The sequence below is a fragment of the Maribacter sp. 4G9 genome (genome assembly GCF_002742265.1).
Classification (GTDB): domain Bacteria; phylum Bacteroidota; class Bacteroidia; order Flavobacteriales; family Flavobacteriaceae; genus Maribacter.
Window position 1 is genome coordinate 1 of the sequence record NZ_MDGL01000042.1, and the last position, 54040, is coordinate 54040.

General features: G+C 40.1%; 45 protein-coding genes. 29 read left to right on the plus strand and 16 right to left on the minus strand.

The genetic code is table 11. The features are described 5' to 3' along the window. Positions 1 to 192 precede the first annotated feature (192 nt). Positions 193 to 831, minus strand: coding sequence for a hypothetical protein (locus BFP75_RS05960; protein WP_099544258.1), 639 nt, complete (start codon positions 829 to 831; stop codon positions 193 to 195). A 123-nt stretch (positions 832 to 954) separates the two neighbouring features. On the opposite strand from BFP75_RS05960, the gene BFP75_RS21755 reads away from it, so the two are divergent. Then, on the plus strand, positions 955 to 1113 hold the full coding sequence (locus BFP75_RS21755; RefSeq protein WP_165776518.1) for a hypothetical protein: 159 nt from the start codon (positions 955 to 957) through the stop codon (positions 1111 to 1113). A gap of 244 nt (positions 1114 to 1357) precedes the next feature. On the opposite strand, the gene BFP75_RS05970 is transcribed toward BFP75_RS21755, so the two are convergent. Next, positions 1358 to 4411, minus strand: coding sequence for an Eco57I restriction-modification methylase domain-containing protein (locus tag BFP75_RS05970; protein ID WP_099544260.1), 3054 nt, complete (start codon positions 4409 to 4411; stop codon positions 1358 to 1360). A 227-nt stretch (positions 4412 to 4638) separates the two neighbouring features. Beyond that, entirely contained in the window at positions 4639 to 5208 is a 570-nt protein-coding gene (locus BFP75_RS05975; RefSeq protein ID WP_099544262.1) for a polysulfide reductase NrfD, read from the minus strand. A 190-nt stretch (positions 5209 to 5398) separates the two neighbouring features. On the opposite strand from BFP75_RS05975, the gene BFP75_RS05980 reads away from it, so the two are divergent. Beyond that, a complete protein-coding gene (locus BFP75_RS05980; protein WP_099544264.1) occupies positions 5399 to 6466 on the plus strand; it encodes a tyrosine-type recombinase/integrase in 1068 nt (355 codons plus the stop codon). A gap of 28 nt (positions 6467 to 6494) precedes the next feature. Here the strand turns inward: BFP75_RS05980 and BFP75_RS05985 are convergent, their stop codons facing one another. Continuing rightward, positions 6495 to 7343 carry a helix-turn-helix transcriptional regulator gene (locus BFP75_RS05985; RefSeq protein ID WP_099544266.1) on the minus strand — a complete coding sequence of 283 codons (849 nt, stop codon included), beginning with the start codon at positions 7341 to 7343 and terminating at the stop codon, positions 6495 to 6497. A 165-nt stretch (positions 7344 to 7508) separates the two neighbouring features. Here BFP75_RS05985 and BFP75_RS05990 point away from each other — a divergent pair, with 165 nt between their 5' ends. Together BFP75_RS05990 and BFP75_RS05995 are read left to right on the plus strand one after the other, a co-directional pair. After that, positions 7509 to 8483 carry a phytanoyl-CoA dioxygenase family protein gene (locus BFP75_RS05990; RefSeq protein WP_099544268.1) on the plus strand — a complete coding sequence of 325 codons (975 nt, stop codon included), beginning with the start codon at positions 7509 to 7511 and terminating at the stop codon, positions 8481 to 8483. A gap of 82 nt (positions 8484 to 8565) precedes the next feature. Beyond that, complete coding sequence (locus BFP75_RS05995; protein ID WP_099544269.1) at positions 8566 to 10143, plus strand: SulP family inorganic anion transporter; 1578 nt, start codon at positions 8566 to 8568, stop codon at positions 10141 to 10143. A gap of 5 nt (positions 10144 to 10148) precedes the next feature. Here BFP75_RS05995 and BFP75_RS06000 read toward each other — a convergent pair whose 3' ends face one another. Further along, a complete protein-coding gene (locus BFP75_RS06000) occupies positions 10149 to 10436 on the minus strand; it encodes a hypothetical protein (protein ID WP_099544271.1) in 288 nt (95 codons plus the stop codon). 103 nt (positions 10437 to 10539) lie between these two features. Between BFP75_RS06000 and BFP75_RS06005 the strand changes: the two genes are divergently transcribed. Beyond that, entirely contained in the window at positions 10540 to 11142 is a 603-nt protein-coding gene (locus BFP75_RS06005; protein ID WP_099544273.1) for a TlpA family protein disulfide reductase, read from the plus strand. Between the two features lie 36 nt (positions 11143 to 11178). Here BFP75_RS06005 and BFP75_RS06010 read toward each other — a convergent pair whose 3' ends face one another. The 3 genes from BFP75_RS06010 to BFP75_RS06020 form a co-directional block, all read right to left on the minus strand. Next, entirely contained in the window at positions 11179 to 11661 is a 483-nt protein-coding gene (locus tag BFP75_RS06010) for a c-type cytochrome (protein WP_099544326.1), read from the minus strand. An 85-nt stretch (positions 11662 to 11746) separates the two neighbouring features. Further along, a complete protein-coding gene (locus BFP75_RS06015; RefSeq protein WP_099544275.1) occupies positions 11747 to 12712 on the minus strand; it encodes a YheT family hydrolase in 966 nt (321 codons plus the stop codon). Between the two features lie 5 nt (positions 12713 to 12717). After that, positions 12718 to 13692, minus strand: coding sequence for an NAD(P)H-dependent flavin oxidoreductase (locus BFP75_RS06020; protein WP_099544277.1), 975 nt, complete (start codon positions 13690 to 13692; stop codon positions 12718 to 12720). Positions 13693 to 13809: 117 nt separating this feature from the next. On the opposite strand from BFP75_RS06020, the gene BFP75_RS06025 reads away from it, so the two are divergent. Both BFP75_RS06025 and BFP75_RS06030 read left to right on the plus strand, forming a co-directional pair. Continuing rightward, positions 13810 to 14283, plus strand: a complete 474-nt coding sequence (locus BFP75_RS06025; protein WP_099544328.1) for an acyl-CoA thioesterase — start codon at positions 13810 to 13812, stop codon at positions 14281 to 14283. A gap of 82 nt (positions 14284 to 14365) precedes the next feature. Next, complete coding sequence (locus BFP75_RS06030; RefSeq protein ID WP_099544279.1) at positions 14366 to 14983, plus strand: GntR family transcriptional regulator; 618 nt, start codon at positions 14366 to 14368, stop codon at positions 14981 to 14983. Positions 14984 to 14992: 9 nt separating this feature from the next. Here the strand turns inward: BFP75_RS06030 and BFP75_RS06035 are convergent, their stop codons facing one another. Together BFP75_RS06035 and BFP75_RS06040 are read right to left on the minus strand one after the other, a co-directional pair. After that, positions 14993 to 15895: a DMT family transporter gene (locus BFP75_RS06035; protein WP_099544281.1), complete on the minus strand. Its 903-nt coding sequence runs from the start codon at positions 15893 to 15895 to the stop codon at positions 14993 to 14995. Next, positions 15892 to 16248, minus strand: coding sequence for an arsenate reductase family protein (locus tag BFP75_RS06040; RefSeq protein ID WP_099544283.1), 357 nt, complete (start codon positions 16246 to 16248; stop codon positions 15892 to 15894). The genes BFP75_RS06035 and BFP75_RS06040 overlap by 4 nt, the downstream gene beginning before the upstream one ends. A 79-nt stretch (positions 16249 to 16327) precedes the next feature. On the opposite strand from BFP75_RS06040, the gene BFP75_RS06045 reads away from it, so the two are divergent. Further along, positions 16328 to 16786, plus strand: a complete 459-nt coding sequence (locus BFP75_RS06045; protein WP_099544285.1) for a DinB family protein — start codon at positions 16328 to 16330, stop codon at positions 16784 to 16786. A 5-nt stretch (positions 16787 to 16791) separates the two neighbouring features. Here BFP75_RS06045 and BFP75_RS06050 read toward each other — a convergent pair whose 3' ends face one another. Then, complete coding sequence (locus BFP75_RS06050) at positions 16792 to 17532, minus strand: DUF3298 and DUF4163 domain-containing protein (RefSeq protein ID WP_099544286.1); 741 nt, start codon at positions 17530 to 17532, stop codon at positions 16792 to 16794. Positions 17533 to 17631: 99 nt separating this feature from the next. Between BFP75_RS06050 and BFP75_RS06055 the strand changes: the two genes are divergently transcribed. From BFP75_RS06055 to BFP75_RS06080, 6 genes are all read left to right on the plus strand, one after another. Beyond that, entirely contained in the window at positions 17632 to 18771 is a 1140-nt protein-coding gene (locus BFP75_RS06055) for a cystathionine gamma-synthase (RefSeq protein WP_099544330.1), read from the plus strand. A gap of 182 nt (positions 18772 to 18953) precedes the next feature. Next, entirely contained in the window at positions 18954 to 20297 is a 1344-nt protein-coding gene (gene gdhA, locus BFP75_RS06060; RefSeq protein ID WP_099544288.1) for an NADP-specific glutamate dehydrogenase, read from the plus strand. 119 nt (positions 20298 to 20416) lie between these two features. Next, entirely contained in the window at positions 20417 to 21859 is a 1443-nt protein-coding gene (locus BFP75_RS06065; protein WP_099544290.1) for an MBOAT family O-acyltransferase, read from the plus strand. Then, on the plus strand, positions 21860 to 22816 hold the full coding sequence (locus BFP75_RS06070; RefSeq protein ID WP_099544292.1) for a hypothetical protein: 957 nt from the start codon (positions 21860 to 21862) through the stop codon (positions 22814 to 22816). A gap of 27 nt (positions 22817 to 22843) precedes the next feature. Beyond that, positions 22844 to 23563 carry a DNA repair protein RecO gene (gene recO, locus BFP75_RS06075; RefSeq protein WP_099544294.1) on the plus strand — a complete coding sequence of 240 codons (720 nt, stop codon included), beginning with the start codon at positions 22844 to 22846 and terminating at the stop codon, positions 23561 to 23563. A 1-nt stretch (position 23564) separates the two neighbouring features. After that, a complete protein-coding gene (locus tag BFP75_RS06080) occupies positions 23565 to 25976 on the plus strand; it encodes a TonB-dependent receptor (protein WP_099544296.1) in 2412 nt (803 codons plus the stop codon). A gap of 76 nt (positions 25977 to 26052) precedes the next feature. On the opposite strand, the gene BFP75_RS06085 is transcribed toward BFP75_RS06080, so the two are convergent. Further along, complete coding sequence (locus BFP75_RS06085; RefSeq protein ID WP_099544298.1) at positions 26053 to 26406, minus strand: hypothetical protein; 354 nt, start codon at positions 26404 to 26406, stop codon at positions 26053 to 26055. Between the two features lie 181 nt (positions 26407 to 26587). Here BFP75_RS06085 and ileS point away from each other — a divergent pair, with 181 nt between their 5' ends. From ileS to BFP75_RS06110, 4 genes are read left to right on the plus strand one after another with little or no spacing between them, the layout of a single operon-like run. Then, positions 26588 to 29986: an isoleucine--tRNA ligase gene (gene ileS, locus BFP75_RS06095; RefSeq protein WP_099544301.1), complete on the plus strand. Its 3399-nt coding sequence runs from the start codon at positions 26588 to 26590 to the stop codon at positions 29984 to 29986. Between the two features lie 4 nt (positions 29987 to 29990). Then, positions 29991 to 30374 carry a TraR/DksA family transcriptional regulator gene (locus BFP75_RS06100; RefSeq protein ID WP_099544332.1) on the plus strand — a complete coding sequence of 128 codons (384 nt, stop codon included), beginning with the start codon at positions 29991 to 29993 and terminating at the stop codon, positions 30372 to 30374. A gap of 37 nt (positions 30375 to 30411) precedes the next feature. Beyond that, positions 30412 to 31029: a hypothetical protein gene (locus BFP75_RS06105; RefSeq protein ID WP_099544303.1), complete on the plus strand. Its 618-nt coding sequence runs from the start codon at positions 30412 to 30414 to the stop codon at positions 31027 to 31029. A gap of 30 nt (positions 31030 to 31059) precedes the next feature. Further along, positions 31060 to 31740 (plus strand): lipoprotein signal peptidase, encoded by a 681-nt coding sequence (locus tag BFP75_RS06110; protein ID WP_099544305.1) that lies wholly within the window; start codon positions 31060 to 31062, stop codon positions 31738 to 31740. On the opposite strand, the gene BFP75_RS06115 is transcribed toward BFP75_RS06110, so the two are convergent. After that, positions 31719 to 32285 (minus strand): 5-formyltetrahydrofolate cyclo-ligase, encoded by a 567-nt coding sequence (locus tag BFP75_RS06115; protein WP_099544306.1) that lies wholly within the window; start codon positions 32283 to 32285, stop codon positions 31719 to 31721. The two genes, BFP75_RS06110 and BFP75_RS06115, sit on opposite strands and share 22 nt — an antisense overlap. A gap of 507 nt (positions 32286 to 32792) precedes the next feature. Here BFP75_RS06115 and uvrC point away from each other — a divergent pair. From uvrC to BFP75_RS06160, 9 genes are all read left to right on the plus strand, one after another. After that, positions 32793 to 34580, plus strand: coding sequence for an excinuclease ABC subunit UvrC (gene uvrC / locus BFP75_RS06120; protein ID WP_099544307.1), 1788 nt, complete (start codon positions 32793 to 32795; stop codon positions 34578 to 34580). Further along, positions 34564 to 36864 carry a patatin-like phospholipase family protein gene (locus BFP75_RS06125; RefSeq protein ID WP_410504073.1) on the plus strand — a complete coding sequence of 767 codons (2301 nt, stop codon included), beginning with the start codon at positions 34564 to 34566 and terminating at the stop codon, positions 36862 to 36864. The genes uvrC and BFP75_RS06125 overlap by 17 nt, the downstream gene beginning before the upstream one ends. Positions 36865 to 37193: 329 nt before the next feature. Beyond that, on the plus strand, positions 37194 to 37973 hold the full coding sequence (locus tag BFP75_RS06130; RefSeq protein WP_099544335.1) for a DUF3108 domain-containing protein: 780 nt from the start codon (positions 37194 to 37196) through the stop codon (positions 37971 to 37973). A 6-nt stretch (positions 37974 to 37979) separates the two neighbouring features. Continuing rightward, on the plus strand, positions 37980 to 38948 hold the full coding sequence (locus BFP75_RS06135) for a tryptophan 2,3-dioxygenase family protein (RefSeq protein ID WP_099544309.1): 969 nt from the start codon (positions 37980 to 37982) through the stop codon (positions 38946 to 38948). Positions 38949 to 38952: 4 nt separating this feature from the next. After that, positions 38953 to 40239, plus strand: coding sequence for a M23 family metallopeptidase (locus tag BFP75_RS06140; RefSeq protein WP_099544311.1), 1287 nt, complete (start codon positions 38953 to 38955; stop codon positions 40237 to 40239). Further along, positions 40226 to 41863: a glucose-6-phosphate isomerase gene (gene pgi, locus BFP75_RS06145; protein WP_099544313.1), complete on the plus strand. Its 1638-nt coding sequence runs from the start codon at positions 40226 to 40228 to the stop codon at positions 41861 to 41863. Before BFP75_RS06140 ends, pgi begins: the two co-directional genes overlap by 14 nt. A gap of 170 nt (positions 41864 to 42033) precedes the next feature. Continuing rightward, positions 42034 to 45288 (plus strand): carboxypeptidase regulatory-like domain-containing protein, encoded by a 3255-nt coding sequence (locus tag BFP75_RS06150; RefSeq protein WP_099544315.1) that lies wholly within the window; start codon positions 42034 to 42036, stop codon positions 45286 to 45288. Positions 45289 to 45376: 88 nt separating this feature from the next. Further along, positions 45377 to 45814, plus strand: a complete 438-nt coding sequence (locus tag BFP75_RS06155; protein WP_099544317.1) for a hypothetical protein — start codon at positions 45377 to 45379, stop codon at positions 45812 to 45814. Positions 45815 to 45825: 11 nt separating this feature from the next. Next, a complete protein-coding gene (locus BFP75_RS06160; protein WP_099544337.1) occupies positions 45826 to 46422 on the plus strand; it encodes a DUF1080 domain-containing protein in 597 nt (198 codons plus the stop codon). Between the two features lie 242 nt (positions 46423 to 46664). Here the strand turns inward: BFP75_RS06160 and BFP75_RS06165 are convergent, their stop codons facing one another. Continuing rightward, complete coding sequence (locus BFP75_RS06165; protein ID WP_099544318.1) at positions 46665 to 47705, minus strand: endonuclease; 1041 nt, start codon at positions 47703 to 47705, stop codon at positions 46665 to 46667. Positions 47706 to 47897: 192 nt separating this feature from the next. Between BFP75_RS06165 and BFP75_RS06170 the strand changes: the two genes are divergently transcribed. Both BFP75_RS06170 and BFP75_RS06175 read left to right on the plus strand, forming a co-directional pair. Beyond that, positions 47898 to 50639 (plus strand): carboxypeptidase-like regulatory domain-containing protein, encoded by a 2742-nt coding sequence (locus BFP75_RS06170; protein WP_099544320.1) that lies wholly within the window; start codon positions 47898 to 47900, stop codon positions 50637 to 50639. Further along, entirely contained in the window at positions 50639 to 52024 is a 1386-nt protein-coding gene (locus BFP75_RS06175) for a DUF5689 domain-containing protein (RefSeq protein ID WP_240531711.1), read from the plus strand. Before BFP75_RS06170 ends, BFP75_RS06175 begins: the two co-directional genes overlap by 1 nt. A gap of 5 nt (positions 52025 to 52029) precedes the next feature. Here BFP75_RS06175 and BFP75_RS06180 read toward each other — a convergent pair whose 3' ends face one another. After that, a complete protein-coding gene (locus tag BFP75_RS06180; protein ID WP_099544322.1) occupies positions 52030 to 52419 on the minus strand; it encodes a response regulator in 390 nt (129 codons plus the stop codon). Between the two features lie 191 nt (positions 52420 to 52610). Further along, positions 52611 to 53021, minus strand: a complete 411-nt coding sequence (locus tag BFP75_RS06185; protein WP_099544324.1) for a response regulator — start codon at positions 53019 to 53021, stop codon at positions 52611 to 52613. Positions 53022 to 54040 lie beyond the last annotated feature (1019 nt).

The window sequence follows — 54040 nt, forward strand, 5'->3', positions numbered from 1 at the left end:
CCTATACTGAGGACTACTATTACTGAAAAACGTCTAAGAAAAAGAGGTTACGAAAGTATGCTAGCGTACTACCTTAGTGTAAAGTTCTGATATAACGAACCGCCGTGTACGAGACCCGTACGCACGGTGGTGTGAGAGGCGCAGTCCGTTCCTAACTAGGGGCGGACCCGTCTACTCGATTGTAGCCAGTTTTTATTCTTCTTTGTTTTTTAAAATTTCTTCAACTTCTCGTTCAACTTTTTCCTGTTCCAATATTTTGAATTGCTTTTCTTTTAATTTCAAATTCTTTTCAGTTTCTCTGAATTTCCGCAATTCATAACTACTCATTCCTTTGGTTTTTCTATTGGAAGGAAAATCCGCAATTCTGACTAATTCATTTGAGTCAGGGTCAACATAAAACTCTTTAGAGATATGGATATTCCAATCATATGGTTCATTGGGATTAAGTAGTAAATATTTCTGTTCTCTTTTATCCCAAAGTCCGTCTTCCCGTTTTTCGATTAAATCGGCAACAAACCATTTCAAACAATCCTTATACTCGCTTAAGTTACTTGGTATTCTTTCCGAAACTTCTTTTTGTACATCATTCCAATTGGAACCATTTTTACCTCTCAAGAATCGAATGAGTAGTCCATAATTTATTTTACTATTAAAGAATTTAAAACTTTGTCCCATTCCCTCAAAAGTTGGCAATTCGTCCCAGTTCTTATTCTTTTTCGAGTTTCGGGTATCTGAGTAGTCACCATCATTCACATATCGTCTTTTACTTCCCGAAGTTTTAAGTCGTGAAATCAGCCACCTTTTGTTATGTCTTTTTCCTTTATTGCTCATTTCTCAAATTGGCTACAACGCAGGGCTATGTGAAGCCACGTTACGGGTTTTAAATTTACGCAACTTGTTGGGATAAATTTAAAATACGTGTTGAACGTGGCCAGGTTGCATATAGCCGTTGATATGTACAGTTTTCCTCGATGGCGCCTAAAGGTGATAGGTTTGATGGCCCCTCATCCTACGGATTATGCAAACTGGCATGGCCCTGCGATGATGTACAATTCCCAAGGGGCGGGAATTGGAGCCTTTGGCGACAATGTAGCGACTTGGGTTCACCTTTAGGTGAATTGTACATCATCGGTCTTGTATATGAAAAGTAGCGGATTTTACGCACTAACTTTTCGGATTATAACTGACTGTTAATTTATTCATTTTCTATTGATTAAGCGACTAAACCGCTATTTTTTATATACGTTGTTGTAAGCTGGCTTTTTTCAGTTCAGCTTGGTTTTCAGCGTTTGCGAGACATACTCTTTTGCAATTTTTGGTGTAGCGTTGGCTTGAGCTAATTGCAAATGTGTATGGCTTATGTGGTGGCTTCTTCCACAATGTTTATTTCTTCTTCTGTCAATCCGTACAATTCATAAACCATTTGGTCTATTTCTCTGTCCGTTTTATCTATTTCTGTTTTCAACTCCTCTGCTTTTTGTTTCTGCTCATTAAAATATTGCATCCATTCTGCTTCTTCGCTAATTGTAAGAGAAACTGAATTTTTATTTAATTCAGATATGAATTCTTTAAAGTCTAATTTATACCAAGCATTTATTTTTCTGTTATTTTCAATATTGTCAAATTTGGACTCTATTAAGTAAATTGAACCGCTTAATATTTTTTGAAAGTTCTGATTAAGTTCCAATAGGTTATCAACCATTGTATTAAATTTTTTCAATATCAATTCCTCTGAACTTAATTTAATAGGAAGTATTTCAAGAAATGTTTTTGAGATATTAACAGTTAAGTTCGAACGATTTGAGAATTTAATAGCGTAGTACCAATTAATTAATTTCGAGTTTATTAAGGCAAGAAAAAAGCTTAAATATTGTTCATATTCTTTTTTTGGGACTAAATTGTTTACTGAATTAAAAGTGTAATATTGATTTCTGTCAATAGTTCCTGTTAGTGGCATTAAACCACCACTAATTCTTTGTATTATTATTTTATTACTTAAATAGATTTCTTCTTTTCGTGCTCGATTTAAAAGTTCTCTATCGTATAATATATAATCATTGGTTTCTCGAATTCTATATCTGGTAAAAGATTTACCGTATAGTAAAGGTTTGTATTTATCGTTAAGTTTAGAGTTTGTTACATATTTGTTTTTATCGCCATCAATGCCTGGTGAAATGAATTTGAAAAAGTCACCAAGTTTACTTTCTACTTTTTCTATCTTTTCAATTATTTCAATATCCTCTTCATTTACAAGAACATTTAATACATATTGTTCGTTTTTTAAGAAAAATGATTGAGGAACTTGCGAGTATTCACAATTTTTTGAGAATAAATCAATCACGCTCTTGGTAATATTGATTTTACTATTTTTAGTAAAATGAGAGTGTGACATTATAACTGTAGAAACAGTTGCGTCTGAAAAAACTCCCTTGCCCAAATCTACTATTTCGTTAATAGTGGATTTTTCAAGAAGGTATTTTCTTATGGCTTCATAAGGCGTAGCTCGTAAAATATTGTTAGGAATGATAAAACTCTGATAACCGTTTTTATTGAGTATTTCTATTGACTTTATAATAAAGATGGCAAACAGATTTATTTTACCTTTTTGAATATTTAAACCTTTAGATGTTGTTGATATTGAGTTTTCAAGAACATAATCTAAAATATAATTTTTAGATTCTTCCATAAACTCTCCTGTTCTTGTGAAAACATATGGCGGATTTCCGATTACCACATCAAATCCACCTTTTGAGAATACTTCTGGAAACTCATTTTGCCAATTAAAAGCTTTGTCTCCTGCAACAGTTGGGTCGTCTATTAAACTGTTACCACACTTAATATTGTTGTTTAAAGACGTTAGTTTTCTACCTTTTTGTGCAGTTCTCAACCAAAGCGAAAGTTTAGCTATTTCAACGCTTTCTTCGTTGATGTCAACTCCATAAATGTTGTTCTCTAAAATGGCGTTTTCCACTTCGCTCAATACCATTGCATCTCCAAATAGTTTGGCTTGTAATTCATCAATATATTGGTGTTCCGCTATTAGAAATTCTAATGCTTGATTTAAAAAAGCACCACTTCCACAAGCTGGGTCACAAATCGTAATTTGCAATAACCATTTTCTGTAATCGTCTAACTTTTGAGATAGCTTTTTTAAGGTTGTTTTTTGACGTCCTTTACGTTCTTTTTCGTATTCGGCTTCTTGTATGTCAAGTTCGGTTTTCTTTTCCTCACAAAGTTTACCAACTGTGTTATCTACAATGTATTTGGTAATGTATTTTGGCGTATAAAAAACTCCGTCTTTTTTACGTTTGGTCTTGCTTTGTTCAGATGCAACGCCTTGAATTTCTGCTTGGATTTCGTCAATGTCGTTTAACGAATGTTCAAAGATGTGTCCGAGAATATTTACGCTTACTTCACTTTCAAAATCATAGTTACTTAAATTAAGCGTGTGTTTGTAAAGTAAGTCGTCATTGATTTTGATATTGTCTAAAATTTCGTCTGGTGCAAAAAGTCCACCATTATAGGCGAAAATATCGTGTTGCTGTCCTTTGTGTCCTGTGTTCATATAACCGAAATACTTTTTAAATCGGTCGTATAAAGGAAAATACTCGTCATATTTATCTCGCAAATCAGTCCATTGATTTACGATGGAACGAATTGAGTTTGGTGGCAATAACAATCTATCTTCCGCAAAAAAGATAAATAGAAAACGGTCGAGAAGTTTTTGTGTTTTCTTGAATAGCGTTAGTTTGTCGTATTCGGGATTTTCTTTTTGGATAGCATCAAAAATCTCGTTTCTAAAAGAAGCGTAATCTTTGTAAAGTTTTTTAGTGACATTCTCTTCTTGCGTTAAGGATTCATCCTTAATCTTTTTTGGAATGTCTTTTAAAAGATATTCTGATGAAAGACAAAGCCACAGAATGTCAAAACGTTCTTTTGTAAGTTGAAATAAATTAAATTCCTCAAAGTCAACTGCATTGTCAATGTAAAAACGCAACTTTTCAAAGTTGGAAGTAATAACATAATTACAACCTGGTTGGTTGTTTTTATATCCAAATGCTTGGGTTTCTACTTTGCTTAAATCGGTTGTGTTTGTTCCTTTCAGTTCAATTACTGCAAGTGCTTTTTCTCCTTTTAGAATTGCTCCATCTGTCTTTTTTGAGCCTTTTATATTTTTTAATTCCGTTGTCAGATTAAATTCAGGCGTTGGGTTTTTGACGTAGCCCAAAACATTTACGAAAAGGTCAATCAAGAATTCGCCTTGATATTGTTCCTCTTTGGAATTTCGTATGTTTTCTTGGATGGTTGGATTATGGAAATGGCTTGTAAATCGCTCGTAGGCTTCATTAACTTTTTCGGACTCCAATCCTTTTAAATATTTGTTTAGAACAGAGTTCTGAAATAAGCTCATATATATTTTATGTTTTTTCTCAAATTTAATGTTATTCCGAGCGTTGGCAAAAAAACAATGTGTGCGTTAGCACTCTTTGTTTTGTGCGGTTGGCTCTTTTTTCAGCTTGCTTACAACGGTCTCGTATAACCGTCAGTTACGGGTTAATATGCGTTAATTTTCGGTTTAGCACAGACTTTAGCAATTCCGAGTGGATTCGGACGTAGTCGAATCCGCCGTAATTGCGGTTATACTTTGTTGTACCCAGTTTTTTTTCTTTTCATAATTTCAAATATTCCCAATGTCAGCATCACAATTACTAAACCTTGTAAAAAGAATATTCCAATTCCATAAGACGCTGATTCCATTAGTCCTGTGTTCCAACTTTCAGTTCCGTAGTCTCGATGAAAACTTGTTATAATTATTACAAATCGTTCAAGATACATTCCGCTTTTCATTCCAAACGCTACTAAAAGAACGTACCAAAATTTCGATGCTAATTTTTCAATAAATAGAGTCAAGGGTAAAATTAAAGCACCTAAAAACATTAGCCAATATGCCCAAGCATAAGGTCCAGTTGCTCGATTAATAAAAGCGTATTCATTTGGGTTTTCCGCTGTTACCATTCCAATCAGATAAACAATGAATGTAATTAAAGTATATGCAATTATTGTCCAACGAATTAAATTCAGAGCTTTTTTCGTTTCAAATCGGTTTTTAAAAATCAGATTGACAAGCATTAATATCAGAATTATTGGAATCAGACAATAAATCAGATTCGCATCAACAATTTCAATAATCCTTTCGTATAATTCCATTTTTGTTTTCGTACGTAGCTCGTCAAATTGGGTACAACACATAAATATCTCTGTATTTATGCTATTTTTTTACAAGATACCATTTATTGCCAATCCACTATATACAAAGGGATAAATAATTTTTAGGGGTCAGGCATTTTATATATCAATTGCGTACTTTTGAAAGTGTTGATATATAAAATGCACGTATATGGAATGGTCTGAATATAAGTGGGAACCTACGGAACATAGGAACAAAAACGTCATCCTGATAAAATTCAAGTATGACGCAAAGCTCATTGAGGGGTTAAGGCAAAGGTTCCCCTCCGCCAAGTGGAGTGCCACAAAACGATCGTGGTACCTCCCAGACCTGCCATCCGTAAGGCGGGAAATTGGCATAAAGGAAAAAAATACTGTCAATCTCAAGGTACCATCGATCCACGTCGTAAACCAAAAGGCCTATGTGAACATGCACCGGCAATTAAAATTAAAGGCCTACAGCCCTAACACCATACGGGTGTACCTTGCTGAGTTTGCGCACTTACTCCATCTATTGGATGATTATCCCGTACAGGACCTATCGCCCAAAAGGCTCAAGGATTACTTTCTGTACTGCGTAAACGTGGAGAAAATGGCAGAGCGTAAGATGAACGGTAAAATCAATGCCATTAAGTTTTTCTTTGAGCAGGTACTCCACAGGCCAAAAATGTTCTTTGATATTCCTAGGCCAAAAAAACCAACTACCCTGCCAAAGCTCCTAAGTAGAACAGAGGTGAAAAAAATATTGCGCGTTACCATCAACTTAAAGCACAATATAGCACTACAACTTTGCTACGGTATGGGGTTACGGGTCTCAGAGGTGGTCAACCTCAAACTGGAGGATGTGGACAGTAAACGTATGATGGTGCGCGTTTCCGTCGCAAAGGGCAAAAAGGACCGCTATGTGCCCTTACCGGAATCTATCCTGCCAAAACTTAGGGAGTATTATATCACCTACAAGCCCAAATTATTTCTTTTTGAAGGACAGTACGGCGGCCCCTATGCAAAAAGTAGCCTGCAACAGGTATTTAAAAATGCGCTAAGGAAAGCGGGCATAAAAAAGACCATTGGCATACACGGCCTTAGGCATAGCTATGCCACACATCTATTGGAAAGTGGGGCGGACATGCGGTTTATCCAAGAATTGTTAGGTCACAATTCCATAAAGACCACCCAACTGTACACCAAAGTGACCCCAAGAAGTATCTCCAAGATAAAAAGTCCGTTGGATAGTCTATAGGTAATATATGCCAACTTAAACAATGTAGTTATTCGGTCACATATCCCTTTTTAAAGACCGATGGATTCTCGCCCGTTATCTTTTTAAAACTTCGGTTAAAATAGGAAAGACTTTCAAATCCGCACTCAAAACACGCTTCGCCCACATTCTTTCCCATGAGCAATAGGCGTTTGGCCTGACTGATACGGTACTGGTTTAAAAAGGAAACAAAGGTGCTGCCCGTGGTCTTTTTAAAATAACGACAAAAGGCTGGTTTGGTCAGCCCGCAGAGGTCGGCCATTTCATCCAAGGTTATTTTTTCCTGATAGCGCTCGTCAATATGTGCATATATCTTTCGCATACGCTTTTGTTCCTTGTTTTTTAGCTTGTTAACATAAGGTGTTTTATGTAACAGTTGAAACTCCTTGCTTTGGGAGAGGCGTTTTAGAATGTTCAATACGGATATAAAGAACTCAAAAGGTTCCAATTGATACAATTGCTTCAATAGCGCACCCACTTCTTCCTTGGTCTTACCATAAAAGGCAACCCCATATTTGGATAGATCCAAAAGGCGGTCCAATTGCTTCAGTTCCGGATAATCCCGTAATACATGATCCTTAAAACCGGGTTTTATATGCAGCACCTCCTTGCGGTACGATGTTGTGACACCATGGTCAAAATTCAAATGGGGAATGTTGGAGCCTATGAGCACAAGGTCGCTGCCCTCAAAATTGGATATATGATCGCCCACATGCCGTTTGGCATCGGCACCTTCTATATAGACCAGTTCCAGTTCCGGATGAAAATGCCAATAAAATAGGTGGCTCAGTTTAGGGTCGTGCAATAACCTGAACGGACTTTTAGAATCGGGCGAAATGGTTTCCAGTTGTACTTTCATCAAAATGAATTTCTATTCCGAATATAACTAAATTGACACTTAAATAGATGTGAACATATAAAAATGGTAATATAGTTCAAATATAGATTAATATTACGGTAGCCGTGAGCATTCTTTCATACTAGTTTTACCTAAAGATTCAGACAAACATAAATACGATACAACATGCAAGAATCCAAAGAAAAAGTAGCAATGGGGAATATGGCCCATCAGGATATTCCCGGCAATCCGTCCACCGCCACGAGCAGTAAGCAAAAGCTTAACGACCGGTCTAATGGAGAACCGCTTCGAGTGCTTTCCGAGTCCGATTGGGAGTTTTGGAAGCATAACGGATACATCGTCATCAAGAATGCCATAACAAAAGAACAGGCCAAAAAGACCGCCGGATTCCTTTGGGAATTTGATGAAAAGGATCCCAATGACAAAAGTACCTGGTATGCCCCGCCACGGGCCGAGATGAAAATGAAGGAACTTACCGGTACCGGTATGGTAGAAGTCTATAACCACCAATACCTTTGGGACAATCGTCAGACCCAAAGGGTCTACGATGCCTTTGTGGATGTTTGGGGAACGGAAAGACTATGGGTGACCATTGATCGTGCCAACCTAAATTTTCCGCAGCGCGAGGGCGAAAACAAAAAAGGGTTCATCCATTGGGATTACGACCCGGAAACCAAACCGCAAAATGTACAGGGTGTTTTGGCACTTGCCGATCAAACCGATGAAAATATGGGTGGCTTTCAGTGTATTCCTTGGTTGTACCGAAATTATGATACTTGGAAACTGACCCAACCCGAAGACCGAGATCGTTTTCAACCCGATATTTCCCATTTGGAGGATAAAATTGTGAAGGTGAAAATGGAAGCAGGTGACTTGCTGATTTTTAATAGTACCGAGCCGCACGGGATTCGGCCCAATAAATCAGGGGATAAAGTACGTATAGCCCAATATATTTCCATGATGCCTGCCGAAGAGGATAACGAAGCCTTGAAAAATTGGAGGATAAACTCTTGGAAAAACAGGGTGGCACCAGAGGGTTATGCATTTCCCGGGGATCCTAGAAACTGGGAACAAACGAGATACCAAACCGCCAAATTATCGCCGCTGGGAGAGAGATTATTGGGCCTAAAGCCTTGGTAAGTTGCTAAATCGTTAATAATCATGCGGTTTCTGGTCGCTTCGTGGAATTAATACTATTTTTGCGCCCTTAAATTAATGAGGCGTGCGCAAGTATTTGAATTTATTTGATTTTAAGCAAAAGGTAGATTATAAAACCGAAATCCTATCCGGGTTAACCGTGGCCTTGGCCTTGGTTCCAGAGGCTATTGCCTTTGCCTTGATTCCTGGATTTTCTCCCTTAACCGGTTTGTATGCCGCTTTTGTCCTGGCCTTGGTGACTTCAATTTTTGGAGGACGACCGGGAATGATTTCCGGGGCAACAGGGGCCGTTGCGGTAATTTTTGTAGGGTTGATCTTGGAGTTGAAACGGAACTTTCCTGGGATTGAACCTGAAACTATTTTGAATTATGTCTTTGCTACGGTTATCCTGGCCGGGGTGTTGCAGATAGGTGCCGGACTTTTAAGATTGGGAAAATTTATCCGATTGGTACCGCACCCGGTAATGTTCGGATTTGTCAATGGCTTGGCCATCATCATATTCATGGCCCAGTTCCCAAATTTTTATAATAAAGCTACAGGCAATTTACTGAGCGGAACTCCTATGTACATTATGTTGGGATTGACGCTTTTGACTATGCTGATAATTTGGGGCCTTCCCAAATTGACCAAGGCCGTTCCATCTTCCTTGGTTGCCATATTGGTAGTTTCAGCTATCGTATTAGGTTTTGGTATCGATACCATGCAAGTGGCCGATATCATGGCAGAAGGAGAGAGTATCAAAGGAGGATTTCCACCGCTTTCCATTCCCCAGTTGCCCTTTACGTTAGAGACATTCAAGATCATTATTCCCTATGCGGCCATCGTTGCGGGAGTCGGACTTATAGAAAGTTTGTTGACGTTGAATATTATTGATGAGATTACTGAGACCCGCGGTAGCGGAAATAAGGAATGTGTCGCCCAGGGAACGGCCAATATTTTGTCCGGTTTCCTTTCGGGTATGGGTGGATGTGCCATGATCGGTCAGAGTTTGATAAATACCTCGGCCGGGGCTAGGGCCCGATTGTCCGGAATTACGGCGGCCGTGATGTTGTTGGTCTTTATCATGTTCGGCTCCAGTTTGATCGAACGTTTGCCCATGGCGGCCTTGGTCGGGCTAATGTTTATGGTGGCCATTGGAACGTTTGAATGGGCCAGCTTTAAGACCTTTGGCAAGATGCCCAAATCCGATGTCGTGGTAATGGTCCTCGTTACCTTGATTACGGCAATCACCCACAATTTGGCCGTAGCCGTGCTATTAGGGGTAGTCATTTCTGCATTGGCCTATTCTTGGGAGAACGCCAAACGCATCCGTGCCAGAAAACATGTGGATGAAAATGGGGTAAAGCACTATGAAATTTATGGTCCCCTTTTCTTTGGTTCTACCACGCTTTTTGCCGAAAAGTTCGATGTGCCCAATGATCCTGATGAGGTCATTATCGATTTTAGGGAAAGTAGGGTGGCCGATATGTCCGGTATAGAGGCGCTGAACAAAATCACGGAACGGTATGCCAAGGTTGGAAAAAAAGTGCACTTAAGACATTTGAGCAGGGACTGCATCCGATTGCTAAAAAATGCCGACGAGATTATTGATGTGAATGTGATGGAAGACCCAACCTATAAAGTTGTTGTAGACAAGGTTTAGGTGTTCTATGCCATGTATTCGGCATATAGATAGCCAAGGAGGAAAAGTATTAGAATGACGCTCAGAACTGTCACCCAAAGGTTATGAATGTTATCTTTTTTCGCCTGTTTTCGTATCCTATCCTTTATTATCTGCTGTTGAAATGGGGTAAGTTCCTTAAACTTCAATTTGGTTGTACTAGTCAGGTCCTCATATTCCGCACGTATATCCCTAAAGGTGCGCCGCTTTTTCAATAGCGCCCTATTGGCCCTTATTACCTTTACCGCATCCAATGAAAACCCTCCGCCTCCCATAGTTGTGTTATTACTCTAAAAATAGGCATTTTTGTTACCATTGTAATTTCAATGTATCCAATACGTCTATTTAAGGGTTTGACGTGAATAAAATAGCAAGAAAGTGAAAATATCAAAATTTAAAATCAGTGATGTTCTTTTTGTTGTGTTCATTGTGTTGTTGCTAATACCCCAGACCAGAACCCCTATCATGGTTTTGGTCAACAAGGTAAAAGTGGAACTGTTTTCACCAGGTGCAGTATCAGCAAAGGAACAAATACAATTAGAGCCCTTTATCTATAAACTTGAAAACTTGGATGGGGAATCGGTCAAGGTCAAAGTGGGTGACGGGGATATCACCTTTATAAGTTATTGGGCCACTTGGTGCCCGCCGTGCATCGCAGAACTTCCCAGTATAGAAGCCTTGTATCAGGATTATGGGGACAAAATAAATTTTGTGATGATATCCAATGAAGACCCAAAAAAAATAAGGAAGTTCCTGGAAAAGAAAAATTTTGCCGTTCCAGCGGTCATTCCAAAAATGGAAGCCCCTGAAGAGCTCTATGAAAACACAATCCCCACGAATTATATTATAGATGCGGCCGGAAAAATCATCATCAAGCAAAAGGGAGCTTCGGACTGGAACAGTGAAAAAGTAAGACGGGTCTTGGATGCATTGATTGCAGAGCGAGACAGTACAATGCATAAAAAAGCCCTTTCCAAATAGTAGAAAGGGCATCAAAATTTTTATTCAATAAATTTTCTATAGCGTACGCAGATACTCTGCAACGGCTCTTGCATCTTCCTCTGAAAGGTTTTGATTAAGCATAATGGCATTATTATATTCCTTCAACAAGGCCTTGGCAATGGGGTCTTCCTTAAGCATTCCATCAGGATTTAATATCATGTTCATGACCCACTCCGGACTCCTTCTTTCATACACCCCTTTTAAGGCAGGTCCGATCATACGCTGTTCCGCCATATGGCAAGCTGTACAAATAGCTTGGAATTTTTCTTCCCCGGTGGCCGCCAAATCCGCATCAATTTCATCCCCAAACGTTACATTCTTGATTGGGCCTACACCTTTGTTGTCCATATCCACAGGAACACCGCCGGTGGTCTCCGTAGCCTTAACTTCCTCTTTCTTGGAACGGTTCATTTCAAACCCGTCCTTTTTTTCTTCTTTTTTTTCGCCACAGCTCATGACCATAGCGCCAAGGGCCAATACGGTGAGTAATTTTCGCATTTCTTTTATGATTTTAATCTTAATTAATTTTGGAAGGACTAAGATATGAAATTTTATTTGTTGGGGCTGATTTTTATAGGTCTCCCTATCCTTCAAAAGTCCTAAAAAATTCTAAGGACCGTAATTCCGTATAGGTAGTATTCCTAGGGCCATGAAAGCCAACATGCCCTCCATATTTTGGAATTTCCAGGTGGAGGTTTTTATTTTCTTCGGCTTCCTTTACAGGATAACAGGCTTCGCCTAGAAAGGAATCGTTTGCTGCATTTACGATGAGGCAGGGAACAGCAATGGAAGGTAAAAATTGAAGACAGCTGCTTTTGGCATAATAGTCCATGGCATTGGCAAACCCATGGGCCTTGCTGGTATAAATGTCGTCAAAGTCCTTTAAGGTCTTAACTTTTTTGATGTCTTGCTTTGCGATTTTATCGGGAAAAAATTCCTTTTTTATTTTTAGTTTTTCAATGAGGTTTCCCTTGAACCGATTTGCATACAGGATATTTTTAAACTGTAATAATTGGCCCAAGGAATCCGCCAGCTGGCATGGTACGGAAATGGCCGCTGCTGCAACGATTGCTGAGTGAATCAACTCATTTTCCCCTAAATATTTCAACAACAGGTTTCCGCCCAAACTAAATCCATAAAGATAGATTTGACTATGTCTATCCATCTCCAGCAAGTGATCGATAACATCCACTAGGTCTTCCGTAGCCCCGGAATGATAGGAACGATACATTGCATTGGGTACGCCGCTGCATCCCCTGAGATTTATGGCACATACATCAAAGGAATTAGTACTTAAAATTTTGGCCGCACCTTGAACATAGGCGCGTTGTGCGTCCCCTTCAAGTCCGTGAATGATGATACATACCTTTTTTGAAGGTTTGGTGGCGTAACTCCAATCCAAATCCAAAAAATCACCATCTGAAAGTCGGATTCTTTCCCTAACCTGGTGCAGACCCTCTACTTTCCGGATCAATCCGTTATAAATGGTCGAAAAATGACCGTGCCTGAACAGTAAGGGAGGATTGTAATTGGAAGTAATGAGGGGCATATTGATTACTTCGGATAGATTTCAAGCACTTTGATCTGTTCCTCGATGGCCTTTTTGAATTCTAATTTAAGGTTGGCAACCAGGTTTGAAACGGGAAGTGTATCCTCAATGGTTGCTACTCCTTGCCCGGCGGACCAAATGGTTTTCCAGGCCTTGGCCTCGGTATCCAATTCCTTTCCAAAATCTATTTTTGTATCTTTTTTTAAATCCTCATCGGTTATTCCCGCAGCCTTTAAGCTTGCTCCTAAAAAGTTGGCATGCACCCCAGATATGGCCGCTGTATAGACCACATCGCTTGCCCCGGCCTTAATTATCATTTCTCGGTATTCGGGAGTGGCTTTGCTCTCTTCGGTATTGATGAACCGTGTACCCATGTAGGCCAAATCAGCGCCCATTTGCAAAGCGGAGGCAATGTCCCTTCCTGTACTTATGCAACCCGATAGAAGGATGGTTTTGGTATAAAACTTTTTTATTTCCGAGACCAGGGTCATTGGATTTATGGTTCCTGCGTGGCCTCCTGCTCCAGCAGCCACCAATATCAGGCCATCCACCCCGGCCTCTGCAGCTTTTTCGGCATGTCTTTTTTTAATGACATCGTGGAAAACCAACCCGCCATAACTGTGAATGGCGTCCACTACTTGGGAAACCGCCCCCAATGAGGTAATGATCAAGGGCACTTGGTGTTTGATGCACAATTTCAAATCGGCCTCCAACCTGGGATTGGTTTGATGTACGATAAGGTTGACCCCAAAAGGTGCTGCTTTTTTTCCCGTTTCCGCTTCATATTCCTTCAGAGCTGTTTTAATTTCGACCAGCCACTCCTCAAAGCCCTCGCTGGTACGTTGGTTCAATGCGGGAAATGTACCTACGATGCCATTTTTGCAACATGCTATCACCAGTTTTGGCCCCGAAATAAGGAACATGGGTGCGGCGATAACCGGTAAGGAGAGTTTTTCTATAAATGGAGCTTTTGTTCTCATGATATTTTTTGTTGATTTGAAAATTTAATTAAAAAAACGGCACGGTTCTTTATCGTTTACCCAAAACTATGGTATTTTTATGAAGTATTATGCGCGCATAGCAAAAAATGGATGGGAATGTACTTAAAAGATTTTGAAATTAGATGGAGCGATGTGGATGCCAATAGACATTTGGCAAACTCGGCCTACCTAAATTATATGAGCCATACCCGTATGGCCTTTTTAATGGAAATTGGCTTTGACCAAAGGACCTTGGCCGTGCATGAAATTGGCCCAGTAGTCTTTTATGAGCATATCTATTATTTCAAGGAAGCCTTTCCTGGGAAGCCTATCAAAGTTTCCATGGAAATTATGGGGATGAGCGAGGATGCCAAATTTTTTGAATTTCATCATAATTTTTATAACCATAAAGGGGAGAATTTTGCCCATTGTGAAATGATGGGCGCTTGGATGGATCTAAAAACCCGTACGCTTACCGGACTTTCGGACCAATTTTTAAATACCTTCAAAAGTGTGGAAAAGGGAGAAGGATTTAAGGTATTGACAAAGGAAGATACCCGTAAATTTTCGAAAGTGCCCAAAAACCTGTAGTTTTAAAAGTAAGAATTTAGCAACATTCTTCCCCCGGGATTGGAGTTTGTTCTTGTAAGATTTAATTTATTAAATTTATCTTATGATAGATCAAGCAGAGGAGTGTTCCGAAACGGTTTATTCAAAATTCCGCAAACTAGTTATTACCAAAGCGATACTACCCGGCACACCTATTAGTCAGACCAAACTTTCCCAACTCCTTGATACCAATGTAGATTGTTTGAACTTGGCCGTGAAAAAACTCCGTATGGAGACTTTGGTAACCTTAAATTCCAATAAGGAAATCATGGTAAGGGAAGTAGGGACCAAGGAAATCATCGATATTTTGGATTGTAGGATTGCCTTGGAAACAAAAGCTATAGATCTTTTTACTAAAAGTGCTCCCCAGGCAAGAATAGACGATTTAAGAAACTTGATGGTGCCTTTTGAAAAGGGTCCGCAAAATGCGTACGTCTTTCAGAAAATTTACCGCATTTTCCATGAACTTATTGTCCATAACTGCGGTAACGACCTGTTGATAAAGCTATTCATGCAATCTAAATTTTGGCCTTCTTTAGAGCTTTTGGGGTTTACTAGGCCCCTAATTGAAATATTACAGGAGCATTTGGACATTGTTTCGGCGATTCACAACAGGGATGCCAATAAAGCGGCGGACCTTATGCAACAGCACTTGGAGCAATGTAAATTCTCCATATTATAGGTGGATTTTTTAATCCAAGAACTTTGCCCTAACTGGTTTTCTATTTGCCAGGTACACCCCTGCCAGTACTAGGAATGCGGCCACTATTTTTATAATACTCAAGCTATCCTTTCCCGTTCCCAAGGCGAAAAGAATTCCAATAAGGGGTTGAAGATATGTAAAAGCACTTACTGAGGAAGCTTTTAACTGGGTTAAGGCGAAAACGTTGAACAAATAGGTGAGAAACGTAGTGCCTATGATTACAAAGGCAATGGAGGCGTATGCTTGTGGGGGTATCATAGACCATTGTATGGCCTGCACCTCACTCAAGGTTATAGGCAAATTTATTATGACGCCAATGGTGAAAAGCCATTTCATCAAGGTAAGTGGATGGTATTTTTCAATTAGTTTTTTAACAAGAATGAGGTATGTACCGTAGGCAGTGGCATTTACAATTAAAAGGATATTTCCCAATGGAATATTGGGAGCATCCATACGTACCTCCGCTCCCATCAAAATCAATAGTAGGGCTCCCACAAAACCCATAAGAATCCCCATGGCTTTTTGCCATGTTATTTTCTCTTTGATCAATAGGGCGGACAGTATTACTACGATAATGGGCGTAACGGTTACCAAAACGGAACTATTGATGGGTGTTGACAACTGAAGGCCCTTGAAAAAGGCCAGCATATTGATGACCATACCAAAAAACGAACAGACAAAAAGTCGGCCCCAATCCCGTTTTGCTATTTTTTGCTTTGGTCCAAACAAGGAGAAAATCCAGAATAGTACTGCAGCACCGGTTACCCTGAGCATTATGAAACCAAAAGGTTGCACATAATGTGGCATAACGCCTTTGGCAATGGTATGGTTGAGGGCGTATATAGTCGTGGCTCCTAGGGCGGCCAGTATGGCAAGGGTCCTTCTATTCACGAATGAATGGCGTCTTTGGCCGTTTCTATGGTCTTTTTACTGTTGCCAATGAAAATTTCATTGTCCACCACGATAACAGGTCTTTTTAGAAAAGTATAATGGTCAAGAATCAGGTTCTTATAATCCGTTTCCCCAAGCTCTTTTTCATGTAATCCCCTTTGCCTAAAGAGCATGGCCCTCTTACTGAACAGTGCTTCGTAACTATGGGATAGGGAATACATTTCTTCCAATTGATCTTTGGTAATAGGTTCGGACTTTATGTCCTGAAGTACAAACCCGTCCAAGGGTTCAAGATCCTTTAGAATTCTTTGGCAGGTATTACATGTGCTCAGGTGGTATACTTTTTTGCTCATGACATATCAAATTGTGGTACAAAGAAACCCAAATCTATTTAATTGTACTATTTTTAGGTATCATTAAAATAGCATCGATTTGAATAGTCAGTTAGCCCTTACCTTGCAAAACAGGAGACATTTGCACCAAGTATTGACCCAAACCCCCAAAAAGGATTTGTTGAAAATACCCGATGGTTTTAGAAATAATATCTGGTGGAATATTGCCCATGTAGTGGTTACCCAACAAATATTGGTGTATAAGTTCAGTGCACTTCAGATGAGGGTTCCAGAAGAACTGGTTGAAAAATTCATGAAAGGTACCACTCCAGATGGGACTGCCACGGACGAGGAAATTAAGATGGTCGCAGATTTTTTGATTTCCTCCATTGAATGGACCAAACAGGATTTGGAGGAAGGACTCTTTAAGGAGTATAAGCCCTATACGACTAGTGCCGGTTTTCATTTGGAAACTCTTGGGGATGCCATCAATTTTAATCTTTTTCACGAAGGGTTGCATATGGCAACCATCATGACCCAAAAAAGACTCTTGAAGTAAGATTCCTAAAAAGTTTGTGGTATAAGGTATTGTTGGATCTCCTCAAAGGGCAAGTTCAAAATTATGGGGCCATCCGCATAGGACGCTACTTCATATTGTTCGTAGAATAACTGTAGTCCTTCGTTGGTAAAACCTATATTCTCGGGGAGGTAAAATACATCGTCCTCGAACATGAATCCCGTACTGTTAATGGCTTGGGACGTAGGAATATTTTCTTGTTCCCTAAATTTCGCTTCGGCAAAACCTTGAAAATCCACTATATCCTTAAACAGTTCTTCATTGCCAAGTTCGGCGGCTTTTGTTTTATCAAAGTTCAAAAAGCGGGTACTGCCATATCCATGGGCACCGCCCGTAAAGAGATAATAGTCCAGTCGAATGGTCAATATCCTGTCATTTTCATAGGTTACCGCTCCGTTTATCGAGGCTTCCCATAGGGTGGATTCCTCCGGAAATTTCTCTCTTAATTTGGTATATTCGTTCTGGAACGATTGTATGGCGGAATCGATGGAGTTGGCATTCACTTCATCGTCATACTTTAGGATGAATATAACCTCTTCCCTCAAAGTATTATTGATTACCTCGTCCAACTTCTTGTTTCCCATGGCCTTGGGTACGGAAATTGTAACCGTCGCACAATTGCTACAGAGCTCGTTGTCAAAAACTGAAGTCTCAAAGATCAGATTCTTATCTTCTCTGCATCCAATAAAAATAAGTGTTAATAGAAGAATTGAAAATGTATATTTCATGGTTTTTTGTCAAGATTGGACAAATGTAAGGCTTCGTTGTAATCCCCAAAAGATAACGATACATTTGTAGGAATAATTATAAGAATGGCTGCCAATAAAATGAGATTTAACAGTAAGGTAATTCATGGAGGTCAAGAACCCGATAAGGCCTATGGTGCTGTGATGCCCCCTATTTATCAAACAACGACGTTTGCCCAAAGTTCGCCCGGCAATCACAAAGGATATGAATATTCCAGAAGCGCCAACCCCACTAGGACGGCACTGGAGAACGCTTTGGCCAGTATTGAAAACGGAAATTTTGGCCTAGCCTTTGCCAGTGGACTGGCCGCAATAGACGCGGTGTTAAAATTATTAAATCCTGGGGATGAGGTAATTTCAACAAGTGACCTTTATGGAGGTAGCTATAGATTGTTCAAAAGGGTTTTTGAAAACTATGGTATCGTTTTTCACTTTGTAGGAACGGAGCATGTTTCCAATATCAAGGACCGCATCACTGAAAGGACAAGATTGATTTGGTTGGAAACACCAACCAACCCCATGATGAACATTGTGGACATTGAGGCAGTTTCCCAATTGGCAGAACGAAACGAGCTTATTTTGGCGGTGGACAACACCTTTGCCACGCCGTATTTACAAAAGCCTTTGGACCTTGGCGCCCATATTGTCATGCATTCCGCCACTAAGTATCTGGGAGGGCACAGCGATGTGATTTTAGGGGCTTTGGTGGTAAAGGACAAAGAATTGGCCAAAAGACTATATTTTATTCAAAATGCCAGCGGTGCCGTAAGCGGTCCCATGGATAGTTTTCTCGTGCTACGGGGAATCAAGACTTTACACGTGCGTATGCAGAGGCATTGTGAGAACGGGAAAGCCATTGCAAATTTTCTACGAAAGCACCCCAAGGTGGAAAAAGTCTATTGGCCAGGGTTTGAGGACCATCCCAATCATGAAATTGCAGGGAAGCAGATGACCCAATTTGGAGGAATGATTTCCTTTGTGCCCAAGGGGAACCAATATAGCGATGCCATTAAAATTGTGGAGCGCTTAAAACTGTTTACGTTAGCGGAATCGCTGGGCGGTGTTGAAAGTCTTGCCGGACACCCTGCGAGCATGACCCATGCCAGTATCCCAAGAGAAGAGCGGGAAAAGATCGGTATTGTAGATGCATTGATACGTTTGAGTGTGGGAATTGAAGATGTTGACGACCTTATTGAGGATTTATCGCAAGCCATGGAATAATGGCTCATTTAATGTAGTGTTTAACAGGAAACCCTATTTATTTTTCAGGGATATCAAATGTTTGTCGCTAAAACCATAATTTTTAATGTATTATGAAATATTTAGGTATATAATTATAATAATAGCATAATTTTGCCGATATATTTTGAATTCAATAATTTAAATCGACGTTAATGAGCTCAATGAAAGCAAAAATAGATGCATTTATGGATGAGGTGAAGTCCCGTAATGGACATGAACCAGAATTCATTCAAGCCGTTCAAGAAGTGGCGGATACGGTAATACCTTATATTGCCGATAATGATATATATAACGGTAAGAATATCCTCTTAAGAATGGTGGAACCGGAGAGACTGGTTTCCTTTAGGGTCGCTTGGGTCGATGATGCGGGCGAAATCCATGTAAACCGTGGATATCGCATACAAATGAATTCTGCCATTGGACCCTACAAAGGCGGTTTGCGCTTTCATCCAACGGTAAACGCAAGTATTCTTAAATTTTTGGCTTTTGAGCAAGTTTTCAAAAATAGTTTGACCACCCTTCCCATGGGAGGTGGTAAAGGAGGGTCGGATTTTGACCCCAAAGGGAAGTCAGACGATGAGGTAATGCGTTTCTGCCATGCCTTTATGTTGGAACTCAATAGGCACATAGGTCCCAATACAGATGTGCCCGCGGGCGATATAGGTGTTGGTGCTCGGGAAATTGGGTACTTGTTCGGGATGTACAAAAAAATCCGAAATGAGTTTACCGGGGTTTTGACCGGTAAGGGTCTTTCCTGGGGCGGTTCCAAAATCCGTCCAGAGGCTACCGGATATGGTACCGTTTACTTTGCCGAAAATATGTTGAAAACCAAGAATGAGAACCTTGACGGTAAAACCGTCGTAATTTCTGGATCAGGTAATGTAGCACAATATGCCGCTGAAAAAGTAATCCAACTAGGTGGTAAGGTCGTCACGCTTTCAGATTCCGGTGGCTATATCTATGATGCCGATGGTATCGATACAGAAAAGCTGAAATTCGTTATGGACCTAAAAAACAATAAGCGTGCACGTATTTCTGAATATGTTAAGGAATATCCCAACGCAGAATATAGAGATGGTAAGACTCCATGGGACGTGAAATGCGATATTGCCTTGCCATGCGCCACCCAGAACGAGTTGAATGAAAAGGATGCCAAGAAACTATTGGACAACGGATGTATCTGTGTTGCCGAAGGGGCCAATATGCCATGTACCGCAGATGCCGTACATGCCTTTCACAACGCAAAAATCCTTTTTGCCCCCGGAAAGGCTTCCAATGCAGGTGGCGTTGCAACCTCAGGGCTTGAGATGTCTCAAAACTCCTTGCGCATAAGTTGGACCCGAGAGGAGGTCGATGAACGCTTAAAAGGTATCATGTCAGATATCCACGATTCCTGTATCGAGTACGGTATGGAGGAAAATGGCTATTGTAACTACGTAAAAGGTGCCAACATCGCCGGTTTCGTAAAAGTGGCGGATGCCATGTTGGCCCAAGGGGTCATTTAAAGGAATATATTTTATTGTAAGGCCCATCCTTTTTAAGGATGGGCCTTTTTGTTAGGTAAAAGATCAGTTTGGATAGTAGCATCATATTTTATCCTATTTTTATGCCCTAAAACAAGGGCTTGCTATTCAATTCTTTTGAGTTTTTGGTTTTTCTGATTGTTGTCTTCGGGCTCTATTGGTTCGTTTTCAACACCAAAACCAAGCATCAGAATATCTTACTGTTATTAGCGTCCTATAGCTTCTATGGATGGTGGGACTATAGGTTTCTGTCCCTTATTTTCATATCCACACTAGTGGACTATGTAGTAGGCCTACAAATTCACGGAACCGTTAAAGCATCCCAAAGAAAAGTATTATTGGGAATAAGTCTGGCCTTTAATATTGGTCTGTTGGCATTCTTTAAATACTTCAATTTCTTTGTGGATTCATGGATCCAGGTATTGGATAATCTAGGATATCTCACACAGAATACATGGTCGTTGAACATCATACTTCCCGTAGGGATTTCCTTTTATACCTTTCAAACCATGTCCTATACCATTGATGTATATCGAAAGAAACTGGTGCCAACCAAAGACTTTATTTCCTTTGCGGCCTTCGTTTCCTTCTTTCCCCAGTTGGTAGCGGGGCCCATAGAGCGTGCTTCCAATCTGCTGCCACAAATATTGGGAAGAAGGAACTTTTCCTATGAAAAGGGGATGCAGGGATTACGGCTTATTTTATGGGGCTTGGTGAAAAAGGTTGTAATTGCCGATGTTTTGGCCCTTAAGGTAGACGATATCTTTGGCAACTACCATGACTTTGGTGGTGGAGTCCTCTGGTTGGGAGCCGTCTATTTTGCCATTCAGATCTATTGTGATTTCAGTGGATATTCTGATATCGCCATTGGGGTTTCCAAATTGTTCGGTATAGAATTAATGTCCAATTTCAAGTTTCCCTACTTTTCAAGAAATGTGGGTGAATTTTGGCGGAGATGGCATATTTCCCTGTCCACATGGTTTAGGGATTATCTTTATATCCCGCTTGGGGGTTCACGCATGGGCAAATGGAAATCTCTTAATAATGTATTTGTAATATTTTTGATCAGTGGACTGTGGCACGGGGCCAATTGGACCTTTGTAGTTTGGGGGGCGGTACACGCACTGTTGTTCGTTCCCAGTTATATTATGGGGCGAAATAGAAAATATACCGATGCCATTGTTGCGGAAAACTCCTGGTTTCCCACCTTAAGGGAATTCGGTGAAATACTGCTTACCTTTTTATTGGTTGTTTTGGCATGGGTGTTTTTCCGAAGCGAATCATTGGCATCCGCTTTGGAATACCTGAATTTTATGTTCACCAAACTGGATTTTCCACCGATCTATAAAAATGGTCTGTACAGTGTAGGTTCCCTGCTCTTTTTGGATTGGATCTTTAGAAAGGATGAACGTCTCAATTTTACTTTTTTAAAGAATATCAACAAAAAAGTGTTGGGTATTGCGGAAGTAGCGGTTCTGATAATAGTGGTATACCTAATTAGTTTGAATACCAGTTCAAGTCAATTCATTTATTTTCAATTTTAGATGAAAGCATTTCTCAAAAAGACGGCAATTTTTGGTTTGACGGTGCTAGCATATTTTTCTGCTACAAGCGTGTATAATTACACGATTGACCCTTATGGAATTTTTGGAAACAGAAGGGAATTCAAGGGTATACGGCCCAATGAACACAGTTTAAAAACCAATCATGTACTGCAAAACCCAAATAGGTTCAACAGTTTTCTGTTTTCCAATTCCAAAGGAGGCGTACTGCATGTAAACCAATTGAACACTGCGGCATCCACATGGTACAATATGACCTATTCATTAGGTACTCCAGAAGAATTCTATAAAAGCCTGTTGCTTTTTCTTGAGAACGATGTGCAAGTGGATAACATTATTTTAGCTATGGACGAAGGGGTTATCTACGAGCGGGCGAGCGCCCATGAGAACGACGCCTCTCGAAAGTTCGTGAACCTACAGGAAGATAAAATCCAATGGGAGTTCCTGTTCTTGCCCATTTCCATCAAGAAAATTATGGGGACCGATTTGGACAAAAAACATATTGAACACGATATATATACCGATGGCAATTACTACGCAAATAATGCTTATGAAACGGATTGTAAGCTTCATGAGAATTTGGAGATCCTAGATATTCCCGATGCAGCACCCACTCGTCCGCTGGATTTTTCTTCACAAATTGAAATTCTTAAGAAAATCAAACTATTGTGTGAACAAAGAGGTATCAAGCTAACCTTTCTGGTACACCCCAATTCCTATGATAATTATATCAGTTCCACGGAAAGGAGGATACAATTTGGCTATCTCTTGGATGTACTTGAAAATAATGGTTTTGAACTCTTTAGGCCATACGGTGCAAAGCTATTGGGTGTAAGCCCTTGTTACTGGTTGGATAAGCACCACTACACCAAAAATATTGGGGATGTAATTTTAAGTGAATACGCCCAGCAATGGATGAACAGAGCCATAAGGCAGTAAAGGATATCTTTGTAAAAACCTTTTTTAATGCAGGTAACCACCAAGGCCATTGTTTTGACTTCCATTAAATATGGGGACACCAGTTTGATCGTGCGTATTTATACGGAATCAGATGGTCTTAAATCTTATTTGTTAAGGGGCATTTTGGCTTCAAAAAAAGGAAAGGTAAAAAAAGCGTTGTTCCATCCGCTTTCCCAACTAGAAATAGTCGCCAACCATAGAAATAAAGGCTCCTTGGAAAGTATAAAGGAAGCAAAAATCCACTACCATTATCAGAACGTCCATAACAATATGGTAAAAAATGCCATGGCCCTGTTTCTGGCGGAAATGCTCGCCAATAGTATCCACGAGGAAGAAAGTAACAAGGAATTGTTCCGGTTTCTGGAGGCATCCTTGCAGTGGATGGATATCCATACGGAAATATCCAATTTCCATCTCTACTTTTTGCTACTATTGACCAAGTACCTAGGGTTTTACCCAGATTTGGAAAAGGTGGATGCCCCGTATTTTGATTTGTTGGAAGGTGAGTTTATCTCCACCACGTCCTTAAATCCCATGCTTCACGGTGAAAATATTTCGTATTTCAAATCCTTTTTAGGCATAAATTTTGATGCGATAAGTACGATAAAAATGAGAAAAAAAAACAGGCAGGAACTCCTTCAATCCTTGGTTTTGTATTACGAATTGCATTTGCAAGGTTTTAGAAGACCAAAATCATTGGCAGTCCTAAATGAGGTGTTTAGTTAGTATGAACAGATTTTTACCCTTACTTTTTATTTTATATGGTTGTATAGGGTGGTCCCAACAAGTGATTGTCCTGGATGATGATACCCATGAGCCCATCCCAAATGTGGCCGTGTTTAACCCGGATAAGACCAAAATAAGTGTGACCGATTTCAACGGAAATTTTAATTTCACCCCTTTTTTAAACGAGGAGCGATTGATTTTAAGGCATCTGAGTTACGAAATAAAGAAGCTAACGCGTCTTCAGATAGCCAAAAATGGGTACAAGGTATTCTTACTAATGAAACCTGAGCGACTGGACGAGGTGGTCATGTCCGTCTCCAAGTGGGAACAACAAAAGAAGGAGGTTCCCAACAAAATCGTTTCCATAGATGCCCAGACCATTGCGATGAATACGCCACAGACTTCAGCGGATCTTTTGCAGAGCAGTGGCAAGGTCTTTGTCCAAAAAAGTCAGTTGGGAGGAGGGAGCCCTATGATAAGGGGGTTTGCCACCAATAGGCTGGTGCTTTCCGTGGACGGGGTTCGTATGAACAATGCAATATTCAGAGGCGGAAATTTACAGAATGTCATATCCATTGACCCCTTTAACATCAGGAATACCGAGATCATTTTTGGTCCTGGATCGGTTATTTATGGAAGTGATGCCATAGGCGGTGTGATGAACTTCTACACCAAACAGCCTACGTTGAGCCAAAAGGAAACTGCTGAAATCTCAGGGAACGCCAATTATAGATTCTCCTCGGCAAATACAGAAAATACGGTTCACGCCAATGTAAACATCGGCAAGGAGAAATGGGCGTCCCTGACCAGTTTTTCTTATAATAGCTTTCAGGATTTAACAATGGGGAAGCATGGACCGGATTCCTATTTGAGGAACTCTTTCGTTAAAACCCTAAATGGGGAAGATATCCTGGTGACAAACGAAAACCCAAGAAACCAGGTCCTTACGGGATATGACCAAAGCAACTTTATGCAGAAATTCCTTTACAGACCCCATGTAAACTGGGATTTGAACTTGGGAATCCATTACTCGGAAACATCGGATTATTCCCGTTATGACAGGCTTATAAGACCTTCACGCGATGGTCAAGGATTAAGGTCGGCAGAATGGTATTATGGTCCACAAAAATGGTTCATGGGCAATATGCAGTTAAAAAAGAAAGGTAACGGAAAATTGTACGATGGACTCAAACTCACCGCAGCCTACCAATTTTTTGAGGAAAGTAGGAATAACAGGGATTTTCAAGGTACCGTATTAAATACCACGCGCGAAAAGGTGGATGCGTTAAACCTGAACGTGGATTTTGAAAACAAGAAAATTGGGAATTTTAAACTGTATTACGGCGGGGAGTTTATTTTTAACAAGGTTGGTTCAACAGGTATGGACACCAATATTATCACCGGGGAAATGGCATCTGCAGCGTCCAGATATCCAGACGGTGCCACTTGGAAAAGTTTGGCAGGCTATCTAAATGGCGAATACAAGGCCAAGCCTAATTTCATTTTAATGTCCGGTTTACGGTATAGCCATGTTTGGATAGATGCGTTCTTCGATCGTACTTTTTATGAGTTTCCTTTTGAAGATGCCAACTTAAGTACCGGGGCGTTAACTGGCAGTTTGGGTTTTAGTTGGTTTCCAAAACAAAGTGTTCAGATAACCTTTAACGGCTCCACCGGATTCAGGGCTCCCAATGTAGATGATATAGGGAAAATATTCGATTCGGAACCGGGTTCCGTGGTAGTGCCCAACCCAGACCTGGAATCTGAATACGCGTACAATGTAGAGTTGGGAGTTCAAAAGAATTTTAAGGATAAACTTGTATTGAAAGGAGCTTCCTTCTATACCTATTTGGTAGATGCCTTGGTCCGAAGGGACTTTACCTTCAATGGCTTAAGCCAAATTGAGTACGGAGGTGAATTGAGCAATGTTCAGGCCATACAGAATGCCGCAAAGGCCTATGTGTATGGTTTTGAGTTTGGATTGGACGCATATTTGTCAGATCAATGGTCGCTTTCGTCCAATCTTACCATTACCGAGGGGATTGAGGAGGAAGAGGACGGTACGGACTCACCGGCAAGACATGCGCCACCTACTTTTGGTGATTTCCATGTAAAGTGGAAGAAGGAGAAAATATCCACTGATTTTTTCCTGAATTATAATGGTGAGGTAGCCAATGATCAATTGGCGATATCTGAACAATCCAAGGATTACATCTACGCCAAGGATGAAAATGGAGATCCTTTTTCACCATCTTGGTATACCCTAAACTTTCGCTCCCAATACGCCATTGCGAACAACCTCAACGCAACGCTAAGTTTGGAAAACATAACCAATCAGAGATATAGGACCTATTCTTCCGGAATTGTGGCACCGGGAAGTAACTTGATATTGGGTATAGGGTATAATTTTTAATATAAAAAGACCCGTCAACCGGGCCTTTTTTGTTTAGAATTCGTGTGCTTCCTATTTTAAGAAAGTGCAGGTTTTTTTACTGTGAAATTTTATCTGCTGCTTCCTTGGTGGCGTCCTTTACGTCCTCACCAATTTTTTTCGCTTTGTCCATAGCCTCTTCGCCGGCCTCTTTTGCGGAATCCAAAGCATCCTCTCCTGCTTCCTTGGCAGAGTCAATGGCTTTTTCTCCTGCCTCTTTCATGCTTTCTCCAGCTTCCTTGGCTTTATCCATGGCGTCTTCGCCAACCTCTTTTAGGTCGTTTCCGGTTTGCTCCAAAGATTCTTCGGCTTGGGTGGCTGCGTCTTTCGCCTTTTCTGCCGTTTCCCTACAGGAAATAAAAGAAGTGCTCAAAGCCAAAACCAATACGGTGCTTACTACTAATTTTTTCATGGTGTTAATTTTTTAGTGTTTGTACCCGTATATACGAGGGAATACCCTTTTTGGATCAAGGGACTTGTATTCTCTTTTGGGGAATTTTCTATTTGAGCCATTTCATGGCGGGGTAGGGCCACAGTTCCAACTAAATTAATTAATTTTGCGGGCTTAAAACCCAGAACCATAAGCATTTCGTATGAAGTTCGCAGAATATAAGGGATTAGACTTGCCTAAAGTTGCAGAAGAAGTTTTAAATTACTGGAAGACCGCCAAGATTTTTGAAAAGAGTATTTCTTCCAGGGAGGGTAAGGAAAGCTATGTCTTTTTTGAAGGGCCCCCATCAGCGAATGGAATGCCGGGTATCCACCATGTAATGGCGCGGACTATCAAGGATATTTTCCCTCGCTATAAAACAATGAAGGGCTTTCAGGTAAAAAGAAAGGCCGGTTGGGATACGCACGGACTTCCGATCGAATTGGGCGTGGAGAAGGAACTGGGTATTACGAAAGAAGATATTGGTGTGAAAATTTCCGTAGAGGAATATAATGCAGCCTGTAAGAATGCGGTAATGCGCTACACGGATGTTTGGAACGCCATGACCGAGCAAGTTGGGTATTGGGTGGACATGGATGACCCTTACATTACCTACAAGTCCAAATACATGGAATCTGTTTGGTGGTTGTTGAAACAGATTTATGAAAAAGGACTTATATATAAGGGGTACACCATACAGCCGTATTCTCCAAAAGCGGGTACTGGATTAAGTTCTCACGAACTGAACCAGCCAGGCACCTATCAAGATGTTACGGATACCACCGTAACGGCCCAATTTAAGGCTGTGGAGGAAACCTTGCCAGACTTCCTTAAAAATGAGGGAACCATTTATTTCTTGGCATGGACAACAACACCGTGGACACTTCCCTCCAATACGGCTTTGACCGTTGGTCCCAAGATCGATTATGTACTGGTAGAGACCTATAATCAGTATACATTTGAACCAATGAATGTCATACTTGCCAAAAACTTGGTAGGTAAGCAATTTGCAGGAAAATATTTTGAGGTTTCGGAAAAATCGGATTTAATCCCCTATGCGAAGGAGGACAAAAAAATTCCGTTCTATCAGGTAAAGGAATTTAAGGGAATTGACCTTGTAGGGATTCGATACGAACAGCTTTTGGATTATGTACTTCCTTATGAAAATGCTGAAAATGCGTTTAGGGTCATTAGTGGGGATTTTGTTACTACGGAGGATGGTACGGGTATAGTACACACGGCCCCAACCTTTGGCGCTGATGATGCCTTTGTGGCAAAACAGGCCGTTCCGGAAATACCTCCCATGTTGGTATTGGACGAAAATGCGAACCTTGTCCCGCTCGTAGATTTGCAGGGGAGGTTTAGACCGGAGTTAAAGGAACTTGGCGGAAAATATGTAAAGAACGAGTATTATGAGGAGGGGGAAGCCCCGGAGCGTTCCGTTGATGTGGAGATTGCCATAAAACTTAAAGAGGAAAACAAGGCTTTCAAGGTTGAAAAGTACGTTCACAGCTATCCCAATTGCTGGCGTACCGATAAGCCTATTTTGTATTACCCTTTGGATTCCTGGTTTATAAAGGTTACGGATATTAAGGACAGGATGTTCGAGTTGAACCAGTCCATCAATTGGAAACCCAAGGCAACTGGCGAAGGAAGGTTTGGGAACTGGTTGGCGAACGCAAACGATTGGAACTTATCCAGGTCGCGGTATTGGGGCATTCCTTTGCCCATCTGGAGAACCAGTGATGGTAAGGAGGAACTGATAATCGGCTCTGTTTCTCAATTGAAGTTGGAAATGCAAAAGGCCATGGAAGCTGGCGTTTTGGAGAAGGATATTTTTGAGGACTTTGTGGTAGGGGATATGTCCGAAGAAAACTATGAAAAGATAGACCTGCACAAAAATATTGTGGATCAGATCACCTTGGTTTCGCCATTGGGGAAACCCATGAAAAGGGAAAGTGACCTGATCGATGTTTGGTTCGATAGTGGTTCAATGCCCTATGCGCAATGGCACTATCCCTTTGAAAACAAAGAATTGATCGATGCGGGAAAGACATTTCCGGCAGATTTTATTGCGGAAGGTGTAGATCAGACACGGGGTTGGTTCTATACCCTTCATGCCATCGCTACCATGGTGTTCGATTCCGTAGCCTATAAAAATGTGGTTTCCAACGGACTCGTACTGGACAAGGAAGGTAAAAAAATGTCCAAAAGATTGGGCAATGCTGTAGATCCATTTGATACGATGAAGGAGCATGGTGCGGATGCTACGCGATGGTATATGATTAGCAATGCCAACCCATGGGACAACCTTAAATTTGACTCGGAGGGTATTGTTGAAGTCAAGCGAAAATTCTTCGGGACACTTTACAATACGTATTCATTTTTTGCCCTGTATGCCAATATTGATGCCTTTTGCTTTTCCGAGGAAAATATACCTGTGGAGGATAGGCCTGAAATAGACCGATGGATTCTGTCCGAACTTAATTCGTTGATAACCTTGGTCGACGGGGCCTATGCAGATTATGAACCTACAAAGGCCACACGGGCAATTTCCGATTTTGTGCAGGAAAACCTCAGCAATTGGTATGTTCGCCTTTGTAGGAGGAGGTTTTGGAAAGGGGACTACCAAAAGGATAAGATCGCAGCGTACCAAACACTCTATACTTGCTTGGTAACGGTGGCCAAACTTTCAGCGCCAGTGGCCCCGTTCTTTATGGACAGACTTTATATGGACCTGATCGCGACAACGAAATTGGAGCCTTTTGAAAGCATACACTTGGCAGATTTTCCAACATCGGACAAAAATTTGATAGACGTGGCCTTGGAACAAAAGATGCAAAAGGCACAAACCATTTCGTCCCTAGTCCTGTCTATCAGGCAAAAGGAAAAGATAAAGGTTAGACAGCCACTTCAAAAAATTATGATTCCAATTTTGGACGAACAGGACAGAATGGATATTTTGGCAGTATCGGACTTAATAAAGTCGGAGGTAAATGTTAAGGAAATAGAACTTTTGGACGATGCCTCTGGGGTTTTGGTAAAGCGCATCAAGCCAAATTTCAAGACCTTGGGACCAAGGTTCGGTAAAGAAATGAAGCAAATCGCAAACGCGATAAATGCTCTAAATCAGAAAGATATCCAAAAAATTGAACAAGAAGGCGAATTAACCCTTCAAATAGAAAATAAAAACATTATTTTACAGTTTCAGGATGTAGAGATAAGTTCCCAGGATATTGAGGGCTGGTTGGTGGCCTCATCCGGCAAAACAACGGTCGCATTGGATATTACCATCAATGAGGACCTAAAGAAGGAAGGTATCGCGAGGGAACTGGTCAACAGGATCCAGAATTTAAGAAAGGAATCTGGTTTTGAAGTGACTGACAAAATTGACATTAAGATGCAGAAGGACGGTCTTGTAGAGCAGGCCGTAACCAGTAATCTTAGTTATATAAAGGCGGAAACTTTGACAGCAGAATTGAATTTTGAGGAATATTTAGAGAATGGCACTGAAATTGCCTTCGATGAAGTGAACACTAAATTGTTTATTGCAAAACATTAACGAGATGGCAGAAGATTTAAAAGTTAGATACTCGGACAAGGATTTGGCGGAGTTCAAGGAATTGATAGAGGAAAAAATAGAAAAAGCAAAAAGTCATTTGGAGCTTCTTAAAAGCTCTTATATGAACGATGGAAATAATGGAACGGACGATACGTCCCCTACGTTTAAGGCCTTTGAGGAAGGTTCCGAGACTATGAGCAAGGAGGCGAATACCCAATTGGCCATTCGCCAGGAAAAGTTTATCAGGGATTTGAAAAATGCCCTTCTAAGGATAGAGAACAAAACCTACGGTATTTGCCGAATCACCGGCAAACTCATAAATAAGGAGCGTTTAAAATTGGTGCCACATGCCACCTTGAGTATAGAAGCCAAGAATATGCAAAAATAATCGAAACGCCTTCCGGGGCGTTTTTTAATGGTCCGTTTTGAAATTATTTCCCTTAGTTCTTCTCTTGATAGTAGCACAGGTTGCCGCTCAAAAGAAGGTGCACAAAGTTTTGTTGGGCGAATCCGTAAAGTTGATACAGGTCAACGCGGAAAACTGTTACGAGGTCATTTTGGAAACTGGCGATAACGAGGAAATCGAGGTAGATGCCCAAATGGACGGGGAATATAGTGAGGACCTACAAATGAATTTTTCCGAAACAGGAAATACTTTGGTACTTGGGGCAGGATTCCAACCAAGTTTTGTAAACCCCAATGACAAGTTAAGTGCCCACAAGGTGGTTTCCATTGCATTGAAGATAAGGGTACCATCCTATAAAAATGTACAAGTGTACGGTAATAGCGCCAGAATTATCGCTTTTGGGAATTATTCAAATTTGGATATTACCCTTTCCGATGGAAATTGTGAACTACATAATATCTCGGAAGAAGTGAATGTAAGGACCCAAAGTGGCAATATAGTGGTATATGCCAATAGGGCAACCATATCGGCGGAAACAAAATATGGCCAATATCAAAAGGACACTATCCCTAATGGCTTCAACCGTTATAAGTTAAATTCGGTTACCGGAAATATCATACTGAACAAAACCGAATAATATTTCTATTTTTGCGCCGTTGAAAAGCTCATGAACCTAAAAAAATCCATTTTATTAATAGTATTGATCCTCCTCATAGACCAATGGAGCAAAATATACATTAAGACAAACTTCGTATTGGGTGAATCTGTTGATGTCTTCAGTTGGTTCAAAATCCTTTTTATTGAGAACGAAGGCGCGGCGTGGGGAGCCAAACTAAGCGATGTGCTCCCTATTTCCGATGCTACGGGTAAGCTGGTCCTCACCATTTTCAGGTTGTTTGCCATTTTTGGGATCGGCTATTGGTTGTTCGATGTAATTAAGAAAAAATCCTCAAAAACATTGATAGTTGCGGTTTCCTTGATATTCGCAGGGGCCTTGGGAAATATATTGGATTCTGTTTTTTACGGTCTCATTTTCGATGACAGCTACAATCACGTAGCCACCTTGTTGTCCGACGAACCTTATGGAAAGGTCTTTTACGGTAAAGTTGTCGATATGCTCTATTTTCCTTTAGTGGATACGACCTGGCCGGAATGGATGCCCTTTTTTGGTGGTAGTAATTTTCGTTTTTTCGAGCCCGTCTTTAACATTGCGGATACGGCCATAAGTACCGGGGTTGGAATTTTATTGGTTTTTAATAAAAGGGCATTTGGAAAGAACGAGGAGGAAGAGACGGTAGTTGAAAGTTCAGAAAAAACCGAAAATCCTCAAGGGGCCATAAAAGAATAATTTTTTTGGGGAGTTACACAGTAATCCAAAGGAACATCTCCGGGAAAGGCATCGCTTATTAAAGGTTCCGCTTCAAAAAAACTGAGCCCCACTTTTAAAACATCTGGTTTACAGCTTGCCAAGAAGTTATCATAAAAACCTTTGCCATAGCCCACCCTGTGTCCATGTATATCAAAAGCCAATAAGGGAATGAATACCACATCCATTTTATTTGGTTCAACCTTTATGCCGTCCACCGGTTCCGGAACGCCCCAAGAATTGTTTTTGAATTTGGTGTTATCTGTGAGTAAGAAGTGCTCTAATACGTTCTGCTGTACTTTTGGGACGACGATATATTTATCCTTTCCCTGTAATATGGACAATAAATTGATGGTATCCACCTCATGTTTTGAAGTTATAGGAAGAAAAAGATGGTAATAATCTTTTGACCAAATAGGGAGTTCCAATGCCTTGTTGGAGATGTCAAGACTTTTTGCTGCAATCTGACTTACGGAGAGCTGTTCTCTAAGGACTGAATATTTTAAACGCAAATCTTTCTTCAACATAATTGAAAAATGATTTGAAGTACCTTGGGCACTATTTAATCTTTTCCTGCCACAGCAAAGAAAACTTTAAAAAATAACATTAAGATGAGGTAGGTTCCGAGTGTTATAATGTAGCTTTCCATATAGTAAACAAAAAGTATTTGAGGTTCTGTTTCAGTTTAAATGTAAGTAAAAAAATTATTAAATCTCCTTGAAAAGCGCATTTTTATCGTTAAAAAGCATATTTTTATAGGAAAATTAACAGATAAGAGAATATAAATTTCATCTAAAATAATATAATTCACTAATAATCAACATTTTAAATAAAACCATATATAATCAATCCTTTCATATTCCAATATGACAAACTACCGTTAATTTTTTGAACAATTCCAACTATTGTTTAGCCACCACCCTCTATATCGTAATTCTTTTTTTTTGTAGTTAAAATGCCTATAAATTTTTAGCTGTTTCAAGAAAAGCATGTAAATTCAAATCCATCGATTTAAGAATTAGTTCAAAAGTAGTATGTCCCAAATTCCTATTGACGTCCAATTAACCGCACTGCCCAATGGACCGGGCGTGTATCAGTTTTACGACAAGGACGATAAAATTTTATACGTTGGGAAGGCGAAAAATCTCAAAAAGCGGGTTTCGTCCTATTTTAACAAAAATCATGAATACGGGAAGACAAGGGTACTTGTAAAAAAAATAAGGGGCATCAAACACATAGTTGTGCCTACGGAGTCAGACGCACTTTTGCTGGAAAACAATCTGATCAAGGAATACAAACCACGCTATAATGTTTTGCTCAAGGATGATAAGTCCTATCCGTGGTTGTGCCTAAAGAATGAGCGGTTCCCAAGATTGTTTCCCACAAGACGTGTCATTAAGGACGGTTCTGAATATTATGGGCCATATACCAGTATGAAGACCGTTAGAACGCTTTTGGACCTCATAAAAAGTGTGTACCCGCTCAGGACCTGTACGTATGATCTGTCCGAAGAGAAAATTAAGGCAGGCAAGTATAAGGTCTGTTTGGAATACCATTTGGGTAATTGTAAAGGACCATGTGAAGGTCTTCAGAGTTCCGAGGAATATAACAGGCAAATTGCCGATATAAAGGAAATCATAAAAGGGAATTTTAAGTCCTCTCTTCAATATTTCAAGGGTCAAATGAAATCCTTGGCAGAGGAGATGCGTTATGAGGAGGCCCAGCGTATAAAGGATAAGATCGATGTTCTGGAAAATTACCAAGTAAAGTCTACTATCGTTAACCCAAAAATTAGCGATGTGGATGTATTTACAATAATTTCCGATACTGCCCTGGCCTATGTGAATTTTCTTCAATTGTCCCACGGATCTATTATCAGGTCCCATACCATGGAGATCAAAAAGAAATTGGATGAACCCGATGAAGACTTGCTTCAATTGGCCATCGTGGAAATTAGGCAGCGATTCAATTCGCAGTCCAAGGAACTTTATCTTCCTTTTGATGTTGCATTGGATGCAACCTTAAAAATAACCGTACCAAAGCTTGGTGACAAAAAACGGTTGCTGGAACTTTCTGAGCGTAACGCCAAATTTTTCAGACAGGAACGGTTTAATCAAATAAAGATCATTGACCCTGATCGACATACCAATAGGATCATGGCCCAAATGAAGAAAGATTTGAAATTGTCCGAAGAGCCCAGGCATATAGAATGTTTCGATAACAGTAATATACAAGGCACCAATCCTGTGGCGGCCTGTGTCGTCTTTAAGGATGGCAAACCAAGTAAGAAAGACTACAGGCATTTTAATATAAAGACCGTAACTGGACCGGACGATTTTGCTTCAATGGAGGAAGTTGTGTTCAGAAGGTATAAAAGGCTTTTGGAGGAGGAGGAACCCTTACCCCAATTGATAATAATTGATGGGGGCAAGGGTCAGCTCTCCTCGGCACTGAAAAGTTTGGATGCTTTGGGGCTTCGGGGAAAAATAGCGATTGTAGGTATTGCGAAGCGGCTTGAGGAAATATATTTTCCTGGGGATTCCATTCCGCTTTACCTGGATAAAAAATCTGAAAGTTTGAAGATTATCCAACAATTAAGAAACGAAGCTCACAGATTTGGTATAACTTTTCATAGAAATAAAAGGAGCAAGAGTGCTATCAATTCAGAATTGGAAAATATTGAAGGGGTAGGTGAAAAAACAGCACGGGATTTGTTGAAAAAATTCAAATCCGTTAAGCGGATCAAGGAAGCTTCCTTGGAACATTTAACCGAAGTAGTGGGTGCTTCCAAAGCAAAAAAAATATATGGTGCGTTTCATTGAATCAGAAATATCGGCACGATGGATAAACAAGGGTGCTGTATGGCTCCTAATGTTTCTGTTTACTTTAAACTGCCTAGGTCAAAACCTTCAATCAAAAAAACAGAAAGTTGGACTCGTGCTCAGTGGGGGTGGTGCCAAAGGATTGGCGCATATTGGGGCCTTAAGGGTAATAGAGGAAGCGGGCGTAGAAATTGATTATGTGGGCGGAACCAGTATGGGTGCCATTGTGGGCGCATTGTATGCCGCAGGATATACGGCGGATCAATTGGATTCTATTTTTAGGGCGACGGATTTCGTCGCTTTGATCCAGGATAATCTACCCAGGAACGCCAAGACCTTTTATGAGAAAGAAGATTCCGAACGCTATGCATTGACATTGCCTTTTGACAATTTTAAGGTCAGTGTACCCACCGCATTTTCTGGAGGGCAGAACATTTACAACGAACTTGTCAGGTTATTGTACCATGTAAAGGACGTAAATGATTTTTCCCAGCTTCCGATTCCTTTCGTCTGTATTGCCACGGATATTGAAACAGGCGAGGAAGTTGTCCTGGATTCAGGATACTTGCCCCAGGCCATCATAGCCAGCGGTACCTTACCATTCCTGTTTGAACCCTCCAGTATTGACGGCAGGGTCTTGATCGATGGTGGAGTAGTCAATAATTATCCAATTGATAAAGTGAGAAATATGGGTGCGGATGTAATTATAGGTATTGACGTACAGCACGATCTTTCCAAGAGGGACGCTCTTTTGTCCGCAACGGAAATATTATCACAAATCAATAATTACAGGACCGTAAGGGACATGGTGGGAAAGTCCAAAAAAACGGATATTTATATAAAACCGGATATTGAAGCCTTTTCAGTAATAGAATTTGACAAGGCTGACGAGATTATTGAAAAAGGGGTAACAGCGGCAAAGGAAAAACTGGGTGATCTTAAAGAGATTTCAAGCAAAGGGGCCGTGGTTAGATACCCAATAGACTATAAGGGCCTCAACGACTCCATAACGATCAATAGATTGATCATTAATGGTAACAACCAACATACAAGGGGGTATGTAAAGGGAAAGCTTCGGTTTAATTTGGCAGAACCAATTACGTTTAAAAAATTGCAGCAGGGAATTAGCAATTTGACAGCTACCGGTAATTTTACCACAAATAGGTATAAATTGGTCTCTAATGGTGCCGGGGAGGATTTGATATTGCGATTGAACGAAACGCCCAATACCTTGTTCATTAGGTTGGGCGCGCACTATGACGACCTTTATAAAAGTGCCGCGATAATTAATTTCACAAAAAGAAATTTGGCCCTACAGGATGATGTAACCTCTTTTGACCTTATTCTTGGGGACAATGTCAGATACAATTTTCAATATTATGTGGACAAGGGATCCTATTGGAGTTTTGGATTGAACTCACGATTCAGTGCCTTTACGCAGGACATAAACTTTGCTTTGATACGTCAAAATTTTGATGTACCCTTTGGAACGAACCTAAACAGCTTGAACCTTGATGTTTCTGATCTTACCAATCAATTGTACATTCAAACGGTTCTCAGGGAAGAGTTTGCCTTTACGCTGGGAGCTGAATATAAATATTTGAAATACAGCACACGAACCATTGAACCTTTTTCCGGGGTAGAGGAAAATCTTACTAATACCGCTTCGGATGATCGGTTCTATTTCGAAAATGGGAGCTTTGTTAGCGTATTTGGAAATTTAAAGTTGGACACCTATGACGATAGGTACTTTCCAACTAGGGGATTGTATTTTGATGGGGATATGCATTATTATATTCTTTCATCGGACTTTAATCAGAATTTTAAGGATTTTTCGATTTCCAAGGCAAAAATAGGTGCCGCTTTCCCAATACTTAAAAATCTTTCAATGAACATTGAGACCGAAGGTGGCTTTAAATTGGGAACCTCAGGCGTGACTACCTTTGATTTTGTTTTGGGAGGATTTGGGACGGACCTGATCAATAATTTCACCCCATTTTTTGGATATGATTTTTTAAGTCTCCCCGGTAATAGTTTTGTAAAGGCTTATGGAAGGCTCGACTTTGAATTCTACCCCAAAAATCATTTGCTTTTGGCGGCCAATTACGCCAATGTGGAGGATGATTTATTTAGAACGGGCGAATGGTTTACCGCCCCGGATTTTTCCGGGTATGGAATTGGATATGGGTGGGAATCATTTATTGGGCCAATACAGGTACTCTATTCTTGGTCCCCAGAGGCAAATAGTTCAAACTTTTTTTTCAGTATTGGCTATTGGTTTTGATTAATAAAGCGCGGTATTTGGGGCAATTTTCTTAAGGGATTCATAAATCTGAACCTCAAATGTGAATTACTGTTAAGTTGAAAGTTAAAGTAAGTTAAAACCTACCCTAGTAGAATAGTATGTTTTAATTTTACCGACGTAAGGGGTGGTTCCCTTACAACTTTAAGTATTGGTTTTTCATAATTTAAAGTTTGGTTGGTTATTTAGGAAAAGCCCAGTTATACGACTGGGCTTTTTTTGTGCAATACTTTGGAATAAATTTTGTTTAAGTTATTGTAAGGACGTTTTTCATGAAAAAGGGAATAGTATTTTTACATAAAATTAATCATATGAAAAAGGTGTTGGTCATACTACTTTTAATGGGTACGAACATTCTATCCTCACAAGCACGGCAATCTGCCTTTAAATCTGGGGAATGGCTCAAGTTCAGAATGCATTATGGTTTCCTGAACGCCAGTTATGCTACCCTTCATGTAAAAAATGCCACCATCGATTCCATTCCGGTCTATCATGTTGTAGGCCATGGCGAGACTACCGGATTTGCAAGTATTTTTTTTAAGGTGGACGATACCTATGAAAGTTACTTTGACAAGAGAGATGGCAAGCCCTACAGATTCATTAGAAAGATAAATGAAGGGGGGTATACCAAGGATGTGGAAATCAACTTTGATCATACCAATGACAAAGCCGTACTTAATGATAAAAAAAACAATAAAAAGTTTAATTTTGACCTTCAGGACAGTATACAGGATTTAATTTCCGCCTTTTACTATTTAAGGAACAATTATAATCCCGAAGACTTAGTTGTTGGTGAGGCCATTGACTTGAAAATGTTGTATGATGATGATGGTGTTTTCAATTTTAAATTAAAATACCTAGGGAATGAGATAGTCAACACCAAGTATGGAAAGGTGGAATGTCTGAAGTTTAGGCCCTTTGTGCAATCCGGCAGGGTCTTTAAGGAGCAGGAGAGCTTATCTCTTTGGGTTTCCAATGACGATAATCGTATTCCTATCAGGATTAAAGCAGATTTAGCGGTTGGTGCCATTAAGGCAGATTTGGATGGTTATAATGGTCTAAAGCATCAATTCAAGATATTAATGGATTAATTTAGAATGGAGGACAAGGAGCGGGTCAAATCTCAAATTTTAAAACTTGAGGAGAAGTATAGGGATTCCGGCCAAGATCTTAGCTCTTACTTGGATGGGTTATTATATCAAAGATATTTGACCTATTGGGATTATATTCACCTAGATACCCTTTTAAGCTTACAAGTACCAAGAACACATTTCCCGGACGAGGAAATCTTCATCATGTACCATCAGATAACCGAGTTGTATTTTAAACTCATTTTGCACGAGCAAAAACAATTGGTGGACGACAAATCCCAGAACCTTGATTTTTTTGTAGAAAGGCTTCGGCGAATAAACAGTTATTACACGGCACTTATTTCTTCCTTTAGTATCATGATTAAGGGTATGGAGCGGGAACAGTTTCTTCAATATAGAATGGCCCTTTTGCCCGCAAGCGGATTTCAGTCGGTACAATATAGAACGATCGAGATTTATGCCACACCGCTTGAAAATTTGGTTCACGAATCCCAACGGGAACAGTTTTCTTCGAACAATACCGTAGAGGAACTTTATGAAAATATTTATTGGAAAAAGGGCGCTACGGACGTTACAACGGGAGAAAAAACCCTCACCTTAAAACAGTTTGAATACAGATACACTCCTCGATTGGTGCGTACGGCCAAGCAATTATTAAACGGTACCATATACCATAAATACGTAGCTTTGCCAGAAGCGGGCAGGAAAAATAAGGAATTGCTTGAAGCGTTAAAGACAATGGATTTGAACGCGAATGTAAATTGGCCGTTGATGCATATGGGTTCCGCCCACCGGTATTTGGGAAAGGATTCGGGTGATTTGAACGCTACCGGTGGTACAAATTGGAAGGATTATCTACCTCCAAGTTTTCAAAAAATAGTGTTCTTTCCAGAGATATATACGAAAGAGGAATTAAACGAATGGGGCAAACAATGGGTGGACCATATATACAACCCCAATAAAATAAATACTTAGACTCATGCGAAAATATTGGGGCATAATATTTACGTTGGTTTTGTTAGGGGCATGTCAAGAAGAAAAGGTGACAGTAGATCATGAAGCAATAAAGATAAGCCCAATTGAAGACCCTATAATTACCCGTTTTGGATTTAATTTCGAGGACTTTAGCGTGCATCAGGATACTATCAAATATGGCGATAGTTTCGGCGAGTTGATGTTAAAAAATAAGGTGGAATACCCTAAGATAGCAACAATCTCAGAAAAATTTCGGGATACCTTTGATGTTAGAAGAATTAGGGTGGGAAAACCTTATCTGATATTAAAAACCAAGGATACTACAGAGCAGGCTCAAGTCTTCATATACCAAAATAATCCCATTGATTACACCGTAGTGGACTTTCGGGACAGTGTACAAGTATATAAGGGTAAAAAGAGGGTAAAGTATGTAGAAAGGGAAGTTTCCGGAATCATAGAGACCAATTTGTCAGAGGCCATTTTGAATCAAGGAATAGATTACAGTGTTACGCACAATCTCGCCAATGTTTTTGCTTGGACAATAGACTTTTCAAGACTTCAAAAAGACGATAAGTTTAAGATTATCTTTAAGGAAAAATATATCAATGATACCGTTTATGCGGGTACAGAACCCTTAGTTGCTGCATTTTTTGAGCATAATGGAGTGCCCCTTTATGCATTTTCCTTTGAAGGTGACTCTTTAAAAAATCAAGTGGACTATTATGATCATGAGGCAAATAACCTTAGACGGGCCTTTCTTAAGATGCCTGTAGAATTTGGTAGATTATCATCTAGATATAACTTAAAACGAAGAATTCGCTACTATGGCTATAAAGTAAGACCGCATAAAGGTACGGATTTTGCCGCACCTATTGGAACCCCAATACTTGCCACAGCAGACGGTACGGTAACAGAATCGACCAGAAGGGGCGGTAATGGGAAATATGTAAAGATCAGGCATAACGAAACTTACTCCACTCAGTACCTTCACATGAAAAACCAAAATGTTAAGAAGGGGCAGTTTGTGCGTCAGGGCGATGTCATAGGATGGGTTGGAATGACCGGAAATACAGGAGGTCCCCATGTATGTTATCGCTTTTGGAAGAATGACAGACAAGTAGACCCCTTACAAGAGGAACTACCACTGGCGGAACCACTTGCCGAGGCTTTGAGACCGTATTACTTCGCATATATAGAACCTATAAAGGAACAATTGGACTGTATAGTCTACCCAGAGAGGATTGAAGAAGATGATTTGTTAACACTTAATGAACTAGATGGCACTAAATAACATTGACCCAACTACCACCAATGCTTGGAACAAACTAAAGGATCATTATAACACCACAAAAAACCTCCATATAAAAGAGCTGTTCGATAAGGATGAAAATCGGGCTCGGCAATTCAGTATAATTTGGAACGATTTTCTTTTGGATTATTCCAAAAACAGGATTACCACGGAAACCGTACAGTTGCTTTTGGATTTGGCCAATGAGGTTGATTTGAAGGGGGGCTTGACAAAGTATTTTAACGGTGATGATATTAACCAAACCGAAGGTAGGGCCGTATTGCATACGGCTTTGAGAGCCAAGGAAACCGATGAAATTTTTGTAGGTGGCGTAAACGTTGTTCCTGAAGTATATGAAGTAAGAAAACAAATCAAGGCTTTTTCGGAGTCTATTATTAAAGGTGAAAGTAAGGGGTATACAGGAAAGAATTTTACAGACGTTGTAAATGTTGGTATTGGAGGTTCGGATTTGGGCCCAGCCATGGTTACCGAAGCCTTAAAATTCTATAAAAACCATCTGAACCTTCATTTTGTCAGCAATGTGGACGGTGATCATGTTCACGAAGTATTGAAAACCTTGGATCCCGAGACCACTTTGTTCGTTGTGGTTTCCAAAACGTTCACTACACAGGAAACCCTGAGCAATGCCACCACTATTAAAAAATGGTTCTTGCAACATGCTACACAAAACGATATTGCTAAACACTTTGCTGCGGTTTCCACGAATACGGAGAAAATTGCCGAGTTTGGCATTTCAGACACCAATGTTTTCCCTATGTGGGATTGGGTAGGGGGAAGATTTTCATTGTGGAGTGCGGTGGGTCTTTCCATAGCCCTTGCTGTTGGATATGAAAACTTTGATTCCATGTTACAGGGAGCCCATGAAATGGATGTCCATTTCAAGGAAACTGAGTTTAAGGAGAACCTCCCGGTTTTGATGGCACTCTTGAGCATTTGGTATAATAATTTCCATCACGCCGAAACAGAAGCTATCATTCCGTATACCCAGTATTTAAGCCGATTTTCAGCCTATTTGCAACAGGGAATCATGGAAAGCAACGGTAAGAGTGTTGGTAGAAATGGGAAACGGGTCAACTATGAAACGGGAACCATTATATGGGGAGAGCCGGGCACCAACTCACAACATGCTTTTTTCCAGTTGATACACCAGGGAACCAAACTTATACCTGTAGATTTTATCGGCTTTAAAAAATCCTTGCATGGGGATACCGACCATCATAATAAGCTGATGGCAAATTTCTTTGCCCAAACGGAAGCTTTGATGAACGGAAAAACCCTTAAAGAAGCGATTGCAGAATTGCAAGAAAAGGGCGCCCCTGAAAAAGAGATCGAACAATTGGCTCCCTTCAAGGTTTTTGAAGGCAACAAGCCTACAAATACCATCATGATAGATATCTTGACACCCAAAAGCTTGGGGGCATTAATCGCCCTTTACGAGCATAAGATTTTTGTTCAGGGCATTATTTGGAACATCTTTAGTTATGATCAATGGGGCGTTGAATTGGGGAAGCAGTTGGCGGGGACTATTTTAAAGGATATAGAGGGTGATAAAATTGCGCCACATGACAGTTCTACATTACGACTATTGCAATATTTTAAGAGTTGATCTGCACTATTCTTATTTTGAAATATAAGTTTATAACTTCTTCATAATCAGTATTTTTTTCTTATTTATTGTAGTAAATTTAACACGGTGATTTAACGTTCCCTTAACGTTGAAAGTCTAAAAATACGAGATTTTTGCACCGGTTTAAAAACTAACAAATACAAGAAAAAATGAAAAAAATCTACTTTGCAATTGCGGCTTTTTTATTGACCGTGACTGCCTTTTCACAAGGGGTAACTACCTCGAGTATGCAGGGTACTGTCTCGGATGAGGCCGGGGAATCATTATTTGGAGCAAACATTGTTGCGACCCATACCCCATCTGGAACGGTTTACGGAGCCATTTCAAACGAAGATGGAAGGTTTTACTTACCTAATATTCGTGTTGGGGGGCCTTACATGGTAAAAGTTACCTATGTTGGATTCCAGGATAAGACTTTTGAGGGGATAACCCTTGGTTTGGGACAAAGTTATAACCTTAAGGTTACACTCAATGAAGGAGTTGAGCTAGAAGAGGTGATCGTTACTTCGCAAAGAGGGGAGATCATTGACCCGGACAGGACAGGACCAACCACAAACCTTTCAAGGGAAAAAATTGATGCTTTACCAACTATCAGTAGAAGTATCAATGATTTTACAAGGCTTACCCCACAATCAAACGGCACCTCGTTTGCGGGTACCTCAAGTCGTTTTAACAATTACACGATAGATGGAAACATCTATAACAACAACTTTGGACTTGGATCTGGTCAATTTGCAGGATCAAACCCAATTTCTTTGGACGCCATTGAGGAAGTACAGGTAAACCTAGCTCCATTTGATGTACGTTTGGCTGGTTTTACAGGTGCATCTGTAAATGCCGTTACTAAATCAGGGACAAACGAGTTCAAGGGATCTGTTTATTACTATTTGAGAAATGATCAGATGCAGGGCAATAAGTTAAGAGGTCTAGAACTTAACCGAGGAGACTCACAAAATGATATAAAAGGTGTAAGTCTTGGTGGTCCTATTATCAAGGATAAACTCTTTTTCTTTGTTAGTTATGAAGAGGAACAGGAAGCCGTACCAGGTTTTACTAGGCAAGCTTCGAGAGGTGGGTTAACTCCAGATGGTTTGCTTATTTCCAGGGTGCCAGGCTCTGAATTGGATTTCATTAGTGAAAGCATGCAAAGTCTTTATGGTTACGAAACGGGGCCTTATGAAAATTATCCTTTTGCTTCGGAGCAGACAAGATTCAATGCAAGATTGGATTATAACTTGAATCAAAACAATAAGTTTTCGTTGCGTTACAATAGATATAATTCTTCCGAAGATGTAAGAATTAATGGGAATTCCAATCGTTTTCTGCCAACAAGATATAGAAATACTAGCAGACAAGGAATTGAGGCAATTACCTTTGCCAATGCCAACTACACCAACGATCGTTTGGTGGAATCCCTGGTAGGGGAGTGGAACTCCAAAGTGGCGGACAATATGTCCAATCAATTGAATATCGGTTACACAGCAATCAGCGATCCAAAAAGAGGGATTCCTGGTGGACAAGACTTTCCATTTATCGAAGTATTGGAGCCAGACCCCTCTGGTAACTTATTGTACTATACTGCTTTGGGTAATGAATTGTTTACGGTAGGAAACCTATTGGAAAACAATGTTTTCAACGTAACCAATAACTTCTCCATATATTCAGGAGACCACACATATACTATAGGCGCAAACTTTGAGTATATGACCTTTAAAAATGCCTTTAACCCTGTATTCAATGGTTTCTACAGGTTTACCAGTTATGACAGTTTCGTAGAGACCGTTATAAATCGTACTCCTGGAGCTTATCCAGATGCCTTTGCCAAGAGTTTTGCATTGGACGGTTCAACAACTCCTCCGGTAGATGAAACCAATTTTGGCCAGTTCGGTATCTATTTCCAAGATGAGTACCAGGTAAACGACAACTTCAAATTAACAGGAGGTTTACGTGTTGACTTTCCTTTCTATGCAACAGATATTCCAAGGAATGACCTTTTGGATGATTTGAACAAGACCTTTACTGATGGAGATGGAAATACGTTTACTCCAGATGTAAGCCAGTTTCCTAAGGTTAGACCACTGTGGTCTCCAAGAGTGGGTTTCAACTGGGACGTGAACGGGGAAGGTAAAACCCAGGTACGTGGTGGAACCGGTATCTTTTCAGGTCGTATTCCTTTTGTATGGCTAAGCAACCAGGTAAATGGTTCTGGTGTTGTTCGTGGAGGATTAGGTTTTGAAGGTGATGAAGTTGTAGACTTTTTAGGGCCGAACTATCAGTTTAATCCTGATGTTACTTTTGGAAACCCAACCAACCCAGGCCAGACCTTGTCCAATGAGTTGAATTTGACGGATCGTGAGTTTAAGTTGCCACAGGTTTGGCGAACCAATATTGGGGTAGATCATCAATTGCCATGGGGCATTACAGGTACATTGGATTTCATTTATTCTAGGGATGTTTCTACACCTATTGTTTATAACCCTGTATTAAGGCAGCCCGATGGTACTTTGGCAGGTCCCGATCAACGTCCCTATTGGGATGGAGGATATTCCAATGATGACGATTTCCGTAATGTGTTCTTGTTAACAAATGCTGATGAAAAGGCAGACTACTATTCATTTACGGCCCAACTTCAAAAGCAATTTGATAATGGTTTTTATGCCATGATCGCTTATACAGCTTCCAGAGCTAGGGATTTGGATGCTTCTGGAGGTTCTCAGGCAGGTTCATTATGGACAGCTACCGTTCAGGAAGATAGGAATAATCCAAGACTAGGATTTGCCTCTTTCGATCAACCAAATCGGTTTATTGCCAATTTGAACTATCAAACGGATAATACAACTATAGCCCTATTTTGGCAAGGTGGGGAAAATGGAAGGTATAGCTACACATATTCTGGAAACTTTGGGGATAACTCCAATAGGTTAATATATATTCCTAATGACGCTTCTGAGCTTAATTTTGAAGAATATACGGCCGGTGGGGTGTTTATTTCAGAACAAGCCCAAATCAATGCATTGAACAATTATATTGCACAGGATGAATATTTGAGTGAAAACCGCGGAACTATTGCCGAAAGAAATGGCGCAAAATTACCATGGGTCAATCGTTACGATTTAAGAATCACAGAAGATATAAATCTGACAAAGGACAACAAAAATAAGATTCAATTGTCTATGGACTTCTTAAACATTGGCAATATGTTCAATTCGGATTGGGGCGTTCCTCAATTCGCGTTGCAAAACAATATTTTGAATTACCGAGGTAGAAATGCCTCAAATGAGCCAATCTATAGATTAAATACGGTATCTGGAACTTCTGAGTTGCCTAGAGAGAGTTTTAGGCCTTCTACTAGTTTAGGAGATACCTGGAGACTACAGGTTGGAATCCGTTACCTTTTCAACTAATATTTAGTTATTTAATTAAAGCCCCGCTTTTAGCGGGGTTTTTTATGGCTAAAAATCATTATTTTTAAAATTCATTTAAAACAATAGTATGTACGAAACCATTCAAATGCTACATTCCTATCTGGCCTATGTAGCCTTGGCAATATTGATTATTGCCGTAATAAATCCCATTAGCGGATTGATTAGCAAAAGGGTTTTCACTATGAACAAGGACCTTCGATTAAGTTTATTTACCCTAATAATCTGTCACATCCAATTGTTGGTGGGCCTTTTACTTTATTTTATCTCCCCTAGCGGATTGAGCGCTATCCAGGAATTCGGTATGGGCGGACTAACTTCTGCAGCTCGATTATTGGCCGTTGAACATCCTTTTGTAAATATTCTTGCAATTGCTGCTATAACCATTGGTTGGTCTAGACACAAAAAGTTTGTAGAAGGCGATAAAAAGTTCAAGAGTATAGCCATTTTCTACGGTATAGGTTTGGTATTAATTTTAAGCAGGATTCCATGGAGTCAATGGTTTTAAGGAAAGTAGGGATGAAGAACTTTTTAGTACTTATAATTGCCGTCATTTCCTGTAATGCTTTGAAGGCCCAGACAGTTTCTTTATTCAATGGGAAAGATTTGGAGGGGTGGGAAGTATTTGGTACCGAAAAATGGTATGTAGAAGATGGATTACTAATATGTGAAAGTGGCCCCGATGCGGGTTATGGGTATTTGGGAACAGAAAGGGAATATAAAAATTTCATACTTGATCTTGATTTTAAACAGGAGGCTGATGGGAACAGTGGGGTTTTTATTAGATCCAGTGTTGAAGGAACCACGGTGAGCGGTTGGCAGGTAGAGGTCGCACCACCAGGCAAATTTACGGGAGGTGTTTATGAATCCTACGGAAGGCAATGGCTAAAGAAACCAAAACTGGAAAAGGATGCGGCGCTGAAATTTGGGGACTGGAACCACATGACCATTAAAGTGGATGGCAAACAAATAACCTCATGGCTAAATGGTACGGAGATGGTTTCCTTTAAGGACCGGATAATTGGTAAAGGAGAAGGTTCCATACTGCTTCAAATTCACGATGGTGGAGGTATCAATGTTAAATGGAAAAACATCGAATTGACCCCACTGGATTAAGGGGTCAATTATGATATGCTATACTACCTATGTGATTTATGATAATCGGAAACAAAACGGATCCTACTTTTATAGGTATGGGAACCCATTACTTCTAAATTTTTTTCTGGATTTAATTGTTTTGGTATGAAATGGGTTACGTTTTGTTTGTTGGTCTTTATTAAAATCCTGTAAATTACCTAATGGTATTTGGAATTTGGTGCTTGGGATTTTTGAACAATTATTTCTAGTTAAATTTCCCTTTACTCTTGAAGTTCCCTGATCAAATGAAGATAGACAGGGAAATGGTCACTGTAGCCCCCAATATAACTGCCTCCCGCATAGGTGCGTAGCGGGTATCCTTTATACATACCTTTTGGGTCGATAAGGTACGGCGGGTTGAAGATATTCGCTTTCCAAAAATGATATCCTTCTTTGATCTTGACAAGGTTGGCACTTAGGTACAGTTGATCGAATAGGTTCCATTGGTCCCTGTAGGCCAATGAACCCACACCTTTTTTAAACAATTTTTCCATGGGGCCAAAGAGGCCCATGGAATCGAGTTGTTTTTCTTTCCCTTTTACCTTTAGTATTTTTTTTAAGCTGGGACTGATCGGGTCGTCGTTGAAATCGCCCATACTGACAATCTTTGCGCTGGAGTCCAAATACCTGAGTGAATCTATGATTCTTCTGTTTAATTCCGCAGCTTTCAATCTAAAAGGCCTACTTCTTAGTTCCCCGCCACTTCTAGACGGCCAATGGTTCACGATTACATACATCTTTTCGTTGTCCAATAGCCCCTCAACAACCAATTGATCCCGTGTATAGTCCCTAAAACCTTCTTCATTGGTCAAAAGCAATCTTCTGCTCACAAAGGAAATAGGTATGAAAGAAGATTTTGCGTAAAGGAGGGCGACATCTATTCCCCGTTCATCGGGAGAATCGAAATGTACAATACCATAGTTCTTTTTTTTAAGCAAGGGATGATTGATCAAATCCTCAAGAACGTTTCGGTTTTCCGCCTCGCAGACACCTAGTAGGTCGGGACCCGAGGGTGTATTGTCCGAACCAATATCGGATATAACCTTAGAAAGGTTCTCAATTTTTTTCCAATAACGTTCGTCGGTCCAATGGTCCTTTCCCGTAGGCGTTCTATCATCGTCATACACCAAACTGTCATTTTTGGTGTCGAACAAATTTTCAAGATTATAAAAGGCGATGGTCCGTATTTGGTACTCCTTTTGCTCTTGTCCAAAGCCAAAAAGGGTGTACCATAGGGCACATAATAAGCTCACTTTCTTCATAGGTGTAATTTTAGTTAACGCCTTTATTTTTGAACATTAACCTATGGTAAATTTAATCTGTTCGCCCGCTTTACACCCCTACTTGAGGGAACATTAAAACCGAAATATATGGTTTTTAAGCAAAAAAAAGAGTTAAACCATTGTTTTTAAATATATTAGGATTCCATTAATTTTTTGCACTAACCAACCACCATGTACAGGGGCATATACCTTATACTGATTTTTGTCTTTTTCAATACCACATTCGGACAAACAGGTTATTCCGTCTCCGGCACTGTTTACAATGAAACCAATGATACGCCCATTGAAGGTGCCAAAATTAGTATTGAAGGAGATGGTTTGGAAACTATGACAAATATGGATGGGTCGTTTTTGTTGCGGACCGATTTGATCGGGGAATTCATTCTAAGGATTGCCTATCAAGATTACGAATCCAAAAGGATTCCGGTGGTCCTCGACGGGAAGGAACTGGACCTAGGAAAGATAATTTTAAAAAGGGACATCTCCTTTGAGCAGCAGGATAATCTGATTACCCTAACCGATGCCGAACTATTGGATGATGAGTCTACCTCCAATACTTTAGGGCTTTTACAGGCGACCCGGGATGTTTTTCTAAGTAGGGCAGCCTTTGATTTTGGTCAGGCTTTTTTTAGGGTACGTGGTTATGACGCCCAAGAGGGAGAAGTGCTCTTGAACGGAGTCACCATGAACAAAATTTTTGATGGACGTCCCCAATGGAATAATTGGGGCGGGCTCAATGATATAACAAGAAACCAAGAATACACCAACGGACTTGACGCTTCAGACTATACCTTCGGAGGCATTTTGGGGAATACCAATATTGATTTAAGACCCTCCAAGCTAAGGCCGGGAACGCGGATTTCTTCATCGGCATCTAATAGGACCTATTCGGGCAGGTTCATGGCGACCTATAATTCGGGAGTCAAGGAGAATGGATTGGCTTACGTACTCTCCGGCTCCAGAAGGTGGGCGAACGAAGGTTTTTTGGATGGTACGCTGTACGATGCCTATTCCCTAAGTGGCCAGTTGGAATATAAGGTCAATGAGCATCATAGTTTTTTACTATCCGGGATAGTAACGACAAATAGAAGGGGCCGGTCTTCGGCCCTTACGGAAGAGGTATTCCGTTTGGCAGGAAAGCGATACAACCCGTATTGGGGACTTCAGGAAGGAAGGATCAGGAATTCACGTGAGCGCTATATTTCAGAACCCATGTTCATCCTCAATTATTTTTATAATGCCGAAAAATTGAACCTCTCCTTTGGGACGGTATACCAACAGGGAAGTCATAAACGTAGCAGACTTGGCTACTATAACGCCCCTAACCCAGACCCCACCTATTATAGATACCTCCCCAGTTTTTATGTCAATAGTCCCATAGGCGCAAACTTTATCAGTGCAGAAATGGCAAGGAATAGTTTCCTGCAAAATCCACAATGGAATTGGCAAAATGTTTATAACGCCAATGCCAATTCTTCCTTGGGAGGTAGAGCCGCGTATTTACTCTATAGCGACGTGGCTGCGGACACCCAGTTCACGGCCAATTTAAACGGAAATATTCAATGGAGCCCTAACATAAAACTAGATTTTGGTGTCATGAACCGATACCTAAGATCTGAAAATTTCGCCGAAGTGGACGATTTGCTGGGGGCGGAATTTCATGCGGACATCGATCCTTTTTCCGATACCAGAAATGACCTAGGTTCTGATTTTGAGAGGCGAGACGGTGATATATTTGGATATCATTTTGATTTTAAGGCTTCTGAGTTTAGGGCCTATTCACAACTTTCCATTGATTTGAACAAATGGAAACTGTTCATGGCAGGGCAATTTAACCAGAGTACCTATCAAAGGATCGGTGAATTTCAAAATGAAAGGTTTCCTAATAATTCCTTTGGTCCAAGTAGGAACATTGCCTTTTCAAATTTTCGGTTCAAGGGAGGCCTTACCCGTGCCATAACGGGGAGGCATTGGGTGTCCATGCAAGGAGCCTTTATCAAAAGGGCGCCTTTGCTTCAAAATGTTTTCGTGAACCCTAGGGAGTCCAATGCCATCGTACCAAACCTACAAACGGAAACCATTTCAACTTTGGATGTCAATTATTTTCTTCGCCTTCCAAGGCTTACTGGGCGTATAACCGGCTATTATACACGTTTTCAAAATCTTACGGACGTAAACTTCTTTTTTGTGGATTCTGGGGTGGGGTCCGATTTTGTTCAGGAGGTATTGACGGATTTGGACAAACTCCATTTGGGCACGGAATTGGGGTTGGAATACCAAGTTTCCCCCACGGTAAAGGTATCGTTGGTTTCCTCCATTGGCAAGTTCATCTATGCCAGTGATCCCTCGGTGACCATTAATTTTGACACCGCTTCGGCAGAAGAGGACCTTATAAATATTCAAGGATTCCAAGATCTGGGACCCGCTAAGATAAAAGGCTATAAGCTGGGACAAGGTCCACAACAGGCCTTTGCCTTCGGCATAGAATATCGAGATCCCAAATATTGGTGGGTAGGTGCCACGGCCAACTACCTTGCCAACAATTATGCGAATATTTCTACAATAACGAGAACTGACAGCTTTGTTTTGGATCCGGAGACCGGGCAGCGTTTCCCCGATGCAACAGCGGAAAACGTAAATGCCCTATTGGAACAAAAACCTTTGGATAAATTTTATCTTTTGAACCTGGTGGGAGGAAAATCCTGGCTTAAAAACGGTAAGTACCTTGGAATTTTTGCCAGTGTTAACAATGTGTTCGATGCCACTTTTAGAACGGGAGGTTATGAACAAAGTAGAAACGGAAACTTTGGTCAGTTGAGACAGGACAATCTGAGTGGCAACCCTTCCTTTGCCCCAAAATACTGGTATGGATATGGAAGGACCTATTTTTTAAACATAGCCCTAAGTTTTTGATGATGGTATATTTTTCAAATACAGGATATAGGTTCATTAATAAGGGCATACCATTGCTTATGGCATTGGCCATTTTTGCCTGTGTCAATAACAAGGATTTTGAGGTATTGAGACCTTCGTGTGATGCAACTTTAACTGCGAACACAGGATTTCAGGAACTTAAGGAATACTATCAAGGGGAGACGGTCCAAATACAGGAAGATTGGGTTATTGAAGGCTATGTAATCTCATCGGATAGGGAAAACAACTTTTTCAACGTGCTGTATTTTCAGAATAGTCCAAATAACCCCAACGATGGTCTTCAGATTGAAATTGACATGCGGGATTCCCATCTTTTTTATGAGGTTGGGGACAAGATTTTGATCAAGCTGAAAGGTTTGTATTTGGGAGTTTCAAGAAATCAGTATAAAATTGGGGGCGTATTTACTTCGTTTGGGAATGTCTCAGTGGGGAGATTGCCCTACAATCAAGTCTTTGAACATGTCTTTGTTGCCTGTGAAGGATTTACCACTGTGACACCTGATGTCTTAACAATTCCGGATGTAAGGGATACTAATGCAGGCACATTGGTGCAACTGGAAGATTTGGAGTTTTCTATGGATGAACTGGGCAGGCCCTTTGCTGAAAAAGAGGAGGAAACGGAGCGTATACTAGTGGATTGCGAGGATAATGAGTTGGTATTGTTGAATAGCGGTTTTGCCGATTTTCAATCCGTTTTATTGCCTGAAAATAGAGGAAGTATTACGGGTGTTCTTGTGAAGGATGGAAATGATTTTAAGTTGGTCATTCGGGATTTGGACGATGTAGACTTCAAGCAGGAGAGGTGCGAGGATTTCGTGGATGAATTTACCGCCAATTCCATTTTCTTTTCAGAATTGGCGGACCCCGATAATAATCCTGATGCCAGGTTTGTGGAAATTTATAATTCGTCTACAGAGTCACTATCCTTGAAGGGTTGGCAAATCTTACGGTATACCAATGATAGTGAAACGGTGAGCTCCTCAACGGATTTATCGGGATATGTTATTGATGGGGAAAGTACGTTGTTATTATCGCCCAATCCATTGGTTTTTGAACAGGTGTATGGCTTTCCACCCAATGTGGATGCGGGCACCAACTCACCGGCAGATTCCAATGGCGATGATAATCTCGTCTTGGTAGATCCCTTCGGAAAAATTATAGATACGTTTGGGGTGCCCGGTGAGGACGGTACGGGTACCGTTCATGAATTTGAGGATGGCAGGGCCCAAAGAAAGTTGGAAGTATTACAGGGAAGTCCCGTATATCAATTTTCACAATGGGAAATATTCAATGATTCTGGGGATGCGGGTACCATAAACTTGCCCCAATTGGCCCCTGGAGACTTTACACCAGGCATTAGGTAGTCACCTTACATTAAATTGTTCAAAGCTTTTTCAGTTAACGGTTTTATCAGATAGGACTCAACGCAACAAAAGGATTTTGCCTTGGCCAAGTTTTCCGGACTTACAAAGGAACTAACAATATAAACCTTTACCTTCTCACGTTGGTGTTTCGGTATGTTTTCAAACTCTTTCAAAAAGGCCCAACCATCCTTGTTGGGCATATTAAGGTCTAGAAGTATTACTTCCGGTAAAGGGATGTTTTCAATTAGCAGTCCCACCAAACTATCAATAGCCTCTTGCCCATCTGCATACCAAAGAACGTTTTCACAAAACTTTATGTCCTTCATGAGTTTTTTTATGTTAAATGCAAAAAACTCATCATCATCAATTATACAACAACTAGTAATCTTACTCATGAAAGGAATTATTTACCCAAATGGTTTTCTTGAAATTGATATCTAAGTAAAAATTATTGGTCAATTATAATAGCTACTATTTAAGGTTAAACAGTATGTTTTGGACCCCATTAATATGTAGTTACTATAATCAACCATCTAAAATTTTGGGTAAAGCTATAAAATAATGGGTTGATCTTGACTGATAATAGTCATCTTTTAGTTTTTAAGGTTTGTAAAACATTTTCCAGGTCATTGGGGGTAATGGGTTTTAGGATATACTTATTGACAACTTTGTAGTTTTTTACTTTTTCCAAATCCCTAGGGTTTACGGAGGAGCTTAAAATATAAATGAGGGTCCCATAAAATTTATCACCGTGCAACTTAATAAATTGGTCTAAAAACTCCCATCCGTCCATGATCGGCATATTTAGGTCCAAAAAAATGACGTCTGGGATTTTTTTCCCTATTGTGCAAATTTGATCTAACCCCTCCAGTGCTTCTTGCCCATTGCTATATACGATAAGGTCTTCATAGAAATCGGTTTCTTTCATAATTCGCTTGGTTCCATATATAAATATGGGATCATCATCTATAATACAACACCTTCCAACTTTATTCATAACTAAGATTTCACTTTTTATTCGCTTGTAAACGTTTTGTTTTTGTCTGGTCTACTTTTTTTGCAAAATGGGAACTTCCATTTTCCTTTTTTATCTCGGAAAAAGGTTTATTAGTGTTGCCTATTGAATTTACATTGCTATTTCTTGAAAAATGACAACAGAATACACTTTTGCCGAAATATAGGTCGCTTCTGATTCAAATTTAAATTCAAGTGCTTGGTCAGGTTATAGCCCATGCTAAAGGATGGGGCACAAAGTAAAAAAAAAGCAATCAAAACACACAGTGATATACGCAAATATATATGCTAACTTATCGGAGCCCACCTTTGTGTAAAGCAAATTTTAATTTTCCATGGATGTATATTGTAGATCCGGTAGGATTTATTTTTAAATATTATTTGGCCTTTAGAGCGTTTTTACCAAATAACTTCTGGCATTTTACTGTTTTTGTAGTTTCTATATTGGCAATTACTCCGTAATCTCTTTTCTTTAGTTTTAGTTCCGATTATCTTTGTCAAAAAGCTTTTTTGCAATCAATATGGTTGCAGGTGTTATTTGTTATAATGGTTATGTTATTTAATTGGAAGCGCCTATTTTTTGAACCTGAACCTACATTACATTCAATCCGGTATTCCAAAAAGATACTTTTAAAAAGGTTTAATATAAAATAGGAGTTTTCACCGAGTATTTAGCGTTTATTAAGTAGAAAATGTTCCCTTTAGTAAAAAAGGATGATTAAATGTGCTACAAATTAGGACTGATTATAGAACGTTTACCTCATAGGTATTGCCAGTAATATAGGTTGTGAATTTAAAATAGTCCAGCGTTGATTATATTGTAACTAATCAGTGCTGATAAAGTTGTCAATTCATTTGGATCCTACGAAAGATTATCGGATCTTTCGGTTATCGAAAAGGATAAGTTCATATCGGAGTTATTGGTTCGTTTGGAGAATCTTGAGCGTGCGAACCGTCGTTTGGCCGACCGTGTTGTTGAACTTGAGGGACTTTTGGTCAAGT

Excerpts from the sequence above, each read along its gene's own strand:
- BFP75_RS05960 (WP_099544258.1), bottom strand. The coding sequence starts at position 831 with ATGAGCAATAAAGGAAAAAGACATAACAAAAGGTGGCTGATTTCACGA.
- BFP75_RS21755 (WP_165776518.1), top strand. The coding sequence starts at position 955 with ATGTACAGTTTTCCTCGATGGCGCCTAAAGGTGATAGGTTTGATGGCC.
- BFP75_RS05970 (WP_099544260.1), bottom strand. The coding sequence starts at position 4,411 with ATGAGCTTATTTCAGAACTCTGTTCTAAACAAATATTTAAAAGGATTG.
- BFP75_RS05975 (WP_099544262.1), bottom strand. The coding sequence starts at position 5,208 with ATGGAATTATACGAAAGGATTATTGAAATTGTTGATGCGAATCTGATT.
- BFP75_RS05980 (WP_099544264.1), top strand. The coding sequence starts at position 5,399 with ATGGAATGGTCTGAATATAAGTGGGAACCTACGGAACATAGGAACAAA.
- BFP75_RS05985 (WP_099544266.1), bottom strand. The coding sequence starts at position 7,343 with ATGAAAGTACAACTGGAAACCATTTCGCCCGATTCTAAAAGTCCGTTC.
- BFP75_RS05990 (WP_099544268.1), top strand. The coding sequence starts at position 7,509 with ATGCAAGAATCCAAAGAAAAAGTAGCAATGGGGAATATGGCCCATCAG.
- BFP75_RS06000 (WP_099544271.1), bottom strand. The coding sequence starts at position 10,436 with ATGGGAGGCGGAGGGTTTTCATTGGATGCGGTAAAGGTAATAAGGGCC.
- BFP75_RS06010 (WP_099544326.1), bottom strand. The coding sequence starts at position 11,661 with ATGCGAAAATTACTCACCGTATTGGCCCTTGGCGCTATGGTCATGAGC.
- BFP75_RS06015 (WP_099544275.1), bottom strand. The coding sequence starts at position 12,712 with ATGCCCCTCATTACTTCCAATTACAATCCTCCCTTACTGTTCAGGCAC.
- BFP75_RS06020 (WP_099544277.1), bottom strand. The coding sequence starts at position 13,692 with ATGAGAACAAAAGCTCCATTTATAGAAAAACTCTCCTTACCGGTTATC.
- BFP75_RS06025 (WP_099544328.1), top strand. The coding sequence starts at position 13,810 with ATGTACTTAAAAGATTTTGAAATTAGATGGAGCGATGTGGATGCCAAT.
- BFP75_RS06030 (WP_099544279.1), top strand. The coding sequence starts at position 14,366 with ATGATAGATCAAGCAGAGGAGTGTTCCGAAACGGTTTATTCAAAATTC.
- BFP75_RS06040 (WP_099544283.1), bottom strand. The coding sequence starts at position 16,248 with ATGAGCAAAAAAGTATACCACCTGAGCACATGTAATACCTGCCAAAGA.
- BFP75_RS06050 (WP_099544286.1), bottom strand. The coding sequence starts at position 17,532 with ATGAAATATACATTTTCAATTCTTCTATTAACACTTATTTTTATTGGA.
- BFP75_RS06055 (WP_099544330.1), top strand. The coding sequence starts at position 17,632 with ATGAGATTTAACAGTAAGGTAATTCATGGAGGTCAAGAACCCGATAAG.
- gdhA (WP_099544288.1), top strand. The coding sequence starts at position 18,954 with ATGAAAGCAAAAATAGATGCATTTATGGATGAGGTGAAGTCCCGTAAT.
- BFP75_RS06070 (WP_099544292.1), top strand. The coding sequence starts at position 21,860 with ATGAAAGCATTTCTCAAAAAGACGGCAATTTTTGGTTTGACGGTGCTA.
- recO (WP_099544294.1), top strand. The coding sequence starts at position 22,844 with ATGCAGGTAACCACCAAGGCCATTGTTTTGACTTCCATTAAATATGGG.
- BFP75_RS06080 (WP_099544296.1), top strand. The coding sequence starts at position 23,565 with ATGAACAGATTTTTACCCTTACTTTTTATTTTATATGGTTGTATAGGG.
- BFP75_RS06085 (WP_099544298.1), bottom strand. The coding sequence starts at position 26,406 with ATGAAAAAATTAGTAGTAAGCACCGTATTGGTTTTGGCTTTGAGCACT.
- ileS (WP_099544301.1), top strand. The coding sequence starts at position 26,588 with ATGAAGTTCGCAGAATATAAGGGATTAGACTTGCCTAAAGTTGCAGAA.
- BFP75_RS06100 (WP_099544332.1), top strand. The coding sequence starts at position 29,991 with ATGGCAGAAGATTTAAAAGTTAGATACTCGGACAAGGATTTGGCGGAG.
- BFP75_RS06110 (WP_099544305.1), top strand. The coding sequence starts at position 31,060 with ATGAACCTAAAAAAATCCATTTTATTAATAGTATTGATCCTCCTCATA.
- BFP75_RS06115 (WP_099544306.1), bottom strand. The coding sequence starts at position 32,285 with ATGTTGAAGAAAGATTTGCGTTTAAAATATTCAGTCCTTAGAGAACAG.
- uvrC (WP_099544307.1), top strand. The coding sequence starts at position 32,793 with ATGTCCCAAATTCCTATTGACGTCCAATTAACCGCACTGCCCAATGGA.
- BFP75_RS06125 (WP_410504073.1), top strand. The coding sequence starts at position 34,564 with ATGGTGCGTTTCATTGAATCAGAAATATCGGCACGATGGATAAACAAG.
- BFP75_RS06130 (WP_099544335.1), top strand. The coding sequence starts at position 37,194 with ATGAAAAAGGTGTTGGTCATACTACTTTTAATGGGTACGAACATTCTA.
- BFP75_RS06135 (WP_099544309.1), top strand. The coding sequence starts at position 37,980 with ATGGAGGACAAGGAGCGGGTCAAATCTCAAATTTTAAAACTTGAGGAG.
- BFP75_RS06140 (WP_099544311.1), top strand. The coding sequence starts at position 38,953 with ATGCGAAAATATTGGGGCATAATATTTACGTTGGTTTTGTTAGGGGCA.
- pgi (WP_099544313.1), top strand. The coding sequence starts at position 40,226 with ATGGCACTAAATAACATTGACCCAACTACCACCAATGCTTGGAACAAA.
- BFP75_RS06150 (WP_099544315.1), top strand. The coding sequence starts at position 42,034 with ATGAAAAAAATCTACTTTGCAATTGCGGCTTTTTTATTGACCGTGACT.
- BFP75_RS06155 (WP_099544317.1), top strand. The coding sequence starts at position 45,377 with ATGTACGAAACCATTCAAATGCTACATTCCTATCTGGCCTATGTAGCC.
- BFP75_RS06160 (WP_099544337.1), top strand. The coding sequence starts at position 45,826 with ATGAAGAACTTTTTAGTACTTATAATTGCCGTCATTTCCTGTAATGCT.
- BFP75_RS06165 (WP_099544318.1), bottom strand. The coding sequence starts at position 47,705 with ATGAAGAAAGTGAGCTTATTATGTGCCCTATGGTACACCCTTTTTGGC.
- BFP75_RS06170 (WP_099544320.1), top strand. The coding sequence starts at position 47,898 with ATGTACAGGGGCATATACCTTATACTGATTTTTGTCTTTTTCAATACC.
- BFP75_RS06175 (WP_240531711.1), top strand. The coding sequence starts at position 50,639 with ATGATGGTATATTTTTCAAATACAGGATATAGGTTCATTAATAAGGGC.
- BFP75_RS06180 (WP_099544322.1), bottom strand. The coding sequence starts at position 52,419 with ATGAGTAAGATTACTAGTTGTTGTATAATTGATGATGATGAGTTTTTT.
- BFP75_RS06185 (WP_099544324.1), bottom strand. The coding sequence starts at position 53,021 with ATGAATAAAGTTGGAAGGTGTTGTATTATAGATGATGATCCCATATTT.